The sequence below is a fragment of the Luteibacter sp. genome, from assembly GCF_051958795.1.
Lineage (GTDB): Bacteria > Pseudomonadota > Gammaproteobacteria > Xanthomonadales > Rhodanobacteraceae > Luteibacter.
Genome location: NZ_JBQCFT010000314.1, coordinates 1 through 48,206, shown reverse-complemented (window position 1 = coordinate 48,206; position 48,206 = coordinate 1). Strand labels below are relative to the sequence as shown.

Sequence of the window (48,206 nt, the reverse complement as noted above, 5' to 3'; positions counted from 1 at the left end):
ACTTGAAGCGGGCGCACCCCAACCCCTGGGACGCATCCCGGGGGTCGCCCGTGTCGGCGCCATTTAAGCGGGGCAACCCCCCCCGGGGGGCCCCCCCGCTCCCACAAGGGAAAAAAGGCCCGCGTTAAGCGGGCCTTTCTGATCAGACGTTGAAGCGGAAGTGCAGCACATCGCCTTCCTTCACGATGTATTCCTTGCCTTCCAGGCGCAGGCGCCCGGCTTCCTTGGCCCCCTGCTCGCCCTTGTACTTGATGTAGTCATCGTAGGCGACGGTCTCGGCGCGGATGAAACCACGCTCGAAGTCGGTGTGGAGGACACCGGCGGCCTGCGGCGCGGTGGAGCCGGCGCGGACCTGCCAGGCGCGGACTTCCTTCTCACCGGCGGTAAAGTAGGTCTGCAGGCCCAGCAGCTTGTAGCCGGCGCGGATGACGCGGTTCAGGCCCGGCTCGTCGAGGCCCATGCTCTGCAGGAACTCGTCGCGCTCGGCATCGTCGAGCTGCGAGAGTTCTTCTTCGATCGCGGCGCACACCGGCACCACCTCGGCCCCCTCTTCCAGCGCGCGGGCGCGGACGGCGTCGAGGTGCGGGTTATTTTCGAAGCCATCTTCCGCCACGTTGGCGATGTACATCAGCGGCTTCATGGTGATCAGGAACATGTCGCGGACCAGCGCCTTTTCGTCGGCGTCGAGGCCGGCAGAACGTGCGCTGCGGCCCTGGTCGAGCACCTTGGCCAGCTTCTCGAGCACCGGCTTGCGGGCCAGCGCGTCCTTGTCGTTGGCCTTGGCCGAACGCGTCGCACGGTCCAGCGCCTTCAGCACGGATTCCAGGTCGGCCAGCGCCAGCTCGGTATCGATCGTTTCGATATCCGAGATCGGATCCACCTTGTTGGCGACGTGGATGATGTTGCCGTCTTCGAAGCAACGGACGACGTGGGCGATGGCGTCGGTCTCGCGGATGTGCGCGAGGAACTTGTTGCCGAGGCCTTCGCCCTTCGAGGCGCCAGCGACCAGGCCGGCGATGTCCACGAATTCCATGGTCGTCGGGATGATCTTCTGCGGCTTCACGATCGCCGAGAGTGCATCCAGGCGGGGATCCGGCACCGGCACGATGCCGGTGTTCGGCTCGATCGTGCAGAACGGGAAATTGGCCGAAGCGATACCCGCCTTGGTCAGCGCGTTGAACAGGGTGGACTTGCCGACGTTAGGCAGGCCGACGATGCCGCATTTGATGCCCATGGCGAACTCTGTATCCGGTAGTTTTTTAAAGAGGTCAGGCGACCGTGTGCAGGCGTTTCATCGCCTCTTCGAACTTGCCATCCTGCGCCAGCGGCAGCACGTCGAACGCGCGCCCGATGCCGTGCATGATGGCGTCCTCGTCAGCCGCGTTCGCGCGGCCGAGGACCCACGAGGTGACCTTGTCCTTGTGCCCCGGGTGGCCGATGCCGACCCGCAGGCGGTGGAACTTGCCGTGGCCCAGGTGGGCCATGATGTCGCGCAAGCCGTTCTGGCCGCCGTGGCCACCATCGAACTTCATGCGGACGGTGCCGGGCGAGAGGTCCAGTTCGTCGTGGGCGACGAGGCACTCTTCCGGCTCGATCTTGTAATAGCGCAGCGCGGAAACAACCGCGATGCCGCTCTTGTTCATGAACGTGGCCGGCTTCAAAAGCCAGACAGGCTCGCCGCCGATGCGCACCTTGCAGGTCTCGCCGTGCAGCTTGCCGTCGAACGACCAGCGCTCGCCCTGCTCCTGGGCAAGGGCATCCACGCACCAGAACCCGGCGTTATGCCGGGTCCTGACGTATTCGGCCCCGGGGTTACCGAGGCCGACGATCAGACGTAGTGACGCCATGCGAAGTAAACGCGTGGCCCGCGACGCAGTGCGCCGCGGGCCACGAGCCGATTACTTGGCTTCGTCCGAAGCGCCCTCGGCGCCTTCGGCCGTCGCGTCGACTTCTTCCTGGATCGCGGCGACGGTGACGACGGCGACGTCGTGCTCCTTGCCCAGGCCCAGTTCCGGCACTTCCACGCCCTTCGGCAGCTTCAGGTCCGACAGGTGGACGATGTCGCCAGCCTTCAGGTCGGCCAGGTCGAGTTCGATGAACTCCGGCAGGTCCTTCGGCAGGCACGAAACGGTGACTTCCGTGAGGTTGTGCGAGATGACCAGGCCAGCGGTCTTGCCAGCCGGGCTCTTTTCCTGGTTCAGGAAGTGAACCGGCACGGCGACGCGAACGGCTTCGTTCTCGTTAACGCGCTGGAAGTCCATGTGCAGCATGAGCTGCTTGAACGGGTGCTTCTGCCAGTCCTTGATCAGGACCTTCTGAGCCTTGCCGTCGACGGTCAGTTCGATGACCGACGAGTAGAACGACTCGAAGCGCGAACCGAGCAGGATGTCGTTGTGCAGGACCTGGATGGCCTGCGGCTCGGCGCCTGCGCCGTAGACGATAGCCGGCACGTAGCCCGCGGTACGAAGGCGGCGGCTCGCACCCTTCCCTTCGATCTTGCGGCTCGTGGCGGTGAGCTTGTGGTTGGTAGCCATGGTGGTGTTGCCTCAAGTAAACCGCCTCGCGGCGGTGGTAAAGGTCTTCCCCGCGACCAGGGAAGACCGAAAAAACGGTGGATCAGTCGATGTAGAGCGAGCTCACCGATTCGCCATAGGCGATGCGGCGGATCGTCTCCGCGAGCAGTTCCGCAACCGACAACTGGCGGATTTTCGCACAGTTACGGGCGTTATCGCGCAGCGGCAGCGTATTCGTGACCACCAGCTGGTCGAGCTGGGAGTTCTCGATGTTGCTGATCGCGGCGCCCGAGAGCACCGGGTGCACGCAGTACGCGACGACCTTGCGGGCGCCCTTTTCCTTCAGCGCCGCCGCGGCGGCGCAGAGCGTGCCGGCGGTGTCGACGATGTCGTCCACCAGCACGCAGGTCTTGCCTTCCACGTCGCCGATGATGTTCATGACCGTGGCCACGTTCGCCTTCGGACGGCGCTTGTCGATGATGGCCAGGTCGGCGTCATCCAGGCGCTTGGCGAGCGCACGCGCACGCACCACGCCGCCGACGTCCGGGCTGACCACGATCAGGTCATCCATGCTGTGGTGACGCCAGATGTCGGCCAGGAGCACCGGCGAGGCGTACACGTTGTCGACCGGGATATCGAAGAAGCCCTGGATCTGGTCCGCGTGCAGGTCGATCGTCAGCACGCGATCCGCACCCGCGGTCGCAATCATCTTGGCGGCCAGCTTCGCCGTGATCGGCACGCGCGCGGAGCGCGGGCGGCGATCCTGGCGGGCGTAGCCGAAATACGGCATCACCGCGGTCACGCTGCCGGCCGAGGCGCGCTTGAGCGCATCCACCAGCACCAGCAGGTCGAACAGGTTTTCCGCGCTGGGCGCGCCCGTCGGCTGGATGACGAACACTTCCTGCTTGCGGACGTTTTCCTCGATCTCGATCTGGGCCTCGCCGTCGCTGAAGCGACCGATGAGGGCCTTGCCCATCGGGATGCCAAGGCGTGCGGCAACATCGTCGGCGAGCGCACGGTGCGCGTTACCGGTGAAAAGCATCGGGGTGGACGTATCCACGAGGACTCCTAGAGGGAACAGTTAGGTTGAAATCGGCGCAGTGCCACCCCTGGAGGTGGCTGGGGCGGCAGGATTCGAACCTGCGCATGCGGGAATCAAAATCCCGTGCCTTAACCAGCTTGGCGACGCCCCAACAATTTCGTGATCACATGCCGCAGCCCGCGGCCCTTTCCGTCCTTAACTACACGAAGCCCCTTGCCCCGATCCGTGCCTGCGCAACCCGCAGCGGCGATGGATCGACACCCGCCGCCACGTGGGCCGTAAAGCCTGAGGGGCAGCGCGAAGCGACCGCGAGGGCCGCTTCAAAGGTTCTCGTTTCCAGGAAGACGCAGCCACCACTGCCGGAAAGCCTGGCGTGGCCGAAGCCCGCCAGCCAGTCCAGCGCCGCGGCCACCCGCGGGTGCCGCGCACGGACCACCGGTTCGAAGGCGTTCTCCGCCGAATCCCCGGAAACAAAGGCCGAAATTGTCGCCCGAGGGGCATTTCGAGTCAATTCGGGGGCGGCGAACAGGGCCGGGGTGGGCACGTGCTCGGCCGGATCGACCACCACGTACCAGCGCCGGGGGAGCTTGATCGCCTCGAGCCGCTCGCCCACGCCCTCGGCCCAGGCCGAGCGGCCGCGGACGAAGACCGGGACATCGGCGCCCAATTCGAGGCCCAGCGCCGCCAGGGCGTCCTCGTCCAGGCCGGTGTTCCACAGGGTGTTGAGACCGACGAGCACCGATGCGGCATCCGAACTGCCGCCGCCGAGCCCACCGCCCATCGGGATCCGCTTGGCGACGTCGATCTCGGCGCCGAGCCGGGTGCCGGTGGCCGCCGCCAGCAGGCGGGCCGCGCGCACGGTCAGGTCGGTCTCCTCAGGCACGCCCGTGATATCCCGCGGCCGGGTGATCACCCCGTCCTCGCGGACCCGCAGGCGGATCTCATCGCCCCAGTCGAGCAGGCGGAAAACCGTCTGCAGCTCGTGGTAGCCATCGGCGCGGCGGCCGACGATGCGCAGGAACAGGTTGAGCTTGGCCGGGGCCGGCCATGTGGTCCAGTCGCCCCGGGCAAGCGGCGCGAGCAGGCGGCTCATGAAGACGCGCAGGTGATCGGGGAAGCCGTTGTCGCGGTCGCGCGCCAGGGCCTCGGCGAACTCCGGGGCCCGCTTGTCGACCACCGCGAAGCCGTGCTTCGCATAGAACGGCGCGTTCCAGGGCACGTCGGCCAGGGTGCCCAGGTCGACACGGGCATAGCCGGCCTCGCGGGCCCAGGCGCAGGCGTGCTCGAGCAGGGCCGCCCCGATGCCGCGGCGACCGAACGCCGGCAGTACATCGATCTCGGCGATGCCGATGGCGCCCGGGTTGCCGTCCGTATCCAGGCAGACGAAACCGACAACCTCATCTTCGACCACCGCGACCCAGCACAGTCCACGGGTGATCAGCTGGCGAACCATGTCCACCGGCAGCGACATACCGGAATACGACGGCCACGCCTCATGCCCGCGAAACAGTTCCACCGCCGCACGTTCGATCTCGCAGAGGCGCCCGGCGTCATCGGGGAGGGCGCGAGCGATGGTGAAGGCCGTCACTGCCCCAGCTGCCACGACTCGATCGCGAGACGCACCTTGTACGGCGGCTTCTCCGCGAACACCTTGCTCGGCATCGCCGGCTGGCGCGACGCGTCCCAGGCCTTGTATTCAACGGTCCAGCCATCCTGGACCAGTTGCGAGGGCAGCTTGTCATCGCCAAAGCGGATATCGGCCGGGCCGGTATCGGCACGCAGGCCGAGGACCCAGCGCTTCAGCTCGGCCATCGGGATCTGCCAGCCCACTGTCTGCGCCATCAGCGTCTCGGCGTCGGGACCACGGCGGGTGCCGCCCTCGAGGCCGTCGAGCTCGGCACCATCCGGGCCACCGGTCAGCCGGAAGCTGCGGCCCGTGACCGGCGCCCGGACCGTGAAGTCGTAGCGGTCGCCATCCTGGTGCCAGGTGAGGCTACCGGACCCCGAATCCTTATCCGTCGCCACCGAGAGTTTCCCTTGCAGCGTCCAGTGCGATGTATCGGCCAGGTCGTGCTCGCGCTGCGCCTGTTGGCTCATCGTGACCACATCGCCTTCGCGGTGGACCGTGGGGCGCGTCGGGGCGCAGGCCGCCAGGAGAATCAGGGAGGCCACGAGGCAGGGTCGGATGTAACGGGACATGCAAACTCCGATGCAGGAGCGCGCTTGCGCGCGGTTAAAGCGATGGAACGGGATGCGAAGGTTTGCGCGGGTGGCTATCGCGCGCAAGCGCGCTCCCACAAAAGCGTCTTGTAGCGGGCCCTGTGGCGGTGCCGTTAAGGGCGTCGCTCACAGGGTGAGCTCCTACGGTTTGAGCTTCTGCTCGGTTTTCTGCAGGGAGGCGTTCTTCGGGTCGATCCGGCGTACTTCGTTCAGCACCTTGCGCGCTTCGTCGCGCTCGCCGCGCTGCCAGAGCACCTCGGCGAGGTGCACGCCGATGTCGCCATCCTTCTGCTTCGCCCATGCGCCGCGCAAGGTGGATTCGGCCTGGTCGAGCTGGCCCTGGCGGAATTTCAGCCAGCCCCACGAATCGGCGACCGACGGATCATCGGGGCGTGCGGAGCGCGCCGCCTGCAGCAACGACTGCGCCTCGGCGAGGTCGCGATCGTTATCAGCGAGCGTGTAACCCAGCGCGTTGCTGGCCTCGATGTCGCCAGGCTTCATCTCCAGGACCTTGCGGAAGTCCGCCACCGCCTGGTCGACGCGCCCCGCCTCGGCATAGGCCAGGCCACGCGCGTAGAGCATGTCGGTGTCGTCCGGCTTGACCTGCAACGCCTTGTCGTACGAAGCGACCGCGGCATCGAAATGGCGCGAGTCCATGTACAGCTCGGCATCGACCGCGAAGGCCTTCACCAGGGCTTCGGGGCGGTCGGCGTACGTCGTCTGCAGGTCCGCGACGATCTGGTGGGCGTCGTCATCCTTGCCCTGCAGGTGCAGGATCACCGCACTGCGCACCGAGGCATCGAAGATCCGCGGATCGTCGTCGCCCACCGCGGCGTACCAGTCGAGGGCGTCTTCCTTCTTGTCGAGCAGTTCGGCCAGCTGCCCCAGCGTGAAGGCGTTATCGGCCTGCACATCGTCGGGACGGTGGCGGATCTCGTCATACAGGCGGCGTAGCGCGGCCTTGTCGGCCGCACGCGCGGCTAGGGTCATCCGCATCGTGTAGGTATCGGCATCCTGCGGACCCGTGGCCACCACGGTCGCGGCGCCCTTCTCATCGCCGCCCTGCGCAAGCAGCGTGGCATAGGCCAGGCGCAGGCGCGGGTTCTTCGGATCCTTTGCGACGGCCTTCGCGAACAGCTTCTTCGCCCCTTCCTTATCGCCCGCGCGGAACTTCTGCTGGGCGGCCCAGGCGTAGGTGGCGCCATCGTGGAAGCGCTTCTGCGCCTCCTCGCCCATGCGCTGGGCGTAATCGTGGCGGCCGAGGTTCTCACCCAGCTCGGCCATGGCCAGCCAGGCGGTGGCCTCGTTTGGCAAGCGCTGGGGCGTGGCGATCCGTTCGAGCAGGACCCCGGCCTGGGCCGCGTCGCGCCCCTGGACCAGGGTGCGCCCGAAAGCGCGCCAGGCGTCCTTGTCGCCCGAGGACACGAGGATTTCCAGTTGGCGCTGTGCCTCGGCGGTGTCGCCGCGATCCAGCGCCATGCGGGCGCGGCCCTCGGCCAGCTCAGCCGGCCTGGCGCCCAGGGCGGCCCAACGGTCGAGCGCCCGGGTGGCGGCGTCCTGGTCATGGATGGCCAGGGCCAGCTCGGCGGCGCGGCTGGCCACGATGGGGTCGTTGCTGAGCGCCGCGGCCCGCCCGTAAGCGTCCGAGGCGGTCTTGAGATCGTTGGCGGCGATGGCGAAATCGCCGGCCATCACCTGGGCCTCCAGGTCACGCTCTGGCGGCACGATCGCCACGTGCAGGCGGTCGAGGGGCTGGACGCCGGTCCGCACCTGCTTAGGCTGCTGGGTGGCGGGTGGTGTGGTGGTGGCGCAACCCGAGATGGCCGCGGCGGCACCCATGAGGACCACAAAATGCCGCACTTGCTTGAACTTGGACCAACCGGTCAGCACACTACTCTCCGTTGTTTTTCCGCTACGGACAGGCCCGTGCAAGCGCCCGAAGCCTTGTCAGCGCACAATGCGCCCTTAGCTTAGCCGACGCCACCCCTGCCGAGCGCAGCCGCCGACATGCCATTGATCGCCCTTGGGCTCAACCACCTCACCGCGCCGGTCAGCCTGCGCGAGCAGGTTGCGTTCGACGCCAGGGTGGCTCCCGAGGCGCTGGGCGACCTGACCCGGCAGCCGGGCGTGGAAGAGGCGATGATCCTTTCGACCTGCAACCGCACCGAGCTCTACGTGAGCGTGGCCGATGGTTTCCAGGCCGTACCGGGCCAGTGGCTCTCCCGGCAACACCGGTTGACCCCGCAGCGGCTGGATGAGTTCCTCTACCGCCACGACGAGCAGGAAGCCGTGCGCCATATGTTCCGCGTGGCAACGGGCCTGGACTCCATGGTGCTGGGCGAGCCGCAGATCCTCGGCCAGGTGAAGGACGCCTACCAGCAGGCGCGTGGCGCCAACGCGCTGAAGGCGCCCATGGAGCGCCTGCTCCAGCACACCTTCGCCGTGGCCAAGCGCGTACGCACGGATACCCGGATCGGCGCCCATACCGTCTCGGTGGCCTACACGGCCGTTCGCCTGGCGGAACAGGTCTTCACCGACCTGCGCCAGGCCTGCGTACTGCTGATCGGCGCCGGCGAGACGATCGAGCTGGCCGCGCGCCACCTGGCCGACAAGCAGGTCCGCCGGCTGATCGTGGCCAACCGCACCCTCGAGAACGCCCAGGAGCTCGCCGGCCGTTACAGCGGCTATGCGATCGCCCTGGCCGACCTGCCCCGCCACCTGGCCGAGGCCGATATCGTCATCAGCTCCACGGCCTCGCGCCAGCCGGTGGTCACCCGGGCCATGGTGGCCGATGCGATCGCCCAGCGCCGGCGCCGGCCCATGTTCATGGTGGATATCGCGGTGCCTCGCGATATCGAGGCCAGCGTGGCCCAGCTCGACGACGTCTACCTTTACGGCATCGACGACCTCAAGCAGGTCATCGACGAGAACCGCCGCTCGCGCGAGCTGGCCGCCCGCGAGGCCGATGCGATCATCGACCTGCAGGTCGAACGGTACATGTCGTGGCGCCGCGCGCTGACCCTGCGCAACCCGGCCGTCGACATGCGTGTGGCCGCCGAGGCCCAGCGCGACGAGGTCCTCGCCAAGGCGCAGGCCATGCTGGCGAGGGGCCGCAGCGCCGAGGAAGCCCTGGCCTTCCTCGCCAATACGCTCACCAACAAACTGCTCCACGCCCCCAGCGCCCGCCTCCGCGATGCCGCCCTTTCCGGCGACCTGGACCTGCTCCACGCCGCTGGCCGGCTGTATGGACTGGACCCGGACGACGACGTTTCCGCATGATGTACGGCTCCGAGCCGTCCTTCGTGCCCTAGATGACCCCGTCGATCCGCCGCAAACTCGAAGCCCTCGCCGAACGCCATGAAGAGGTGGGCCTGCTGCTGGCCCAGCCCGAGGTGCTCGCCGACGGCAACCGCTTCCGCGATCTTTCGCGTGAATACGCGCAGCTGGAGCCGGTGGCGGCCTCGCTGAAGGAGCACGACAACGCCGAACGCGAACTGGCCGATACGAAGGCCATGCTCGACGACCCGGACATGCGCGAGATGGCCGCCGATGACATCGGCCGGATCGAGCAGCGCCTCGCCGAACTCGATGGCGAGCTGCAGATCCTGCTGCTGCCGAAGGACCCGCGCGACGAAGGCAACCTGTTCCTCGAAGTGCGCGCCGGCACCGGTGGCGATGAGGCCGCGATCTTCGCCGGCGACCTGTTCCGCATGTATGCCCGCTACGCCGAACGCCAGCGCTGGCACGTCGAGATCCTCAACGCGAATGAAGGCGAGCACGGCGGCTACAAGGAAATCGTGGCGCGCATCGAGGGCCGCGGGGCCTATTCGCGCCTGAAGTTCGAATCCGGCACCCACCGCGTGCAGCGCGTTCCGGAAACCGAATCGCAGGGGCGTATCCACACCTCGGCGGCCACCGTCGCGATCCTGCCCGAGCAGGACGAGGTCGCGGACATCGAGATCCGCGATGGCGACCTGAAGGTGGATACGTTCCGCGCCTCCGGCGCCGGCGGCCAGCACGTCAACAAGACCGATTCGGCGATCCGCATCACCCACCTGCCCACGGGCACGGTGGTGGAATGCCAGGATGAGCGCAGCCAGCACAAGAACCGCGCGCGGGCGATGAGCCTGCTGAAGGCGCGCCTGCTCGATGCCGAGCGCAGCAAGCAGAGCGCCGCCCAGGCCGAGGCGCGCCGCCTCCAGGTGGGCTCGGGCGACCGCAGCCAGCGCATCCGCACCTACAACTTCCCCCAGGGCCGGATCACCGACCACCGCATCAACCTCACCCTGTATCGCCTCCTCGAGGTCATGCAGGGCGACCTCGACGAACTGGTCGACACCCTCACCCGCGAAAACCAGGCGGATGAGCTGCAGAGCCTGACCGCAAATTCCTGAGGCCACGACGCGTAGGAGCCCACCCTGTGGGCGACGCCGTTCGCGGTAGAGCAGCAGGCCCCGTGGTGTCCTCGCGAAAGATGTCGCCCACAGGGTGGGCTCCTACCAACGACGCCATGACATGTTGTGCGGCATGATGGGCTTCCCACCCAAGGAAGCCACGGCATGGGCAAGAAGAAAAAGCAGTACGAGCACGACCTCGAGGCGCTGCAGGTCGAACTGGTCGGCCTGACCCGCTGGCTGCGCCGCACCGGCAAGCGCATGGTCGTGATCTTCGAAGGGCGCGATGCCGCCGGCAAGGGCGGCACCATCAAAGCCATCACCGACAAGCTCGATACGCGCGCCGCGCGCGTCGTCGCACTGGGCAAGCCCACGTCGGAAGAAGACAGCCAGTGGTACTTCCAGCGCTACGTGCCGCACCTGCCGCACGCCGGCGAGCTCGTGCTTTTCGATCGCAGCTGGTACAACCGCGCCGTGGTCGAACCGGCCATGGGCTTTTGCACGCCAGCCCAGTACGACGCCTTCATGAAGGCGGTGCCCGCCTTCGAAAAGCTGCTCACCGACGATGGCATCATCCTGCTGAAGTACTGGCTGGCCGTGGACCAGGCCGAGCAGGAGGAACGTTTCGCCGAACGCGCCGCCGACCCGCTCAAGCGCTGGAAGCTTTCGCCCGTCGACATCAAGGGTCGGCAGAAATACGAGGAAATGGGCGACCTGCGCGACGCCATGATCCAGCACACGGATACCTCCGATGCCCCATGGTTCGTCGCCAACTTCAACGACCAGAAGGCCGGCCGGCTCGACCTGATCCGGCACCTGCTCGACCAGATCCCCGACAAACTCGTCCCCGAGGACGAGATCGACCTGCCGAAGCTCAAGGGCAAGCCGCAGAAGGAGCGGGTCACCGCGAAGGCGGTGAAGGTACCGAAGGTCTACTGACCCGGCGCACCGGTGGCGGCCGCTTGGGCAGCCGCCCCGTGCGTGACAGCCTCAGCCACTGGCGCATCGCCAGCAGGCCGCCGATCGATTCGATGATCGCCGCCGGCACCCACATGATCACGCCGCCGATCAGCTGGCCGGTGAGCACGTTCATCGTGAAGGCGCGGCCGCAAATCTCGAAGATCGGATACAGGTCGGCCTTCGAGAAGGTGACGACGGCGCCGGCGATGATCTGCGGCGTCATGGTGAATGCCGGCGACAGCACGCGGATCCCGGGCGTCATACGCCCCGGCGGCTTCGGCCGGTGATCGAGGACGAGCCACCAGTACGCCAGGCCCGAAAGCATCATCGACCAGTTCATGAAGCGGTAGATGCGCCAGTCGAGCATCGCCAGCGTCTGCACATCCGGGATCAGCCAGACGAGGATCAGGCCCACGAACGAAAGGGTCACGAATGCGGGATTCAACAGGACCGCGGCGAGCACGCGGCATACCGTTCCGCGCGACACGTGGCGCAGCCGCACCCGCCACGCCAGCGGCAGCCCGGCACGCAGCACGCTGCCCGGGTACGCCGCGACGAGCAGCAACGGGGCCAGGTGGTGCAGCAGCACCTGCTGGATCCGGTGCATGAAGAACTCATGCTCGAAGAAATAATCCAGGTAGGTGTGCAGCGACACGTACACGATGGCCATGCCGGCCCAGAACGCCGCCTGCCGCCCTGCGGGAACACGCAGGCGCCGCGCGCCGCGGGCGTACAGCCAGGCCGCGCCCACGAACAACGCCAGGAAGGTCCACGAGAACTCCCACGGCACGATCCACTTCATCAGCCCCCCGGCCATCACGCTCACATCTCCCGGCGTCCGCGGCGCGTACGCCGCCAGCCAAAGAGCAGGCCAAGGATCGCGACCAGCGCGGGCACCAGCACGATGTTGATGAACTTCAGGCGCAGGCCGAGCGCATCGATCTCCGCGTTGAGCTGGTGCTGCACGTCGCGCAGCTCCTTGCCGATCGCCAGCTTGCGCTGGAGGTACTGCTCCACTTCCTTGCGCTGCTGCGCGGTCAGGGTATTCGGCGATGCCGTGCCCTTGGTTGGCTGCAGCTCCGACAGGCGTCGCTGCGTGTCGTAGAGCTCGTTCTCCAGCTCACGCTTCTTCACCAGGAACTTGCGGTCGGCCGCGGCCTGCAGCGCGCGTACACGGGTGAATGGCCGCTGCAGGTTCGCGCGCCCGCGGATCGAAAGCAGTGCGGTCGAACCACCGAGGTTGTCCACGATGTTCGCGATGAAGTCACCGTTGTTGGCGAACGGCGTCATCTGCTGCTGGCCGAGCAGGGGCTGCACATCGAGCCAGAGGCGATCGGAGAGCAGGTCCGTGTCGGCCACCAGGATCACTTCGCCCGGCGCCGCCGCGACATCGAGGTGGCCAGGCCCCTTCCGCTCGGGGAACGCCGTATGGAAGGTATCGCGCAGGCGCGCGGCCAGCACGTAGCGATCGTGGTTCGGCTCATAGTTGTCGAGCAGGGCCGACGGGTCGGTCACCGTATCGCGCACGCGTTGGGCCGGTACCAGCATGGCCTCATCCGAGGTCTGCACCAGCGGCAGCATGCGTGCCTTCGTGTCCGGCGCGAGGTCGAAGAAACCCGCCGTGGAGAAGTTGATCCGCTGCAGGCTCGCCGTCACCACGTCATCGTGGTTCAGGTCCTGCATGGAGAGGCCCAGCATGGCCGGATGCGGCACGCTGTTGCCGTTCAGCTCGATCGTCAGTGCCTGCGAACGATCGAGCACCACCCTGGTCGGATCATACACCACGCCCCACGTTTCGAAGAGGCGGCGGAGGTCGGAATCGTGGTCATCCACCGTACCGTTCGAGTCGATCAGCGGTGCCGAATCCATTTCCGCGTCCGGGTCGACGAAGACCACCAGATGGCCCCCGTGCAACACGTATTGGTCGATCGCGTACTGCGCGTCATCCGGGAGCTTCTTCGGGTGGATGAGCAACAACACATTGAAGGAGGCGTCGACTTGCTTGAGGCTGCCGGCGTCGAGGCTGGTCACGTTCGCGAGCTGGTCTAGCTGGCGCAGTACGGTCCACGGCTGCTCGCCGATGACCATGTTGCCTTCCACCGGCAGCGAGCTGATCACTCCGATCTTCGGCTTGCGCGGCGCGCCCAGCTCGTAAAGCAGCTTGGCGATGTCGTACTCGACGAACGCTTCGCGGGCGGGGTCGAAGAACGGGATGGACTGCGACGTCGCGGCGTCGCCGGTACCGGTGGTTCCCACCAGGCCGAAGAACACCCGCTCACCATTACTGCCGCCACTGGCGGGCGTCAGGCCGTAGCTCTCGGCGGCATCCTCGTCGTCGGAGTACGGCACCGGGTCGATGATCCGGAAGCGGATGCGCCCGTGGGCACGCACCGCGATCTCCCGCAGCATTTCCTGCACGCGCTGCTCGTAGCTGCGCAGCTGCGGCAGCTCACGCGTGGCGTGGTCGGAAAAATACAGCGTCAGCGTCAGCGGCTTGCCGAGGCTGTCGACGATGTCCTGCGTGCCGGCGGTGAGCGTGTAGATGCGATCCTCGGTGAGATCGACACGCGCGGTGCGCAGCGACATGGAGCTCAGGCCGATGACCGCCAGAAACAGGACGGCGATGGCGCCCAGCCCGAGGCGCAGCACGTTGGCGCGGGAAAGCGAGAGCGAGGGCCGCTTCATCAGCGCGTCCTCTTCAGGTCGAGCACCAGCACGGCCGCACCCAGCCAGGCCACGATCATGGCACCGACGTACATCAGGTCGCGCAGGTCCAGCACGCCACGCGCGATGGCGTTGGCGTGGCGCACGATCGAGAGCTGGCCCATGGCACCAATCAGCTTCGGTGGCAGCGCATCCTGGAAGAAATCCAGCACCTGCGGCTGGCCGATCAGGAGCAGCACGAAACACACCGAGGCGGTAAGGATGAACGCGATGATCTGGCTGCGCGTCGCGGTCGACATGCACGCGCCAACGGCGATGAACGCACCGGCCATCAGCCAGCTGCCGATATATCCCGCCATCACCACGCCGTTATCCGGGTTGCCCAGGTAGTTCACAGTGATCCAGATCGGGAACGTGAGCACCAGGCAGATGCCGATGAACCCCCATGCCGCCAGGAACTTGCCAAGCACCGCCTGCGAAATGCTCACCGGCAACGAAAACAGCAGCTCAAGCGTTCCCGATGCGCGCTCCTCGGCCCACATCGACATCGTCACCGCGGGCACCAGTACCAGGTAGAGCCACGGATGCATATCGAAGAAGGGCTGCAGGTCGGCCAGCCCGCGATCGTAGAAATCGCCCGTGTAGAAGGTGAGGATGCCGGCCAGCACCAGGAAGATCACCATGAACACGTACGCGACGGGCGTAACGAAGTAGGCGCGCAGCTCGCGGCGCGCGATGGCGGACACCGCGCTCATGCGTTGCCCCCACGCGGCTGCGTCGTGATCTGCCGGAACACCTCGTCGAGCCGCCCCTGCTCGAGCTGGATCTCCGTGATCCGCAGGTTCTGCTCGCGCAGGAGTGCCTGCACATCATCGAGGATGGCGTGGCCCGGCTTCGGGAACACGGTGACACGCCCGTCCAGCGGGTCGACTTCGGTCATGGAGACCCCGGGGATACGCGCGAGCATCTCGCGCGACACCGCACTGCCCTGCGCACTGAAGGAGACGGCGCCGTGGTAGCGCGAGCGGGCCTCCAGCTCGGCCGGCGTCGCGTCCGCCAGCAGCTTGCCGTTCGCGATGATCGCCACGCGGTTGCACAGCGCGTGCACTTCTTCGAGCAGGTGGGTGGAGATCAGGATGGTGCGCTCACGCGCCATGGCATCGATGAGCATGCGCACGGAATGTTTCTGGTTGGGATCGAGGCCGTCGGTGGGCTCGTCGAGCATGAGCACCGGGGGATCGTGGAGGATGGCCTGGGCGAGGCCCACGCGGCGGCGGAGGCCCTTCGAGAGGGTTCCGATCGGGGCTTCGAGCACGTCCTCGAGCTCGAGCCGCATGACGACTTCATCGAACCGGCGCCGGGCGATCTCGCGATCGAGCCCGCGGACGCGGATCATGAAGGTGAGGAATTCGCGCACGGTCATCTCGGCGTAGCTGGGCGCGCCTTCGGGGAGGTAACCGAGGGCGCGCTTGGCGGCGAGGGGCTCGCGGCGGATGTCGTGGCCGCAGACGCTGGCGGTGCCACTGGTGGGCGTGAGGAAGCCGGCGATCATGCGCATGGCGGTGGATTTGCCGGCGCCGTTGGGCCCGAGCAGGCCGACGACCTGGCCGGGTTCGGCTCGCAGGGTCAGGGAATCGACCGCGATAAGCGGGCCGTAGCAGCGGGTAAGTCGGTCGGTCTCGATCATGTCCCTTCATTAACGCACGCGGCTGTCCCAGCTTCCACCCTGCGGCTGGCAAGCCTTGCGCGGCAACGCCCTTGTGGGACAGCGCGCTTGCGCGCGACATCTTTCGCGAAAGCGCTACAGGGTCATGCCGATCGGAGCGAAAGCTGTCGCCCACAGGGTGGGCTCCTACGACGGCAAGGCTCGCCCAACACCCACCTCAGTGCGTCCGAGAGTCCTTGGTGCCCACCCTCGAGGCGAGTTCCGCAGGCGAGGCAGGCGGGCGGGAACAGCCGCCGAAGGCGGGAGCGGCCATGGAGGGCCGCTCGTTTGAAATCGAGCCAGGATGGCGAGTTTCAAACCCCCGCCCGGCTGCCGGTTCGCGCCCGCAGGGCAATAAGTACATTTGCCCCGGAGGGGCACACCTTTTCGAACGACGAGGACATGTCTGAGCAGCGAGGGTGGGCACCAAGGGCTCTTTCCGGAGGTGTCAGAGCGCTAGCGCGATGGCGAAGCCGAGCACCCCGCGAAGCCGAAGGCGAGCCTGATCGTCAGTGACAGACAGCCGACTGGCCGTTCGCCACGGAGCGGCTGGCGGCGGCGATCTGGTCGGCGAGTTGAGCGAGTGCCTGCTGGTGCGCATCGACCAGTGAGTCATAGCTGCCGCCGGCCGGTTCCACCACCCGCGATGCACAGTTCGCCGACTGGTCGTCGGTACGCACCGACCACGCCGCCTCCAGCGTCGCGCTCCCGCCCAGTTCCGAATCGAAGCGGCGCACATCCACCTGCACCCGCACCACCTTCGCATCCTTCGCCCGGGGCAGCCCGTGGATATCGTGGGTGCCGAGGCGGCTGGAAAGATCCGCCGCCAGCGCGCTGCGGATCTCATCGCCCAGCGGCGACGCCCAGCGCTCACCATCCAGCACGCTCACCGACGAGCTGCCCGAGCGCAGCACCATCGAAGGCTGGTCCACCTGCGGCGGCACGCCCACCGCCTGCACATCGATCGCGAACGGCGCCACTGTCGCCGACGCGACCGCGGCCGGTGGGATCAGGGTATGGAAATGCACCGGCGCCGACGAGCACGCGGCGAGGGTCACGACGAGCAGGGCCGAAGCGGCGTTGCGGGTGTACTTCATCATGGCTGACCTTCCTTGCCCTGCTTCGGGGACGACGGCGTGGTGGCCGGCGGCGGTGCGTCGGCACCGCGGCCGCGCAGCAGCGCCTCCGGGTGGCGACCCAGGTAATCGGTGAACGCACGCACGGAACGCACCGTGCGCTGCAGTTCTTCCAGCGTATTGCCGATGTTCTGCTGCAACGGCGAGTTCTCGCTCAGCGCATCGTTGGCGGTACCCACCGTGCGGTTCACGCCCTGCAGCGTCTTCTTCGCTTCCGGCAGCAGGTCGGTGTTCACCGTATGCAGCGTGCCGTGCAGTTCCTTCAGGCTGCCGTCGATGTTCTTGCCGATCGAATCGAACGGGATCTTCGAGATCTTGTCCACGATGGACGACAGCTGCTCCTGCAGATGATCGAAATCACCCGGCACGGTCGGCACCTCGAGCGGCTTGCCGTCCGGGTTGAAGTCGACCTTCTTCGCCTTCGGATCCACGTCCATCGCGATGTACAACTGGCCGGTCAGCAGGTTGCCAGTGCGCGCCTGCGCACGCAGGCCATGGTCGACCAGGCCCTTCATGATCCGCGGGAACAGGGTCTCCGGATCGCCGCCGAGCACCTGCGCCAACTTCTCGTGCGCCTTGCCCAGGCGCTGCGGATAGACGAGCACGCCCACGACCACCGGGAAGCTGTGCTTCTCCGGGTCGTAATCCAGGTTCACCGACACGACCTTGCCGACCTTCACGCCGAGCAACTCCACCGGCGCATCGACGTTGAGGCCGCGCAGCGAGTGCTCGAAACGCATGCGGATATAGCGCGGCTTGCCATCCGGCGGCGCAAGCGCGGTGGCCTGGTCGCCGAACAACGTGTATTCGCTCATCTCGGGCGCGGGGGTCTCATCGTGCGGACCCAGCGGATCGGAGAACGCGACGCCGCCAGCGACGACCGTGGCGAGCGACTGCGTGTTGAGCTTCAGGCCGTCGGCACCGAGCGAGACATCGACGCCGCTGGCATTCCAGAAGCGCGAGTCCTTGGTGACGAATCGGTCGTTCGGGCCGTCCACGAACAGCTGGAGCGACACGCCCTTCCCGTCCTTGTCGAGCTCGTACGAGACGATGCGGCCGACCTTGATGCGGCGGAAGTACACCGGCGAACCGATGTCGAGCGTGCCGAGGTCTGCGGTATGCAGCTGGAAGCGGCGGCCGGGCGCGCCATGCGTCACGGCCGGCGGGGTTTCCAGGCCGGTGAAATCGCTCTGGTCCTCATCGGACGTGCCGGTATCGGCGCCGATGAATGCGCCCGACAGCAGCGTATCGAAGCCGGAGACACCGCCGGCACCGATGCGCGGGCGCACCACCCAGTAACGGGTGCCCTTGGTCGCGAACTCGGAGGCGTTCTTCTCCAGGTCGATCACCACCCGCACATGGGTGCGATCCTTGGAGAGGCGCATGGTGGTCACCTTGCCGATCACCACGGTCTTGTACTTGACCTGGGTCTTGCCGGTCTCGATGCCCTCGCCCGTGAGGAAGGTCACCGTGACCTGCGGGCCAGCCGAGATGTAGTGGTTGACCAGCAGCGAGATGCCCACCAGGGCCGCGATGATCGGCACCAGCCAGATCAGCGACACGCCCATTTTCGAACGGCGCACCTCCGGTTGGGGCAGGTCATCGCCTTCCGGCCGGTTTTCTTCCTGGATGTCGCTCATCGTGCCTTCCTTTTGTCCCAGATCAGGCGGGGATCAAAACTCATCGCCGCCAGCATCGTCAGCACCACGACGATGCCGAAATAAATCACCCCCGGCAGCGGCTCCACGCGCGAGAGCACCTTGAAGTGCACCAGCGCGGAAAGGATCGCCACCACGAACACATCCAGCATGGACCAGTAACCCACCAGCTCCACGAAGCGATACAGCTTGGCGCGTTGCCGCGGCCCGTAGTCGCTGGCCCGCTGCACCGAGAGCAGCAGGTAGCCCATGATGCAGAACTTCAGCACGGGCACCACGATGGATGCCGTGAAGACGATGATGGCAAGGTCGGGCGACCCGTTGCGCCATAGCTCGAACACGCCGCTGAGGATCGTGTTGTCGTCCTTCGAAAACAGGCTCTGTGTCCGCATGATCGGGAACAGGTTGGCCGGGATGTAGAAGATGGCGGCCGCGATCAGGAACGCCCAGGCGCGCGCGATGCTGCCCACTTTCCGCGCATGCAGCGGGTTATGGCAGCGCGGGCAGCGGGCGTGCGGGTTACTGGTGTAGGCGGTGACCAGGCGGCACACGTGGCAGCCCATCATCCCCAGCTCCTGGGCGCGTGGCAGTTCGCTCACCGGCGCACCTCGCGGGTCATGTCCCACAGGTTGCGCGGGTCGTGGCTGGCGAACACGGTGATGAGCACGGTAAGGAAGCCGAATGCCCAGACGCCGATGCCGGGGATCACGTCGAAATAGGTATGTGCCTTCACCACCGCCACCAGCACGCCGAGCATGAATACCTCGATCATGCTCCACGGCTTGATCTTCACCAGGGTGGACATGGCCAGGCCGAAACCGGGCGCCCGCTCGCCGTGCCGGGCGTACATCAGCACCCAGCCGAACAGCGTGATCTGCACCAGGGGGAATATGAACAGGGTGAGCGCGGTGAGCGCGGCGACGATCTGCGCCCCGTCGTTCCACATGGCGATGGCCGCGCCCCACAGGGTCGTGTCGGCCATCATGCCGGAGAAGCCGAGGGTCACGATGGGCGAGACGTTCGCGATGACGAAGACGATGAACGCCGTGAGCACCAGGGCGAACTGTGCATCGATGCCCAGCCACTGGTGGCGCTCGAGGACAGCCCCGCAATTGGCGCACTGGGCCACCTCGCCCCGGGCAAGGTGGCGCCGCCTGTAAACGGTGTCACAGTGCTCGCAGATGATGAGGTCAGGGGCTTTTCGCATGCACGCCGGCGGTGGAAGGCCGGTATGGCCCATGGCGCTATGATCGCAAATCCGGGTAAACGGCGCATGACGACGGTCGGGAAGGCTGCAAAACGGCCATCCCGGCTTGATATGCTGCCGAACTTCCCCGATCTAGGGGGGATCTTCCCTTGTCCCAGGAGCCTTTCGTGAGCAGCGCCCAGACCCGTAGTGCCCATGTCTTCGACGCGACCACGGCAGGATTCGAGCAGGATGTCATCCAGGCCTCACTGCAGACGCCGATCCTGGTCGACCTGTGGGCCGAGTGGTGCGGCCCCTGCAAGACGCTCGGACCGATGCTGGAAAAGCTGGCCGCCGAGTACAACGGGGCATTCCGCCTGGCCAAGATCGACGTCGATGCCGAGCAGCAGCTCGCGGCCATGTTCGGCGTGCGCAGCATCCCCACCGTCATCCTGATCAAGGATGGCCAGATGGCCGACGGCTTCGCCGGCGCCCTGCCCGAAGGCCAGCTGCGCGAGTTCCTGACCCGTAACGGCATCCAGCCGGGCGATGGCTCGGCGAATGACGCCGAGGCGATCGAGGCGGAACCCGAAAGCCCGGAGGAGGCCATCAACCGTCTCCAGCAGGCAATCGCCGCCGCGCCGGAACAGGCCGAGCTGAAGCTGGACCTCGCGCTGGCCCTGCTGCGCGCCGGCCAGGTCGAACCGGCCCAGGCCGAACTGGATGCCCTGCCCGCCAACCTCGCCACCGACGCCCGTGCGGTGCGCCTGCGCAGCCAGCTCGACCTGGCCCGCGCCCTGGCCGGTGCACCTTCGCTGGCCGACCTGCGCCAGCGCGTCGCCACCAACGGCGATGACTGGGAGGCCCGCGACCTGCTGGGTGTGCGCCTGCTGATCGAAGGCGACGCCCCGGCCGGCCTCGACCAGTTCCTCGACATCCTCAAGCGCCAGCGCGACTGGAACGACGGCCAGGCGAAGAAGCGCCTGCTCGCCGCGTTTGCGACGCTGGATGACGCGGAAGTCGTGGGCACCTACCGGCGCAAGATGGCCTCGCTGCTGTTCTGATCGCCCCTGTCTTCTTGTGCGAGCGCGCTTGCGCGCGATGGGGTTTGCGGCAAGCACCCATCGCGCGCAAGCGCGCTCCCACATTTTCAGGCTAGGGGTGGGAAGGCCGTGATGCGCAGCTTGGCGCCTGCGTAGGGGACGAGCTTCAGGGTCGTTTCGGGCTCGGTGGTTGCTGCGACCTTTTCCGGCACGGGGTCGGCTGCGCCCTCTTCTGCTTTCCATGCGACCGGCCGGCCACGAATGGTCAGCGTCACCGCGGGCGATGCGCCGGCGAACGGGCGCGCGCCGATCGGATGTTCTTCCGCTTTCGCTTCCAGCCCCACGCCATAATTCCACGGCGTGGTCGGATACACCTGCCAGTCATTGGTGAGGCCACGCGGGCGCCATTTCACCCACGCCTCGCCAATGGGCAGCGAGAACACGAGCGGGCCGCGCAGGAAGGTCACGGCGTTGTTGTAGCCGCGCTCGGTGACGACCTCGGCGGGGAATGACAATGCGATGCGATCGCCGGGGTTCCAGGTGCGTTCGATCGTGTGGAAGCCGGCTTCGGCTTTCACGGCGACCGCCGTGCCATTTACCGTCAGCACCGGCTTCGTGCACCAGGCCGGGATACGCACGCGCAACGGGAAGGCCACCGCGTGCGCCGGCTTCACCGTGATGGCGATATCGCCGCGGAACGGGTAGTCGGTGACCTGCTCGATCGCGACCGGCACGTCGCGCACCACGGTCGAGACGTTGCACGGCGCGTACACCGTGGCGGCCAGGCCGCGATCGCTCGTCGCCATCCACAGCGAAGCGGTGAGCTTGGGCCAGCCCTGGTGGAAGTTGGCCGTGCAGCAGCCGAAATGGGGATCGAGGCCGAAGATGTTGGCCTCCGGACCATTGGTCGTCCACGGCCGACGATGCAGGCTCACCTCCACCTGGTTCGGCTGCTGGTCGTACTGGTGCGCCCACATGTCGTCCGTGAACGTGCCCGGCAATGCGTTGTAAGCGATACGTTCGATGCGATCGCCGAGCGCCGCATCGCCCGTGATGGCGAGCGACATTTCCAGCGAATACATCGCCTCGACCACGGTGCAGAGTTCCACGCCCTGCGACGGGCTACGCCCGGCAAGGTGCTCGTCGCAGGAGAACATGCCGTTCGGCAGGCCGTGGTAGGTGTCGAGCATGTCGAGCTGGTGATGGATCGCCGCGCGATCATCGGCGCTGCGCGATACCAGCGACCACACGGGCGACGCCTTGAGTGCCTGGCCGTTGTTCACGCCGTGCACCTGCAGGCCGTCGTCGACCATGAACACATCACCGCCGTTGCGCATCTTCGCTTCCAGCGCCTTCACGTCCACCTTCTCCTTGAACGAGAAGTTGGCGAACATGCCCTGCCAGTCGTAACCCTGCTTCTTCAACAGGTGCGCCAGCTCGATCAGCTTCGGATCCTGGGTGCGCGTGTACAGCCACAGCACCACGGCCACCTCGTCCTGCCAGCGCATGCGACCCCAGTCGCGCAGCGGGCGCTCGGGCATGGCCTGGAGCTGGTAATGAAAATAGTTGGTCATGAACGGGACGACCCGCGCATCGCCGGTGAGCTCCTGGTACTGCGCGAGCACCTTCAGCATCACCATGCGCGGCCACCAGTCATCATTGCTGCGCGGCCCGAACATGCCGTTGGGCTGCGCGCTACCGAGTGTCCAGTCGATGAAACGCTGCGCCTTGGCTTTCAGCGGCGCCGAATCCAGCTGCCAGGCAAGCGGAAGGAGGCCGTCGAGGAAATACGGGCCACGCTCCCACGATTCCCCCTTGCCACCGAGCCAGCCGCTCTCGGGGCCGAGGTCCGGCCAGGTCTCGTCGACATGGCCGCCGAGGCCATCGGCCTGGATCTGCAGCTGGCGGAGCAGCCAGCCGGAAGGGGTGATGGAGCCCGCGGGCAAGAGCTGCAGCGGCTGGGGTGCCAGCGGCGCGGGCGGGAACAGGGGTGCGGCGGGGGCCGCCTTGCCTGCGCCCGAAGCGGCTGACCCGGCGGCGGCTGACCCGGCGGCGGCGCCAGTAGCGGCAGCGGCACCAGCGGCCGCCAGCGGCACGAAGCCCGCGAGCGTGCCCATGGCGGAAGCGCGCAGGAATGCGCGGCGGCTCGTAACGGTGTCACCCATCGATCGACGTTCCCGTGGTGGTCCGGTCATCGATACTGGCAGGCTACGCGGCCTGCGTCACCCCTTGGGCTTCTTCTTCCTCACATACAGCTGCTTGCGTACGGTGGCGATGAGCTCGCCAGAGGCCGTGCGGATATCGGTATCGAACCAGCGCAGGTGCTTCTGGCCATCCGCGCATTCCGTGCGGATCTCGTCGAGCATGGCCTCCTCCACGCGGAATTCCGCATAGACGTCTTCACGGCCAGGCGCGACGAAGCGGATCTCGCCGGCCTGGTCCCAGACGATGTAGTCGTTGCCGAGGCTCTTCAGCACCATGATCATCCAGAACGGGTCGGTCATGGAAAACAGGTTGCCGCCGAACTGGGTGCGCACGTAATTGCAGTTGTACCAGGCGAGCTTGAGCTTCACCTTCGCATAGCGGTAATCGTCGAACCGCACGACGCGGATGCCGGCGAACAGGAAGGGCGGCCAGGCGTTGAGGATGCGCCGGAGGGTGGGTGCTTTCATGCCGCCATCGTAACGGTGGGCCGCAAGGTGACCTAGACCCCCGTTTCAAACACCCGTGACCTCTGGCCTATACGAGACCGGGCCGCGAGGTTCCACCATCGGGCCTTCATCCGCCGCCGGGAACCGTCCCATGCGCCACACCCTCCGCCGTGCCTCGCTTGCCACCGCCATCGCGCTGGCCACCACCGCTCCCGCCGCCTTCGCGCAGGACCTCCCCGCCCCCGTCGACCAGCCCTACAAGGGCAACCTCGCAGTGACGGTGGACCTGACCGACCAGGCCCGGCACCTGCTGCACGTGCGCGAGAGCATCCCGGTCTCGCCGGGGCACACGATCCTCTACTACCCGAAGTGGATCCCGGGCGAGCACAGCCCGAGCGGCCCGCTTTCCAATGTGGCTGGCCTGATCATCACGGCGAATGGCAAGAAGATCCCGTGGCGTCGCGACCTGAAGGAGATGTTCGCGTTCCACGTGGATGTTCCCGAGGGCGTGGACAAGCTCGACCTGAGCTTCGATTACCTCGATTCGGCGACGCCGCACTACATCCCGCTCGAGTTCAACGAAGTGTCGTTCTACCCGGCGGGCTACTACACCAGCCGCATCATGATCGAACCGACGGTGAAGCTGCCGGCGGGCTGGAAGTTCGCCACCGCGCTGGAGACGGCATCGCAAGCCGGCGATACGGTGACCTTCAAGCCGGTGAGCTACGAGAACTTCGTCGATTCACCGCTGATCGCCGGGCAGTACTTCACCCGCGTCGACCTTGCCCCGAACCAGTCGGTGCCGGTGCACCTCGATATCGTCGGCGAGACCGCCGAGAGCGTGAAGATCAGCGACAAGCAGATCGCCCCGCAGCGCAACCTCGTGGTCCAGGCGAACAAGCTGTTCGGTGCCCACCATTACAGCCATTACGACTTCCTGCTGGTGGTCTCGGACCATACCGGCCACTTCGGCCTCGAGCACCACCAGTCGAGCGATGATCGCCTGTTCGCCAACTTCCTCACCGACCCGAAGGTGCACGCTGCCGCCGGCACGCTGCTGCCGCACGAATACATCCACTCGTGGAACGGCAAGTTCCGCCGCCCCGCCGACCTGTGGACGCCGACTTTCACCGAGCCGATGCAGGATGACCTGCTCTGGGTCTATGAAGGCCTGACCGACTACTTCGCGGGCGTGCTCACCGCGCGGTCGGGCATCTGGACCACCGACCAGTGGCGCGACAACCTGGCCTCGATCGCCGCCGACATGGGTGCGCGCACGGGCCGCCAGTGGCGCTCCCTACAGGACACGGCCGATGGCATCCCGCTTTCCTCGCGTGGTTCCAGCGGCTGGGTGAACCTCCGCCGCAGCTCAGATTACTACCCGGAAGGCCAGATGCTCTGGCTCGACGTGGACACGAAGATCCGCGACCTCTCCGGCGGCAAGCACACGCTGGATGAGTTCGCGAAGGCGTTCTACGGCATGGATAGCGGCAGCTACGTGCCGAAGACCTATACCTTCGAAGACGTGGTGAAGACGCTCAACGACGTGCAGCCGTACGACTGGGCGAAGTTCCTGCGCGAACGCCTGGATTACACCGGCGACACCATGCCCGAGAAGGGTATCGAGGGTGGCGGCTGGAAACTCGCGTTCGACGACAAGCCGACCGATTTCCAGAAGACAGGGGAAACGCTGCGGAAGACCATCAACCTGGCTTATTCGCTGGGCGTGACGGTATCCGACAAGGGCGAGATCCGCGACTCGCAGTGGGAAGGCGCCGCGGCGAAGGCCGGGCTGATCCCAGGTGTGACGATCGTCGCCGTGAACGGCAAGGACTTCTCGGCGCAGGTGCTGAAGGATGCGGTGGCCGATGCGAAGAACACCACGACGCCGATCGAGTTCCTGGTGAAGAACATCGACGACTACCAGACGGTGAAGGTCGACTACCACGGCGGGCTGAAGTACCCGCACCTGGTGCGTGGCGAGGGCAAGGACCTGATCGGGGCGATTGCTACGCCTAAGAAGTAACCGTAGGAGCCCACCCTGTGGGCGACGCCTTTCGCGATGACGCAGCAGGTCTTTTTGCGTTGATGCGAGAGATGTCGCCCACAGGGTGGGCTCCTACGTTTGGAACGGCTCTTAGTGCTCCCGCGCAGTCTCGAACAGGAACCACGCGCGGCGCTCGGCCTGGTCGATCCAGTTCTCGATCAGGCTGGCCGTGGCGACATCGCCGTATTCATCGCACACGCCATGCGTTTCGCGGAGGAACGCGATGTAGCGCATGTTGTCCTCGCGCAGTTCCGCCAGCATGTCCTGCGGGGTCACGAAATCCGCATCGTTATCGGCGAGACGCTGCAGGCGGCTGATATGGCCGATGGAATGCAGCGTGGTGCCGCCGATCTTGCGGACGCGCTCGGCGATGTCGTCGGTGATCGCGAAAACCTCGCTGGCCTGCTCATCGAGCAACAGGTGCAGGTCGCGGAAGCGCGGGCCGGACATGTGCCAATGGAAGTTCTTGGTCTTCAGGTACAGCGCGAAGGTGTCCGCCAGCAGCGCGTTGAGCTCGGCCGAGATGTCACGGGTCGCATCGGCACCGAGACCGGTGGGGGTATTCAGGTCGGCCTTGCGGCGGGTCTTGGCGGCTTCGGTGTTTTTCATCACAAGCGCTCCTCGGGATAGGCTCCCGAGGATGCGCCAGCGCGCATGACAAAAGCTTGCATGTTCGCGCCGATGGCGGCGCGCTAGAGTGGCAGCGTCACCACGACGCGGAGGCCGTGGCCGCCATCGCGATCCAGCAGTTCCACGGAGGCACCGTGGAGTTCCGCAGCACGTTGCACGATGGAGAGGCCAAGGCCATAGCCATCGCCGTGGGAATCGACCCCACGCTGGAAGCGCCCGAACATGCCGGCGCGGCGCTCGGCCGGAATGCCCGGGCCGTCATCCACCACTTCGATCACCGCATGCGCATCGCGCCGCTCGATGGATAGCGCAACGTGGCCACCCGAGGGGACGTGGCGGAACGCGTTATCCAGCAGGTTGCGCAGCAGCACGCCCAGCGCGACGGGATAGCCCTCGATGATCACATCCCCATCGGGGCGGTCGATCTCGAGCTCCACGTTGCCACGTGCGATGACCGGCGCCAGCTCCTCCACAACGTCGAGCGCCAACGAGGCCAGGTCCACCCGTGCGCGGGGCCCGGAGGCCGCACCGGCCTCCAGCCGCGCGAGCGCCAGCAACTGCTCGGTGCGCCGGGCGAGTGAGACCAGGCAGTCACGCGCCGCGTTGAGGGCGGCCTGCGCCTCATCGGGCCGCGCCGAAGCGAGGGCGTTCTCCAGGTTGATCATGGTCGAGGCCAGCGGCGTACGCAGTTCGTGGGCCACGTCGGCGCTGAAGCGGCGCTCGCGTTCCAGTGCGCTCTCAAGGCGGAGGATCTGGTCGTTCAGCGCCGCCATCACCGGCTTCAGTTCTTCCGGCGCATCGCCGCTCAGGTGCACCGGCGCCCGGCTACCGGGCTCGCGATGCGCAAGGGCGCCTGCCAGATCCTCGAGGGGACCGAGGCCGCGCCGGACCGCCCACCCCACCAGCACGGCCAGCAGTGGCAGGCCGAGCAGCGTGGGCAGGCCATGTTCGATCCAGAGCGCATGGGTAATCTCGTGCCGGCTGTCATAGCGCTCACCCGCGCGGATGGTGATGCCCTGCTCTTCCATGATCAGCGTGAACACGCGCCAGGTATAGCGGCCCTGGGTCACGTCTTCGTAGCGGCCGTCGGGCACGTGCAGGCGCGGCACCGAAGCCAGGTTCTCCGTGGCCATGAGCAGGGTGCCGTCGCGGTCGAACACCTGGAAGCCCACCTCGGATTCATAAGTGCGCCCCTGCACGGTGAGTTCGGCCGGGTGGTTCGTGGAGCTCGGCACGAGCAAACGCGCCGTGCGTTGCTCGCGCAGCTGTTCCACGCCGATGCGGTTTACCAGCACTTCCAGCGTGCGCGCGGCCTGGGCGAGACGGCCGTCGGAAAGCTCGTCCACTTCTTCCAGCGTGCGTTGCGCGCTCAGGATGCCGAGCGGCAGCAGCACGGCGGCCAGCACGCCAATGATGAGGAGCAACAGGCGCGAGCGGAGGCTGAGTGGCCTCACACCGGCTCCCGCGGCACCATGTAACCGAACCCGCGCACGGTCTGGATGGCTTCAGGGCTGAGCTTGCGGCGCAAGCCGTGCACGAGCACCTCGAGCGCGCTGGTGCTCACCGCGTTCTCCGGGCCATACAGCGTGCTTTCCAGCGTTTCACGCCGGACGATGCGGCCGGCGCGTTCCATCAAAGTCTGCAGCAGCGCGAATTCACGGCGGGTGAGGTCCACCTTGTTCCCACGCCACGCCACGTCGAAGGTGCCCAGGTCCATGCTGAGCGCCCCGGCCTCCAGGCGGTTGACCGCTTCGCCCCGCGCGCGGCGCGAGAGCGAACGGATACGCGCCGCCAGTTCATCCAGGTGGAAGGGCTTGACCAGGTAGTCGTCCGCGCCGGCGTCCAGCACCTGGATGCGGCCATCGAGTTGGTCACGGGCCGACATCACGATGACTGGCGTGGTGACGCGCTGGCGGCGGGCTTCCTGCAACACCTCGAGGCCATCCCGCCCCGGCAGGCCGAGGTCGAGCAGCACCAAGTCGGCCTCGTGCTCACGCAGCGCGGCCAGCGCCTCGTTGCCATCGCGCAGCCACGTGATGGTATGGGCGAGCCGCTCCAATGCCCTGCGGATGGCATCGCCGAGCTGGGCGTCGTCTTCGATAAGGAGGATGTGCAAGCGTGCCGGGCCGATGGGGAGTCAGGGTGGATTATCGGGAGGCCCAGCTTAGCCCGTCCTTACGCCGGGCCGGCCGCATGATTCGCCGCGCGCGGAAAAAAATCACACAATGGCTGGATTCGCCACACCGGAAGTCCCCATGCGCGCCACCCGCCCGTCTGTCGCCCTGCTCGCCGTTGCCCTGCTCGCCGCCGCCCCGTTCGCTGCCCCGGCGAACGATGCCTGGACCACCCCGGCCGAGGCGGCCGGCTTCCGCACCACGCCCTCCTACGCGGACACGCTGGCCTACCTCAATAAGGTAGCGGCTGCCTCGCACGGCCAGGTCAGCGTGCAGACGTTCGGCACCACGCCGGAAGGCCGGCCCATGACGGTGGTGGTCGCAGCGAAGGATGGCGACATGACCCCGGATAAGGCCCGCGCCGCCGGCAAGCCGGTCGTGCTGCTCCAAGCGGGCATCCACCCGGGCGAGATCGAGGGCAAGGACGCAGGCCTGATGCTGCTGCGTGATTTTGCCGTCACCGGCAAGCTGGCCCACCTGCTCGACCATGCCGTGCTCGTCTTCATCCCGGTGTACAGCGTGGATGGCCACGAGAACTCCGGCCCGTACTTCCGCATCAACCAGAACGGCCCGGAGAAGATGGGTTTCCGCGGGCAATCGCAGTACCTCAACCTCAACCGCGACTACGTGAAGGCCGATGCGCCGGAAACGCGCGCGTGGCTGGGCCTGTGGAATCAGTGGTCGCCCGACCTGCTCATCGATATCCACACCACCGACGGCGCGGACTACCAGTACGACCTGACGTACTACACCGAGGACGCGCACAAGCTGCCACCTTCGATCGCCGCCTGGCAGAAGACGACGATCGAAGGCGAAGCGATCCCCGCTTACGAGAAGATGGGCCACCTCGCCTCGCCCTACCTTGAATTCAAGGACGGCCGCGACCCCACCAAGGGTATCGAGAACTTCGGCTCCGGCCCGCGTTTCTCCACCGGTTACGCGGCCATCCGCAACCGTGCAGGCCTGTTGATCGAAACGCACATGCTGAAGCCCTATGCCGTGCGCGTACATGGAACCTATGACGTCGTACGCGCGGTACTGGGCGGCATCAACAAGGACCCCGCCGCCCTGTTGGACGCCTCGAAGCAGGCCGATGCATGGGCTGCGGCGCTATCTGCGTCGTCGAACGCGTCGGTGGCCGTCACCTTCAAGGCCGACCCCACGCCAAAGCCCTTCACGCTGAAGGGCTACGCGTTCACCCAGACGAACAGCGATATCTCCGGCGATACGTGGATCCAGTACGACCCGACGAAGAAAAAGACCTACGCGATCCAGAGCTGGCTGGACCTGCAGCCCGATGCGAGCGCCCCGCTGCCTGCCGCCTGGGCGATCCCGCCGCAGTGGACCGTGGTGATCGACCGGCTGAAGGCACACCACATCCCGTATACGACGCTCGCGCAGGCGGCGACGGTGCAGGCAACGCAGGACATGCTGACGGAACCGAAGTGGGCCGAGAAGCCGTTCGAAGGCCACCACCTGCTGCGGAGCGTCACGATCTCGCCCGCCCCGGTGGACGTCGCGTTGCCCGCGGGCACGGTGATTGTCCGCGGCGATGATGCCGACGCCGTGCTCGCGGCGAACCTGCTGGACGCGCACGCACCCGATGCGCTGCTGACCTGGGGTTACCTCGATGCGATCTTCGAGCCGAAGGAATACGGCGAACCGCGGGTCATGGAGGCGCTGGCCCGGAAGATGATCGCGGAGAACCCGGCGCTCAAGGCCGAGTTCGACGCGAAGGTGGCGGCGGACAAGGCCTTTGCCGCCAACCCGCGGGCACGCCTGTCGTTCTTCTTCGAGAAGAGCCCGTGGTACACGGCGCAGAAGGTGGGTGCGTACCCGGTGGTTCGACTGGACAACGCCGCGCTCCAGCAACTGCACTAACGATGCTGTAGGAGCCCACCCTGTGGGCGACATCTTTCGCGAAATGCCACAGGGCCTGCGGCTCTTTCGCGAACGGCGTCGCCCACAGGGTGGGCTCCTACTATGGATGGTCGCTTACGCCACCACCTCGAACGGCCGCATCATCTCGTTGGCCTCGTGCTCGGCTAGGTGGCAGTGCCATGCGTAGCGGCCTTCGAAGCCGTCGAACGTGGCCACGATGCGCGTGACTATGCCCGGGTACACCTGCACCACGTCCTTCCAGCCCTGTTCGTGCGCCGGTGGTTTTTGCGCGGGGCCGACGTAGCGGATGGTTTTCTTTTCGAGGTACTCGTCGACGTCGTATGGGCGGCGGTCGAGGATCTGGAAGCGCACCAGGTGCAGGTGGATCGGGTGGGTATCCTCGGTGAGGTTCACCAGGTTCCACATCTCGGTGCTGCCGAGCTTCACCGTCTCGGTCACCGGCTCGTGCCAGCGCTTGCCATTGAGCAGCATGAGCATCGGCGTGGCGACGCAGTCGCTGTACTCGTCCATCGTCATGTCGCGCGTCTTCGAGGCGCTCCTCTCCGTGAAACGGGTGATCTCACGCAACGCATCGGGCACGCGGCTGTCGTCCTTCGCTTCGCCCTGGCCCACGGCGAAGCGCATCAGCGGCACGGCATCGTTCATCAGGTCGGCGGTGCCGCCGCGCAACGATGCGAAGTCCACGACGATATCGGCGCGTTCGCCCGGGGCAAGGAAGATCGCCTTCATCGTCGCCGGTGCGGCCAGCAGGCCCTGGTCGGAGCCGATGACCTGGAACGGTCGGCCATCCTTGAAACGCAGGTGGTAGAAGCGGCCGTTCGCGGCGTTCAGCACGCGCAGGCGGTAGCGCCGCGCCTGCACGTCGGCACGCGGCAGGATGGCGCCATTCACCAGCGTCAGGTTGCCGAACACTTCAGGCACCCATGGCGCTTTCGCGTCGCCGGAATCAGGGTAGTAAAGGCGCCCGTCCTCACGCAGCCAGCGGTCGGCGATGACCAGCGGCAGTTCGAACTCGCCCGACGGCAGCCCGAGCGAGAGCTCATGCTCGTCGCGCAGCAGGTACAGGCCCATGAGCCCGGCGTACATGTTCAACCGGTTAATGCCCATGGCATGGTCGTGGTACCACAGCGTGGCCGCGTCCTGGACGTTGGGGTAATGGTGGCGGCGCGACTTGCCCGGGACGTACCAGTCCTCCGGGTAGCCATCGTCCTTGCGCGGCACCCTGGCACCGTGGAGGTGCGTGATGGCGCGCACGATGGGCTTGTCTTCTTCGGCGCCGCAGATGTTGTGGTCCACGGGCAGGAAATGCCTCGTCGGCAGCCCGTTCGCCCAGGTGATGTCGATCGCCTGGCCCGTGCGCGCCTCGATGGTCGGCCCCGGGTAGCTGCCGTTGTACGTCCACAGTTCGGTGGGCGGCAGGTCGCGGTGTAGCTTGTGGCTGCTGGCGGCCATGCGCACGGTCACCGGCTTGCCCGTCTCGGGGCGAAGCACCGGCGGGATCGGTAGCGCATCGACGAACGGCGTGAGCTTGTTCGGATCGACGAGGCCCGGCATGCGGGTGGTGTCGCCCATGGCATGCATGCACAGGTTGTTGCCGACCTGCCCGGCGGGGGCGGCCTGCATGTGCTTCATGTCATGCGCGAAAAGCCGCGACGGGATCCATCCCGCCGCGGCCATGCAACCCACCGTCTTCAGGAAACGACGGCGATCACCCATGCGGATTACCGAACGGCCAGTGCGGCGCGTTCTTCGGCTGCCCGGTGTTCTCGTCCAGGATGAGCTGGCGATCGAACAGGCGCGGGAAGAAGAAATCGAACATGGAGTCGATGCGGCCGGCCGTCGCGTCGGTGGAACCGCCGCCAATCCGCTTGCCTTCGAGCCAGTTGTCTTCGATGAACCGGGTGATCGAGCTCTGGTCGGTCACGCCGTGGTCCACGAAGTTATCGCGGGCCCAGGGCGAAACGACGAGCAGCGGCAGGCGCGGGCCAAATCCGCAACGGCCCATCGCCGGCGTCTTGCCGTCGATACCCGGAAGCACGGTGCGGCCCTTGCACGTACCGTCACCGTCAAGCGCGTCGGTGGTACCGGTCGAGGCATGCACGTGCGGCGGATCCTGGTGGTCGTACCAGCCGTCGGAGTCGTCGTACGCGATGACCACCGCGGTGTCGTTCCACTCGCCGCTCTGCTGCAGCGCGTTGATCACCTTCACGACGAAGGCCTGCTCGTCGATCGGATCGGAGTAGCCCGCGTGGCCGTCCTGGTAGGCCGAGGCCTTCAGGAAGCTCACCGCCGGCAGGTTACCGGCATCCAGCGCATCGTAGAAATCCTCGATGTCGTACTGGTGGTTGGCCTGGTCGGTCTTGCCGATCATGCCCACCGAGGTCGGGCGCGCATGCGTCGGGTTGGCCGTGCTCGGGTCGTACTGGAACGGCTCGTGGTGCGGGCTGTAGTCGTTGGACGTGGCGTTGGTCACCTTCGACAGCGTGCGGCGCGCGCAGCCGGTGCTGCCATCCGGGTTGGTGCGGCTCACGTCGAAGCCACCCTGGAACCAGCCCCAGGTCACGTTGCGGTCGTTCAGCAGGTCGCCGATGTTCTTGCCACCCATCGTCACCTGGTTCGCCGTCGGCGAAGCGCACACGTCGCCGATCGGGTCCGGGTCACCGATCATCGTAAGGCCGCCGTGGCCGTCATCGGTTTCGGCGCCCGTGCCGTTCAGCGTATCGATCACGCCGGCGGTCTGGCCCGAGATGAGGTTGATGGCGCCCGGCGTCGAGGGGCCGAACACCGTGCCGTAGCTGTTGTCGCTCATCGCGAAATGCTGGGCGTAGTTCCAGAAGGCCGTGACAGTGTTGCCGTCGTAGTAGCCCATGACCTGGCCCTGGCCATCTTCCTGCGCATCACCGCCCGGCAAGGCTTCGCCATGGCCGGTGTACTTGGGGAACAGATCCATCTTGCCGCCGTGGAAGGCACGCTGCTCGGACGTGTAGCCGTGGTCCTGGTCGGCCGTGGCCGCCTGGGCGCGGGTGAGGCGGAACGGGTTGATCGCCGCGTCGCCGTTATCCGCGTTCTGCGCGTTCGGGTTCTTGGTGAGCAGGCGGCGGTCGTAGCCGTTCACGTTCGGCGTGAACGGGCGTGCATAGAACGACGGCTCGCCGCGGTCGTTGGCTGCGACCGGGTAGGTGCCGAAGTAGTGATCGAAGGAGACGTTCTCCTGGAAGATCACCACGACGTGCTTGATGGGGGTGGCGGTGCGGGGGCCGTTGCCGTGCCCGCCGTGGCCCCAGCCGAAGCCGAGGGCACTGGTGGCCGTTTCCGCCGGGGCGGTCTGCTGGGCAACCACCAGGGTCGCGGCCGAAAGGGAAAGCACGCAGGCGATGCCCGCGGCCAGGATCTTGCGCATGACAGTGGCTCCTCGGTGATCTTTGGTGATGCGCCGGTGGCTATGGGCCGCATCCCCTGTCATGCGGTGAGAGGGAGCGTAGGAACCTGTTATGACACCGAAGGGACAAACGGCGCAGGAAATTGCGAAATTTCGTAGATCGTGCGGTGCATCACGCCCGGCACCGAACCATGACTTCCGTCACGGTCCCCCCTGAGCAGGGCCCGCAGCGGCTATCCTCGGGCGGGGGCGGCGCCGGGGAGTGCCGACTTGATGACCATTCCACAGAGGGATATCCATGACCAAGCAGTACCTGAAGCCGCTCGCACTGGCATTGAGCGTTGCGCTCGTCGGCACCGCGTGCAGCAAGCACGAGGACGCCGCCGCGCCGGCCGCCAACTCGCCTGCCCCTGCCAGCACCGCGCCGGCCGCGGCCGCCGCCCCCGCGAAGCCCAGCTTCGACGTGGCTGAGCTCGATTCCGGCATCAACGCCTGCGACGACTTCAACGGCTTCGTCAACAGCAAGTGGGTCGCCGCCAACCCGATCCCCGAAGACCGCACCCGCTGGGGCGCCTTCGATCAGCTGGCTGAGAACAGCCTCAACACCCAGCACGACATCGTCGATGCCGCCGACAAGGGCGCCGACAATGCCAAGGCGGGCTCGATCGAGCAGAAGATCGGCCTGATCTACCGCTCGGGCATGAACGAAGACGCCATCGAGAAGGCCGGCATCGACCCGCTCAAGCCGGAACTGGCGAAGATTGATGCGCTGAAGACCCCGCAGGACATCGCCGACTTCCTCGACACCAGCTTCAACGACGGCAACGGCTACGTGTTCGGCTTCGGCTCGGGCGCGGATTTCCAGAACGCCAAGGTCCAGATCGGCTACGCGCAGCAGGATGGCCTGGGCCTGCCGACCAAGGATTACTACACCGATCCGAAGCAGGCCGATAACCGCAAGGCCTACGTCGACTACATCACCAAGACCCTGACCCTCGCGGGCGTGCCGGAAGGCGACGCGAAGACCCAGGCCGACGACATCATGAAGTTCGAAACCCAGCTGGCCGCGGCCTCGCTGGCGCCGGTCGAACTGCGCGCGCCGGAAAACCAGTACCACTTCGTCTCGGTGAAGGAAGCGGACAAGATCACCCCGCACTTCAACTGGGAGAAGTTCTTCGCCGCCCAGGGCGTGACGATCGACAAGGGCTTCTCGCTCTCGCAGCCGAAGTTCTTCGCCCAGTTCGACAAGATGCTGGCCAGCACCCCGGTCACCACCTGGCAGGCCTACCTGCGCTTCCACGCGATCGACAGCGCCTCGCCGTACCTGTCGAAGAACTTCCAGGACAACAAGTTCGACTTCTACGGCAAGACCCTCGCCGGCCAGCCGCAGCAGAAGCCGCGCTGGAAGCGCGTGCTCGGCACGGTGAACTCGTCGATGGGTGAAGCCCTGGGCCAGCTGTACGTCGCCAAGGTGTTCAAGCCGGAAGCGAAGCAGCGCGCCAACGAGCTGGTCGACAACGTGCGCAACGCCCTCAAGGCGCGCATCGAGAAGCTCGACTGGATGAGCGATGCGACCAAGGAAAAGGCGATCGCCAAGTGGAACACCTTCCTGCCGAAGATCGGTTACCCGGACAAGTGGCGTGACTGGTCGGGCCTGGATGTCTCGGGCACCAACTACTTCGGCAATGTCGAAGCCGCCAGCAAGTTCAACTACCACTACGACATCGCGAAGATCGGCAAGCCGACCGACCGCCTCGACTGGGGCATGACCCCGCAGACGGTGAACGCGTACTACAACCCGACCGACAACACGATCAACTTCCCGGCCGCGATCCTGCAGCCGCCGTTCTTCGATGCCAACGGTGACGACGCGATCAACTACGGCGGTATCGGCGCGGTGATCGGCCACGAAGCCAGCCACGGCTTCGATGACGAGGGCAGCCAGTTCGACGGCGACGGCAACAACAAGAACTGGTGGTCGAAGGAAGACCGCACCAAGTTCGACGAGCGCACCGGCAAGCTGGTGGCGCAGTTCAACGAGTACGCGCCGATCAAGGCGGAGCCGGACCTGCACGTCAACGGCAAGCTGACCCTGGGCGAGAACATCGCCGACCTGGGCGGCCTGAACGTGGCGTACGACGCCCTGCAGGAAGCGCTGAAGAAGAACCCGAAGGAAGCCGGCGAGAAGATCGACGGTTATACCCAGGACCAGCGCTTCTTCCTGAACTGGGCGCGCGTGTGGCGTGGCAGCGTCCGCGACAAGCAGGCGAAGCTGTACCTCAACGTCGACCCGCACGCTCCCGCATCGCTGCGCGCGATCGGCGCTCCGTCGAACATGGAATCGTTCGCCACGGCGTTCCAGTGCAAGCCGGGCGCGAAGATGATCCGCGAGGGCGATAAGCAGGTGAAGATCTGGTAACTCGCGTTACCTGATCATTCCTGTGACGAAAAGCGCCGCACATTGTGCGGCGCTTTTTTTGTGTCGGCCGCGGCTCGCCTGTAGGGTTTTTCCGTAGTCGCTGCAAGACCATCCCTACACGGGATGACGGCATTCGCTGCTCGGCTTCTACGCCGCGGAGCCGATAACCTGCCTTCGTCGGCGCTCATCCACGCCGGCATTTCCCACCAACGGAAGGAGTCGTGCCATGGGTTCTTATATGTGCTACTGCCACCACCTGCCGGAAGACGAAACCCTCGAGGGTCTCGACGCATCCACTACCGTGCAGCTCAGCAACGTCGAACTCGCCGAGCTCGACGACGAGTGACCCCCGACGGGGCCCCAGGGGGGGCCCCGTTTTTCATTGGACGAAAGCGATGATTCCCTTCGAACGCGAGTTCCCCCTCGCGCAGGCGCGGCTGCGCGTCGAAAGCGAACTAGCCCACCTGGGCCTCACGTGGCGCGCCGAGCAACACGGCGCCTCGCTGAACACCACGATCGTCGAACTCCAGGACCCAGCGCGCGATACGCGTTACACCGGTACCGGCAAGGGACGGGGCGATTTCTCGCTCACGGGCGCCCTGTATGAGGCCTGCGAACACTACCTGAGCCTTTACCACGCCTGCTCGCTCGACCACGCGTTGATCCCCGCGGCGCAGGTACCCGCGGGCATGGGTGCGCCCGTCGACGCCTTCCTGGCCGCCCAGCCCGGCGAGCACCTCGCCTGCCGGGTCTACACGGGTTACCTGGATGGCGCGTGCAAGGCCTATCCGTTGGCCCTTTCGCGCCCCACCTACCTCGATGCGCCCGATGGCGACGACACCTTCGACTACACCGGGCTGGCCCGCTATGCGAGCAACAGCGGCACCGCGATCGGCGCGACGTTCGCCGAAGCCGCACTGCACGCGCTGAACGAGTGCGTCGAACGCGACGACGTATCGCGCTTCCTGCGTCGCCATTTTCACGACGACACCGACGAGCCGTTGCGCGTGCTCGATGCACGCGGCAGCGGATCGGTGCTGCGCCGCGACTGGACCGAAGCGGAGGCCGAGATCGGCGCCAGCATCACCCTGCTCGATATCTCCACGCATGCCGCCGCGCATACCTACCTGGCCTTCGGTGCGCGGCCGGGGCGGCCACAGCATCTCTACGGCGCCGGCGCCTCCGGCGATGCCGTGCATGCCGCGTCGCGTGCGCTGGCGGAGCTCGTGCAGGTGCATGCCGTGGCCGACCATGTGCCGGCCGTCGGGAACGACCTTGCCTGCGAGGAACGGCGCCTGCGGCCGTGGAAACGGTTGCACCGCAGCTGCATCGCCGATCTTCCGGCGCTATGTGGAAGGCGCCGGCTCGAAAGGGTCACCCTGCCCAGGCAAGCGCGCTCGCTTGCGGTAGCCGGGGAACTGGAACGCGGCATGGCCGCGCTCGCCGCCGAGGGTTACCGGCCTCTGGTCCACGTGCTGTACAGCCGGCCGGAAACACTCACGCTGTGCCAGGTGCTCGTGCCTGGGTTCGATCGTTATTACCTGGTCTCGCGCGGGGGCATCGTCGTCCCGGGCTTCGAACGGGGAGCACCGCATGGGCATGCCTGATGCGCGCGACTGGCTTGCGTCGGAACGGGCAGTCCTTGACCAGATCGCCCTCGCGCGCACCCAGCCGGGGCACCCCTGGCTGCTGCGCGAGACGTGCCCATCGGCGCGCCAGCAATACTTCATCCTGCAGTGCGGCGGCCTGCGCTGGGTAGGCCGCCGCTGTCGCGGCCGCGCCAGCGGCACGCCGTCCCATGCGATCCGTTCTGATGACCTCCTGGGCGACCCGTTCCGCTTTGGGTTTGGCGGTAACGAGACACACCTCGACGTGACCTTGCGCGATGGCCGGCAGGCCGCCGCGTTCCTTGCGATGGCTGCAGCCGACGCGTCGGCGGAGCTGATCTTCCCATTCCCGGCGCTGGACGCCCACGGCCGCGAATGGGTATGCCCACCGCAGTACTGGCAGGTGGCTTCGCGCCATGCAGCGAGGTTTGCGGAAGACGAACACCACCTTCGCGAGCTGTGCGCGCGCACGCTGACGAACGCCCTGCCCCCGGGTGCGCTTGTCCACGACCCCGCCTGTTCCACCGGCGATTTCGTCGCGGCCATGGCGCGCGCTTGCCCCGGCCTGCGTTTCACAGGGAGCGACCTGTGCCCCGCCATGGTCGACACCGCGCGGCGCCACCACGGACACGTCGTCCCCGATTTCGCCTGCGCCGACGCGACCGCGCTCCCCGCGAGCAGCGTCGACGGGCTGCTGCTCCGCTTCCTTAATGTCGAAGTGGTCACGCGCAAGCAGGCGCTCACACTTTTCAGGCGGCTCGCAACCACCATCCGCCCGGGCGGCGTCGCCGTGCTGTTTGGTCATAGCGGCGTACTCGTACCCGTACACGCCGAAGCGGCCCGGCTCGGCTGGCAGGTACTCACCTGTACGGCACCCACCGCTGACGGGCGTGGCCTGTTCCAGTGGTACGTGCTGCGAGCAGGCGCTCGCCGGACGCAACCGGATCTCGCTTAGATGACACTTACAAGGTAATTGCAACTCGTTCTCATTATCTTTACGATGTGCAATCTGTAGGTGTCGCACCCTGCGTTTTCTAGGGACACAACCCAACTTCCCCACCGCTGGCCCCCGGCCGGCGCGGGTCGGCTTGTGCCTGCGGCAGCCCAGCTCTCTCAAAAAAAGCCCCGCAAAGGAAAGTCCATGGCCCACATCAAGAGCCGCAAGCATGCCGTTCCGGCCGCGCGCACCGTCGGTGCCGCCGCCCTCCTCGTCTTCGCCCATGGCGCCATCGCCGCCGACGCGCCGCCGCAGCAGGCCAAGGTAAACGACGCCCAGGCCCTCCCCGGCATGCAGGTCGATGCGGACCGTTCCTCCGACTACCGCACGGATAAGGTCTCCTCGCCCAAGTTCACCCAGTCGCTGCTCGATACGACGCAGACGATCCAGGTCATCGGCAAGGAACTGATCCAGCAGCAGGGCGCCACCACGCTGACCGAGGCGCTGCGCAACAGCCCTGGCGTCGGCACCTTCTACGTCGGCGAAAACGGCGCCACCAACACCGGTGACGCCATCTACATGCGCGGCTTCGATACCTCGGGCAGCATCTTCGTCGATGGCGTGCGCGATCTCGGCACCGTGTCGCGCGACGTGTTCAACATCGAACAGGTCGAAGTGACCAAGGGTCCGGATGGCACCGAGTACGGCCGCACCGCGCCGACCGGCGCCGTGAACCTCGTCAGCAAGCAGCCAGTGCTCGGCAACGGCGTCAGCGGCAGCGTGCAGGGCGGCAGCGGTTCGCGCGAGCGCGCCACCGCCGACCTCAACCGGCAGATGGGCGATACCGGCGCGTTCCGCCTCAACGTGATGAAGCAGAACAGCGGCGTCGCCGGCCGTGACCAGGTCGAGCAGAACCGCTGGGGCGTCGCGCCCTCACTCGCTTTTGGCCTTGGCACGCCGACCCGCGTCTACCTCGACTACCTGCACGTGAAGCAGCGCAACACGCCGGATGGTGGTATCCCCACCATCGGCCTGCCGGGTTACGCCTCGCCGGATAACCGCGCGTTCCTCGGCACCGCGCCGAAGGTCGATACGGATAACTTCTACGGCACGAACCAGGACCACGACCGCAACACGCAGGACCTGTTCACGATCCTCGTCGAGCACGACTTCAACGACCAGGTCGCCCTGCACAACACCACGCGCTGGGGCCGTACGCAGCAGGATTACCTGCTCACCTCGTTCCTGGCCAGCGGCGCGAACATCATCACGCCGAACCCGAACGATCCGTCGACCTGGACGCTCGCGCGCAGCACGCCGACGTTCAAGCACCAGTCCAATCGCATCGCGACCAACCAGACCAACGTCACGGTGTCGATCGATTCGGGCGCGGTGAAGCAGGACATCAGCGCCGGTGTCGAGCTGACGCAGGAAAAGGCCCGCGCCATCGGCATGGGCGCGCTGGGTGGCAGCACGTGGCCGGCGGCGAACCTGTACAAGCCGTACTCCGACGTGGGCGGCCTCCGCTACGGTGAAACCGGCGCACGCAGCGATGGCAAGACCAACACCGCGGCCGCCTACATCTTCGATACCGTGAAGTTCGGCGAGTCCTGGCAGGTGAACGCCGGCGTCCGCTTCGATCATTACAAGACCGACTTCAGCAGCCTCGTCGCCTGCGGCGGCCGCGGCGCACCGGTGTGCGGCCGCCTGCCCACCGGCAGCATCGTGCCGGGCGTGGATGCATCGAAGAGCGATAACCTGAAGAACTACAAGCTCGGCATCCTGTACAAGCCGGCCGCGAATGGCAGCATCTACGCCAACTTCGCCCAGTCGCAGGAGCCGCCGGGCGGCAATACGCTGACGCTCTCGTCGGCCACCAACAGCGCCGACAACCCGAACTTCGATCCGCAGAAGGCGAAGACCGCCGAACTCGGCACGAAGTGGGACCTGCTCGGCGAGAAGCTGCTGCTTACCGCCGCCCTGTATCGCACCACCGTCACCAACGAGCTGGTGCAGGATCCGACCGACCTGCTCTATTACCAGATCGGCAAGAAGCGCGTGAGCGGCGTCGAGATCTCGGCGGTGGGCAAGTTCACCGACAACTGGGCCGTGAGCGCGGGCTTCACCACCATGAATGCGAAGGTGGAGACGGGCACCAACGTATCGCAGGATGGCAGCTCGGACCTCGCGTACAACCCCAAGCGGGCCTTCACCGCATGGACGACGTACCACTTCCCGTTCAACCTCACGATCGGCGGCGGCGCGCGTTACAGCGGCGAAATGAAGCGCGGTACCGATGGCGCCATCGGCACGCCGGACCACACCGAGAGCTACTGGGTGTTCGATGCGATGGCCAGCTACCCGGTCAGCCGCAATTTCGACGTCCAGCTCAACGTCTACAACCTGTTCGACAAGAACTACGTCGCGGCGATCAACAAGAGCGGTTACCGCTATAGTCCGGGTACCCCGCGTTCGGCCATGCTGAGCGCCAACTTCCGCTTCTGATCGCCCCGAGGGTCATCCATCATGCTCCTGCACATTCCCGACGTGCTCACCTCGGATGAGGTCGCTGGGATGCGAAAGCAGATGGACGGTGCCGAGTGGACCGATGGCAGGGAAACCGTCGGTCCACAGGGCGCCAGGGTCAAGCGGAACCTCCAGCTTCCGCAGGCGTCGCCGGTGCGCACGGCACTCGGCGACCTGGTGGTGGCGGCACTGGGCCGCCACCCGCTCTACCACGCGGCGGTGTTGCCGCTGCGCACGCTCTCGCCGCGTTTCAACCGTTACGAAGGCGGCGGCGAATACGGCTTCCATATCGATGGTGCGGTGATGCAGGTCGATGGCGACGCGCATGTGCGCAGCGACGTGTCGTGCACGCTGTTCCTTTCCGATCCGGATGAATACGACGGTGGCGAGCTGATCGTCAGCGACTTGTACGGCGAGCACGAAGTGAAGCTGGCCGCCGGTGATGCCGTGGTCTATCCCTCATCCAGCCTGCACCGGGTCACGCCGGTGACCCGCGGGGCACGTATCGCCTCGTTTTTCTGGGTGCAAAGCCTGGTGCGCGACGACAGCGCGCGCCGGCTTTTGCTGGAAATGGATACGGCTATCCGCAAGCTCACCGCCGATGGCGCCGACCAGGGCTCGATCCTGCAATTGACCGGCGTCTATCACAATCTGCTGCGGCGCTGGGCGGAAACCTGATCCATCGGCCTGTTTTTTGCACAGGCTTAACGAAAAGGTAGGCATGCAGGCCCCGGGGCGGGATAATCATCCACCCCCAAGGCCGTACCCCCACAAAGCATGTTCGAACCTGGTCAACGCTGGATCTCCACCGCCGAACCTGAACTCGGCCTCGGCACCATCCTCCGCATCGAAGGGCGCGGCGTGCAGGTGCTGTTCGCCAAGGCGGGCGTCCTGCGCCCCTACGCCATCGACAGCGCCCCACTGGTGCGCGCCGAATTCCGCGCTGGGCAGCGCGTATCCGGCAAAGGCATCGCCTTCCTGGTCGAGCGCGTGGAAACCCGCGAAGGCCTGCTGGTATACCGCGGCGAAGGCCGTGAACTGGAAGAAGGCCAGCTCGATGATGAGCAGGCCATGTCGCAGGCCGACGACCGCCTGATCGGCGGACGTACCGATACCAACGACAAGTTCGACCTGCGCGCCGAAGGCCTGCGCCGCCGTGCGGAAGCGCGCCGCGCTGCCTCGTGGGGCCTGGAATCGGCCCGCATCGGCCTGGTGCCGCACCAGTTGCGCGTGGCCGGCATTGCCGCCGCACGTCGTCCGCCACGCGTGCTGCTCGCCGATGAAGTGGGCCTTGGCAAGACCATCGAAGCCGGCATGATCCTCGCCCGCCAGCTCGCCGCCGGCCGCGCCGAGCGCGTTTTGCTGTTGCTGCCGGAAACGCTGGTCTACCAGTGGTTCGTCGAACTGCTGCGCCGCTTCAACCTCTCGTTCTCCATCTTTGATGAGGAGCGCTGCGAGGCGATCGAACAGGGTAACGATGGCCGCAACCCGTTCGAGGACGAACAGCTCGTCATCGCCGATTTCGCGTTCCTGGAAAGCGCGCCGAAGCGTGCAGCCCAGTTGGCCGAAGCCGGTTGGGACCTGATCGTCGTCGACGAGGCGCACCACCTCGAGTGGACGCCCGAAGGCGCCAGCCCGCGTTACCGCCTGGTCGAGGAACTCGCCGTGGCCACGCCGGGCGTGATCCTGCTCACCGCGACGCCCGAGCAGCTTGGCCGCGCGGGCCACTTCGCCCGCCTGCGCCTGCTTGACCCGCAGCGTTACAGCGACCTCGATGCGTACCTGGCCGAATCCGCCAATCTCGCGCCGCTCTCGGAACTGGCCAACACCCTGGCCGATGGCAAGCCCCTGGACGATGCGCAGCGTGCGCTGGTCGCCGAGCGCTTCAAGGGCGATCGCGAGATGTCCGCCCTGCTCGACCGGCCGAATGGCAGCGCCTCCGTGCTCGCCGCGCTGATCGACCGCCACGGCACCGGCCGCGCGATGTTCCGCAACCGCCGCGCCGGCATCGGCGGCTTCCCGCACCGCGTGCCTGAGGTGATCGAGATCGATCCCGCCACGCTGTTGCCGGGCAAGCGGGAAACCCTCCTCGCCGAATTCCGTTCGGATATCCAGCAGCCGCCCGCGCCGCTGGAATTCGATTACGCCGATGATCCGCGCATCACCGAGCTGGTCGGCCTGCTCGATGCCCACCCGAACGACAAGTTCCTCCTGCTCTGCCGTAGCCAGGGCAAGGTCATGGCGATCGAAGACGCCCTGCGCACGCGCAGCGGCGTTGGCGTGGCGCGTTTCCACGAAGGCCTTGGCATCGTCCAGCGCGACCGCAACGCCGCGTTCTTCGCGCAGCCCGATGGCGCGCGCCTGCTGATCTGTTCCGAGATCGGCTCCGAAGGCCGCAACTTCCAGTTCGCCCACCGGTTGGTCATGTGGGATCTCCCGCTGGATCCGGACCTGCTCGAGCAGCGCATCGGCCGCCTCGATCGCATCGGCCAGAAGCACGACATCGTGATCCACGTGCCGGTGGTGTCGGACAGCGCCCAGCACATTCTGGCGCGCTGGTATGACGAAGGCCTGGACGCGTTCCGTACCAGCCCCGCCGATGGCCGCGAGCTGCTCCGCCGCTTCGGCAGCCTGCTCTCGACCCTGGCCGACGAACATGCGCGCGAAGACGATAACCGCGACCAGGAACTGGACGCGCTGATCGCTGAAACCCGCGGTGCACACGAAGAGCTGTCCGCACTGATCCATGCCGGCCGCGACCACCTGCTCGAACTGGCCGCCAGCCGCGATCCGCATGCCGACGATCTCGCCGGCAGCTTCGCGCGCGACGACCACGATCCGTCACGCGATGCCTTCATCCAGCGCCTGTTCGAGATGTATGGCGTGCACGCGGAAGAGCTGGCGAAGGACATCACCCTGCTCGATCCGCAGTACCTCTCGACCGATGGCCTGCCAGGCTTCGCCGAAGGCCCGCTCTCGGTGACGTTCTCGCGCGATACCTCGCTGGCCCGCGAAGACCTGCCGCTGCTCCGCCTCGATCACCCGATGGTGCTGGCGGCCGTGGACCTGCTGGTATCGGGCGAGACCGGCAACGCGGCGTTCCTGGTCGATGACAACCTGCCGGTACGCACCGCCCTGCTCCAGTCCGTCTATGTGCTGGAAGTAGTCGCCGACCGCCAGCTCGACGCCGGCCGCTTCCTGCCGACGACGCCGCTGATGATCACGGTGGACACCAAGCTCACCGAGCGGCCGAATTTCCGCCCCAGCGATGTCGCCCTGCGCCGCGCCGCCGACCGGAATATCGACGTGGCCCGCTACCGAAAGTTCCTGTCGAAGCTGGTGCCGCCGATGCTCGAGCATGCGAAGGACCTGGCCGAAGGCCGCGCCGAGGTGCTGAAGATCGAGGCCGTGGAGATGGCGAAGGCCGAACTCGACGCCGAGTTCAGCCGCCTGCTGGCCCTGCGCCAGGTCAACCCGTCGATTACCGAAGCCGAGATCCAGGCCGTGGCCGCCGAGCGCGGCGCCTTGCTCGATGCCCTGCCCGAAGCGCGCCTGCGCCTCGACGCGGTGCGCTTCGTGGTTAGCCCGGACTTCCTCGCACTGCGCTGAGTGAACTCAGTATTGCGGGCGTGGTGGCGGCCTTACGCCCCACGCCCAGAGCAGTGCCAGGCCAGCGACAAGGCCGCCCAGATGGGCGAAATGGGCCACGCCTGACAGCGTACCGGTGACGCCGAAGATCAGTTCGGCGGCGCCGTACAGCGTGACGAAAAGCCAGGCAGGGATCCCCACCGGGATCGGGATGAGCATGAGCTTTTCGCGCGGGAACAGCATCGCGAACGCGGCGAGCAGCCCGAAGATCGCGCCCGACGCACCCACGGTGGGGTACATCTTGTCGGGCTCGAAGAAGTACAGCACCGCCAGCTGCGCGACACCCGCCGCCAACAGGCAGGTGAAGTAGTAGATGAGGAAGCGGCGCGCTCCCATCACCCGCTCCAGCAGCCCGCCGAACATGTACAGCGCGTACATGTTCAGCACGATGTGCATGACCCCGCCGTGCAGGAACGCGTAGGTCACCAGCTGCCAGGGCCGGAAGCCGAGCCCCGCGATATCTCCGCCCCCGAGGTTCACCGCGATGTAGTGACCAAGCGGCCACAGCCCCAGCCAGCGGGTCACTGCGATCGTGTTGTCGTCATCGAGCAGCAGCTGCAGACCGAACAGCACCACGTTGGCGATGAGCAGGTTTCGGGTGACCGGGGGCAAGCGTGGTGTCATGGGGAATCCGGGTCCAGCGAGGATCAGGCCAGCGGCGTCGGCTGCAGGATTTCGATCCAGTATTCGTCCGGATCGCGGATAAACGCAATGTGGCTCATCCGGCCGTCGGTAAGGCGCTTCTGGAAGGGGACTTTCAGCGCCTCGAAGCGGGCGCACGCCACGTTGACGTCCGGTACGCTCACGCAGAGGTGACCGAAACCGCGCGGCTCGGTGTTGCCGTTGTGGTACGGCGTCTTCGCTTCCTTCTCCGTGCCGTGGTTGTGCGTGAGTTCCAGCACGCCCGGCTGGCTGAGAACCCAGCGCTTGCGCGCATCGTCGTCTTCGGGGATCACCGAGGTGTCGCCGACGAGTACCAGGTACACGATGGTGAACTTCGCTTCGTCGAACACATGCTGGTACACCGGCGTGAAGCCAAGCACGCGCGTGTAGAAGTCCAGCGACACTTCGAGATCACGCACGCGGATCATGGTGTGGTTGAACACGTAGCGTCGGGTGGCGATATCCGGTGACGCGGTGACGCCCGGCAGCTTGGTCAGGTCGGAAAGGGACATGGGGAGGAGGACTCTTGGGGAACAGGCTCCAAGGGTGGCTGCGGTGCCCGCGCAATTCAAGCTTGGCAGGGCACCGCTACATAAAATAGGCAAATACCTACACGGTTTTGCGGGCGCCGCCTTCACGGATGGATAGAAGCAACAGCACCACGGCGAGTGCGCCGTAGGCACCGACGAATTGCCACACCAGCGTGCGCGATGCCGCATCAAGCAGCCACGGCAGATAGACGGCACCGATGGGCTGTACCGAGTGGATCACACCGAAAGCCGTAAGCACGGCACCCAATGCGACGATGCCCGCCGCCTTGCGGACGTGCCCGTCGATCATCGCGACGACGAAACTGGCCCAGACCATCGACGTGATGATGAAGCCGTTGCCGAGGATGACGATGACAGCGAGCTCCGAGATGCCGTGGCTGGCGTCGGCATACAACGCTCCGAACCGCGCCGGATCGACGATCGAAGGATCGCCAAGCTTGATCGCGAGCATGCGTGCAATGGCCGGGAAGAAGCTGAAAACAACGGCCGCGGCATAGCGCAGGGGGACGGCTTCAAACGCCTGCACGGTGATGCCGATCGCGACGAAGACCAGGATCGGCGCCAGCACCGCAACAGGCAACAGTTCCACCAGGTTCGAGAGGTAGCCGAAGATGCCACCGAGGCCGATGACCAGGCCGGTGACCAGCGTATAGCCCGTCCGTGCGCCCATGGCCTTATAGGCGGGCTGCCCGATGTAGGGCGTGGTCTGAGCGACGCCACCACAGACACCGGCCACGAGCGTGGCAAGCGCCTCGACCAGCAGGATGTCCCGTGTCGAATAGTCATCGCCTGCGGCGCGGGCGCTCTCGGTCACGTTGATGCCACCGACCACCATGAGCAGGCCGAACGGCAGGATCAAAGCGAGGTACGGCATGGTGGCCGGCAGGCCGGCGATGAACCCCAGCGAAGGCCAGGGGAAGCCCAGGCGCCATTCCCAAGCGGCCGGTGCGTGGTAGCCCGTGCCGAGCAGGCCGAGTGGCCCCAGGCCGTAGTACAGCGCCACGGCGACCGCACCAGCGGCCAGGACACCCGGCGTGCCGAACGGCAGGCGCCGCTTCGCGACCAGCGCGTAGAGCACGATGCCGAGGCCGGCGAAACCGACCACCGGGACACGCATGATCTCGACCAGCGGGAGGAAGCCCATGAGCACCAGCGCGATACCGGCGATGGAACCGAGCAAGCCGGCGCGTGGCACCGAGCGCTGCACCCACGCCCCGAAGAACGACAGGACGAACTTCAGCACGCCCATGACCACGAGCGAGGCCATGCCCAGTCGCCAGGTGGCCTCGCCGGCCGCGACGGGATCCATGCCCGAGGCCTTGTAGCCTGCGAACGCGGGACCCAGGACCAGCAAGGCCATGGCGATGCTGGTCGGCGCATCCAGACCAAGCGGCATGGCCGTCACATCCGCCCTGCCCGTCTTCGCGGCAAGGCGGCGCGCCATCCACGTATAGGCCAGGTTGCCCAGCAGCACGCCCAGTGCCGTCCCCGGGAACATCCGCCGGTAGACGATATCCGCCGGCATCCCGAAGATGCCGATCAGCGCGGTGGCAAGGAAAGCCAGGATCGACAGGTTGTCGACGACGAGGCCAAGCACGCCGTTGAGGTCACCACCGCCGAAGGCGCGGCGACGGGCCGGGTTGCCAGGCGCGGCCATCAGAACGACACGTCCGCGGGCTGGGTCACGCGCAGCACCGACTGGTCACCGGTCTTGGCCTTCCACGCGGTGCGGATGGCCTCGACGTCCGCCCGGCGGGCGGGCGTATCCGGGTAGAGCAGGAGCAGCAGCTTCGAACGGAGCCGCTCTGGCTGCGCCTGGCCCTTGCCTTGCCACTGGCCATAGACGTCGACGACGGAGAGGCCATCGGGGAAGCGCTTGGTTACCTCGCGATCCAGGAAGGTGCGCCAGCCCGCTTCATCCACGCCGCTGCTGGTGCCCTCGAGGCCCAGCCCGAAATAGAGCTCCGTGCGGACCCAGCCCGCCGTGCTGGCCGGGTGGGCCGTATCGCCCGCCAGGGTCGCGGAAACCGTGGCGGTCGGCGGCGCATGCGACGGCGAGCTAACGCAGCCCGCGAGCAGTAGCGATGCAGAAAAGAGAAGGCCTGCGGTGATCTTCATGCGGATTCCGGCGGATGGTTCGTTATGGACGTCCATACGGCCAGACGTCTTTCCTATTGACACAGCGTACACTGCGGTGCAACAAATGTCGCACATTCCGCACTTTCCTGCGGCGCCAGGGCACCCATGACACGCCTCCTTCCCACGCAGCATGCCATGCCGGGCCGCGTCGCGGCTTGCGGGCGATGTTGCCCGGGCGCGCTGGACTGATACAGCCCCTTCGCGGCTCGAACGCCTTCCTTCCAAGCCCGCCGCACGGCGGAAGCTCCCGTGCGCGTCAATCCAGGATCCATCATGCGCCACTCCCGCCTCCCGCTCGCCATCGCCGTCGTCCTCGCCACGGCGGCGACCGCGCCCCGCGCCCAGCAAGCCGACGGGGGGGCCGGGGGGGGGGGGGGGGGGGTGGGCGTGGGGGGGGGGGGGGGGGGTGGGG

Annotated in this window: 38 protein-coding genes and 1 tRNA gene; 12 read left to right on the top strand and 27 right to left on the bottom strand. The window is 66.6% G+C overall.

Annotated elements, in window-relative coordinates; translation table 11 throughout:
• Positions 1-142 precede the first annotated feature (142 nt).
• From ychF to ACTHLF_RS16295, 8 genes are all read right to left on the bottom strand, one after another.
• Positions 143-1,234, bottom strand: a complete 1,092-nt coding sequence (ychF, locus tag ACTHLF_RS16330) for a redox-regulated ATPase YchF (RefSeq protein ID WP_440328592.1) — start codon at positions 1,232-1,234, stop codon at positions 143-145.
• 34 nt (positions 1,235-1,268) lie between these two features.
• Positions 1,269-1,847 (bottom strand): aminoacyl-tRNA hydrolase, encoded by a 579-nt coding sequence (pth, locus tag ACTHLF_RS16325; RefSeq protein WP_440328590.1) that lies wholly within the window; start codon positions 1,845-1,847, stop codon positions 1,269-1,271.
• A 51-nt stretch (positions 1,848-1,898) separates the two neighbouring features.
• Positions 1,899-2,534, bottom strand: a complete 636-nt coding sequence (locus ACTHLF_RS16320; RefSeq protein ID WP_440328588.1) for a 50S ribosomal protein L25/general stress protein Ctc — start codon at positions 2,532-2,534, stop codon at positions 1,899-1,901.
• Between the two features lie 82 nt (positions 2,535-2,616).
• Positions 2,617-3,573 (bottom strand): ribose-phosphate diphosphokinase, encoded by a 957-nt coding sequence (locus ACTHLF_RS16315; RefSeq protein WP_440328586.1) that lies wholly within the window; start codon positions 3,571-3,573, stop codon positions 2,617-2,619.
• 56 nt (positions 3,574-3,629) lie between these two features.
• Positions 3,630-3,706 (bottom strand) — tRNA-Gln (locus tag ACTHLF_RS16310).
• A gap of 48 nt (positions 3,707-3,754) precedes the next feature.
• Complete coding sequence (gene ispE / locus ACTHLF_RS16305) at positions 3,755-5,158, bottom strand: 4-(cytidine 5'-diphospho)-2-C-methyl-D-erythritol kinase (protein ID WP_440328585.1); 1,404 nt, start codon at positions 5,156-5,158, stop codon at positions 3,755-3,757.
• The gene (gene lolB, locus ACTHLF_RS16300) at positions 5,140-5,754 is read right to left on the bottom strand and encodes a lipoprotein insertase outer membrane protein LolB (RefSeq protein WP_440328584.1); all 615 of its coding nucleotides are present in this window, start codon (positions 5,752-5,754) and stop codon (positions 5,140-5,142) included. Before lolB ends, ispE begins: the two co-directional genes overlap by 19 nt.
• Before the next feature lie 162 nt (positions 5,755-5,916).
• Positions 5,917-7,665 (bottom strand): tetratricopeptide repeat protein, encoded by a 1,749-nt coding sequence (locus tag ACTHLF_RS16295; protein WP_440328582.1) that lies wholly within the window; start codon positions 7,663-7,665, stop codon positions 5,917-5,919.
• A 117-nt stretch (positions 7,666-7,782) separates the two neighbouring features.
• Here ACTHLF_RS16295 and hemA point away from each other — a divergent pair, with 117 nt between their 5' ends.
• From hemA to ppk2, 3 genes are all read left to right on the top strand, one after another.
• Positions 7,783-9,054 (top strand): glutamyl-tRNA reductase, encoded by a 1,272-nt coding sequence (gene hemA / locus ACTHLF_RS16290; protein WP_440328580.1) that lies wholly within the window; start codon positions 7,783-7,785, stop codon positions 9,052-9,054.
• A 32-nt stretch (positions 9,055-9,086) separates the two neighbouring features.
• Positions 9,087-10,169, top strand: a complete 1,083-nt coding sequence (gene prfA, locus ACTHLF_RS16285; protein ID WP_440328578.1) for a peptide chain release factor 1 — start codon at positions 9,087-9,089, stop codon at positions 10,167-10,169.
• 165 nt (positions 10,170-10,334) lie between these two features.
• A complete protein-coding gene (ppk2, locus tag ACTHLF_RS16280; RefSeq protein ID WP_440328576.1) occupies positions 10,335-11,108 on the top strand; it encodes a polyphosphate kinase 2 in 774 nt (257 codons plus the stop codon).
• Here ppk2 and ACTHLF_RS16275 read toward each other — a convergent pair.
• The 8 genes from ACTHLF_RS16275 to ACTHLF_RS16240 form a co-directional block, all read right to left on the bottom strand.
• Positions 11,071-11,946, bottom strand: coding sequence for a cytochrome c oxidase assembly protein (locus ACTHLF_RS16275; protein ID WP_440328574.1), 876 nt, complete (start codon positions 11,944-11,946; stop codon positions 11,071-11,073). The genes ppk2 and ACTHLF_RS16275 overlap by 38 nt on opposite strands.
• A 5-nt stretch (positions 11,947-11,951) precedes the next feature.
• Complete coding sequence (locus ACTHLF_RS16270; RefSeq protein ID WP_440328572.1) at positions 11,952-13,814, bottom strand: GldG family protein; 1,863 nt, start codon at positions 13,812-13,814, stop codon at positions 11,952-11,954.
• Complete coding sequence (locus tag ACTHLF_RS16265) at positions 13,814-14,548, bottom strand: ABC transporter permease subunit (RefSeq protein ID WP_440328570.1); 735 nt, start codon at positions 14,546-14,548, stop codon at positions 13,814-13,816. The genes ACTHLF_RS16270 and ACTHLF_RS16265 overlap by 1 nt, the downstream gene beginning before the upstream one ends.
• Positions 14,545-15,480, bottom strand: a complete 936-nt coding sequence (locus ACTHLF_RS16260) for an ABC transporter ATP-binding protein (RefSeq protein ID WP_440328568.1) — start codon at positions 15,478-15,480, stop codon at positions 14,545-14,547. The genes ACTHLF_RS16265 and ACTHLF_RS16260 overlap by 4 nt, the downstream gene beginning before the upstream one ends.
• 527 nt (positions 15,481-16,007) lie before the next feature.
• The gene (locus ACTHLF_RS16255) at positions 16,008-16,598 is read right to left on the bottom strand and encodes a PqiC family protein (protein ID WP_440328566.1); all 591 of its coding nucleotides are present in this window, start codon (positions 16,596-16,598) and stop codon (positions 16,008-16,010) included.
• Positions 16,595-18,274: a PqiB family protein gene (locus ACTHLF_RS16250; RefSeq protein ID WP_440328565.1), complete on the bottom strand. Its 1,680-nt coding sequence runs from the start codon at positions 18,272-18,274 to the stop codon at positions 16,595-16,597. Before ACTHLF_RS16250 ends, ACTHLF_RS16255 begins: the two co-directional genes overlap by 4 nt.
• Positions 18,271-18,891, bottom strand: a complete 621-nt coding sequence (locus tag ACTHLF_RS16245) for a paraquat-inducible protein A (RefSeq protein WP_440328563.1) — start codon at positions 18,889-18,891, stop codon at positions 18,271-18,273. The genes ACTHLF_RS16250 and ACTHLF_RS16245 overlap by 4 nt, the downstream gene beginning before the upstream one ends.
• Positions 18,888-19,499, bottom strand: coding sequence for a paraquat-inducible protein A (locus ACTHLF_RS16240; protein WP_440328561.1), 612 nt, complete (start codon positions 19,497-19,499; stop codon positions 18,888-18,890). Before ACTHLF_RS16240 ends, ACTHLF_RS16245 begins: the two co-directional genes overlap by 4 nt.
• Before the next feature lie 167 nt (positions 19,500-19,666).
• Between ACTHLF_RS16240 and trxA the strand changes: the two genes are divergently transcribed.
• Positions 19,667-20,542, top strand: coding sequence for a thioredoxin (trxA, locus tag ACTHLF_RS16235; RefSeq protein WP_440328559.1), 876 nt, complete (start codon positions 19,667-19,669; stop codon positions 20,540-20,542).
• Between the two features lie 86 nt (positions 20,543-20,628).
• Here the strand turns inward: trxA and ACTHLF_RS16230 are convergent, their stop codons facing one another.
• Positions 20,629-22,686: a beta-L-arabinofuranosidase domain-containing protein gene (locus ACTHLF_RS16230; protein WP_440328558.1), complete on the bottom strand. Its 2,058-nt coding sequence runs from the start codon at positions 22,684-22,686 to the stop codon at positions 20,629-20,631.
• A gap of 57 nt (positions 22,687-22,743) precedes the next feature.
• Positions 22,744-23,193, bottom strand: a complete 450-nt coding sequence (locus tag ACTHLF_RS16225) for a DUF4442 domain-containing protein (RefSeq protein ID WP_440328556.1) — start codon at positions 23,191-23,193, stop codon at positions 22,744-22,746.
• A 130-nt stretch (positions 23,194-23,323) separates the two neighbouring features.
• Here ACTHLF_RS16225 and ACTHLF_RS16220 point away from each other — a divergent pair, with 130 nt between their 5' ends.
• Positions 23,324-25,198, top strand: coding sequence for a M61 family metallopeptidase (locus ACTHLF_RS16220; protein WP_440328554.1), 1,875 nt, complete (start codon positions 23,324-23,326; stop codon positions 25,196-25,198).
• A gap of 111 nt (positions 25,199-25,309) precedes the next feature.
• Here the strand turns inward: ACTHLF_RS16220 and ACTHLF_RS16215 are convergent, their stop codons facing one another.
• From ACTHLF_RS16215 to ACTHLF_RS16205, 3 genes are all read right to left on the bottom strand, one after another.
• Complete coding sequence (locus ACTHLF_RS16215) at positions 25,310-25,828, bottom strand: Dps family protein (protein WP_440328553.1); 519 nt, start codon at positions 25,826-25,828, stop codon at positions 25,310-25,312.
• 83 nt (positions 25,829-25,911) lie between these two features.
• Positions 25,912-27,303 carry an ATP-binding protein gene (locus tag ACTHLF_RS16210; RefSeq protein WP_440328551.1) on the bottom strand — a complete coding sequence of 464 codons (1,392 nt, stop codon included), beginning with the start codon at positions 27,301-27,303 and terminating at the stop codon, positions 25,912-25,914.
• Entirely contained in the window at positions 27,300-27,965 is a 666-nt protein-coding gene (locus ACTHLF_RS16205; RefSeq protein ID WP_440328549.1) for a response regulator, read from the bottom strand. The genes ACTHLF_RS16210 and ACTHLF_RS16205 overlap by 4 nt, the downstream gene beginning before the upstream one ends.
• Positions 27,966-28,104: 139 nt before the next feature.
• Between ACTHLF_RS16205 and ACTHLF_RS16200 the strand changes: the two genes are divergently transcribed.
• The gene (locus ACTHLF_RS16200) at positions 28,105-29,904 is read left to right on the top strand and encodes a M14 family metallopeptidase (protein WP_440328547.1); all 1,800 of its coding nucleotides are present in this window, start codon (positions 28,105-28,107) and stop codon (positions 29,902-29,904) included.
• Between the two features lie 114 nt (positions 29,905-30,018).
• Here ACTHLF_RS16200 and ACTHLF_RS16195 read toward each other — a convergent pair whose 3' ends face one another.
• Positions 30,019-31,641 carry a multicopper oxidase family protein gene (locus tag ACTHLF_RS16195; RefSeq protein WP_440328545.1) on the bottom strand — a complete coding sequence of 541 codons (1,623 nt, stop codon included), beginning with the start codon at positions 31,639-31,641 and terminating at the stop codon, positions 30,019-30,021.
• Positions 31,634-33,325, bottom strand: a complete 1,692-nt coding sequence (locus ACTHLF_RS16190; protein WP_440328543.1) for a phospholipase C — start codon at positions 33,323-33,325, stop codon at positions 31,634-31,636. Before ACTHLF_RS16190 ends, ACTHLF_RS16195 begins: the two co-directional genes overlap by 8 nt.
• Before the next feature lie 277 nt (positions 33,326-33,602).
• Between ACTHLF_RS16190 and ACTHLF_RS16185 the strand changes: the two genes are divergently transcribed.
• The 6 genes from ACTHLF_RS16185 to rapA all read left to right on the top strand — a co-directional run bounded on the left by ACTHLF_RS16185 (position 33,603) and on the right by rapA (position 44,402).
• Complete coding sequence (locus tag ACTHLF_RS16185) at positions 33,603-35,723, top strand: M13 family metallopeptidase (protein WP_440328542.1); 2,121 nt, start codon at positions 33,603-33,605, stop codon at positions 35,721-35,723.
• Positions 35,724-36,118: 395 nt separating this feature from the next.
• Positions 36,119-37,330, top strand: a complete 1,212-nt coding sequence (locus ACTHLF_RS16180; protein WP_440328540.1) for a YcaO-like family protein — start codon at positions 36,119-36,121, stop codon at positions 37,328-37,330.
• The gene (locus ACTHLF_RS16175; RefSeq protein ID WP_440328538.1) at positions 37,317-38,285 is read left to right on the top strand and encodes a class I SAM-dependent methyltransferase; all 969 of its coding nucleotides are present in this window, start codon (positions 37,317-37,319) and stop codon (positions 38,283-38,285) included. Before ACTHLF_RS16180 ends, ACTHLF_RS16175 begins: the two co-directional genes overlap by 14 nt.
• Positions 38,286-38,471: 186 nt before the next feature.
• Positions 38,472-40,772: a catecholate siderophore receptor Fiu gene (locus ACTHLF_RS16170; RefSeq protein WP_440328536.1), complete on the top strand. Its 2,301-nt coding sequence runs from the start codon at positions 38,472-38,474 to the stop codon at positions 40,770-40,772.
• 21 nt (positions 40,773-40,793) lie between these two features.
• Complete coding sequence (locus ACTHLF_RS16165) at positions 40,794-41,471, top strand: Fe2+-dependent dioxygenase (RefSeq protein WP_440328535.1); 678 nt, start codon at positions 40,794-40,796, stop codon at positions 41,469-41,471.
• A 99-nt stretch (positions 41,472-41,570) separates the two neighbouring features.
• Complete coding sequence (gene rapA / locus ACTHLF_RS16160; protein ID WP_440328533.1) at positions 41,571-44,402, top strand: RNA polymerase-associated protein RapA; 2,832 nt, start codon at positions 41,571-41,573, stop codon at positions 44,400-44,402.
• Between the two features lie 6 nt (positions 44,403-44,408).
• Here rapA and ACTHLF_RS16155 read toward each other — a convergent pair whose 3' ends face one another.
• The 4 genes from ACTHLF_RS16155 to ACTHLF_RS16140 form a co-directional block, all read right to left on the bottom strand.
• Positions 44,409-45,065 carry a rhomboid family intramembrane serine protease gene (locus tag ACTHLF_RS16155; RefSeq protein ID WP_440328532.1) on the bottom strand — a complete coding sequence of 219 codons (657 nt, stop codon included), beginning with the start codon at positions 45,063-45,065 and terminating at the stop codon, positions 44,409-44,411.
• Positions 45,066-45,088: 23 nt separating this feature from the next.
• Complete coding sequence (gene gloA, locus ACTHLF_RS16150) at positions 45,089-45,616, bottom strand: lactoylglutathione lyase (RefSeq protein ID WP_440328531.1); 528 nt, start codon at positions 45,614-45,616, stop codon at positions 45,089-45,091.
• Positions 45,617-45,713: 97 nt separating this feature from the next.
• Positions 45,714-47,312 carry a hypothetical protein gene (locus ACTHLF_RS16145; protein WP_440328530.1) on the bottom strand — a complete coding sequence of 533 codons (1,599 nt, stop codon included), beginning with the start codon at positions 47,310-47,312 and terminating at the stop codon, positions 45,714-45,716.
• A complete protein-coding gene (locus ACTHLF_RS16140) occupies positions 47,312-47,773 on the bottom strand; it encodes a DUF3574 domain-containing protein (protein WP_440328529.1) in 462 nt (153 codons plus the stop codon). The genes ACTHLF_RS16145 and ACTHLF_RS16140 overlap by 1 nt, the downstream gene beginning before the upstream one ends.
• Positions 47,774-48,206: the final 433 nt, after the last annotated feature.

Coding starts and splice junctions, on each gene's coding strand:
- ychF (WP_440328592.1), bottom strand. CDS start 1,234: ATGGGCATCAAATGCGGCATCGTCGGCCTGCCTAACGTCGGCAAGTCC.
- pth (WP_440328590.1), bottom strand. CDS start 1,847: ATGGCGTCACTACGTCTGATCGTCGGCCTCGGTAACCCCGGGGCCGAA.
- ACTHLF_RS16320 (WP_440328588.1), bottom strand. CDS start 2,534: ATGGCTACCAACCACAAGCTCACCGCCACGAGCCGCAAGATCGAAGGG.
- lolB (WP_440328584.1), bottom strand. CDS start 5,754: ATGTCCCGTTACATCCGACCCTGCCTCGTGGCCTCCCTGATTCTCCTG.
- hemA (WP_440328580.1), top strand. CDS start 7,783: ATGCCATTGATCGCCCTTGGGCTCAACCACCTCACCGCGCCGGTCAGC.
- prfA (WP_440328578.1), top strand. CDS start 9,087: ATGACCCCGTCGATCCGCCGCAAACTCGAAGCCCTCGCCGAACGCCAT.
- ppk2 (WP_440328576.1), top strand. CDS start 10,335: ATGGGCAAGAAGAAAAAGCAGTACGAGCACGACCTCGAGGCGCTGCAG.
- ACTHLF_RS16275 (WP_440328574.1), bottom strand. CDS start 11,946: ATGGCCGGGGGGCTGATGAAGTGGATCGTGCCGTGGGAGTTCTCGTGG.
- ACTHLF_RS16270 (WP_440328572.1), bottom strand. CDS start 13,814: ATGAAGCGGCCCTCGCTCTCGCTTTCCCGCGCCAACGTGCTGCGCCTC.
- ACTHLF_RS16265 (WP_440328570.1), bottom strand. CDS start 14,548: ATGAGCGCGGTGTCCGCCATCGCGCGCCGCGAGCTGCGCGCCTACTTC.
- ACTHLF_RS16260 (WP_440328568.1), bottom strand. CDS start 15,480: ATGATCGAGACCGACCGACTTACCCGCTGCTACGGCCCGCTTATCGCG.
- ACTHLF_RS16255 (WP_440328566.1), bottom strand. CDS start 16,598: ATGATGAAGTACACCCGCAACGCCGCTTCGGCCCTGCTCGTCGTGACC.
- ACTHLF_RS16250 (WP_440328565.1), bottom strand. CDS start 18,274: ATGAGCGACATCCAGGAAGAAAACCGGCCGGAAGGCGATGACCTGCCC.
- ACTHLF_RS16240 (WP_440328561.1), bottom strand. CDS start 19,499: ATGCGAAAAGCCCCTGACCTCATCATCTGCGAGCACTGTGACACCGTT.
- ACTHLF_RS16230 (WP_440328558.1), bottom strand. CDS start 22,686: ATGGGTGACACCGTTACGAGCCGCCGCGCATTCCTGCGCGCTTCCGCC.
- ACTHLF_RS16225 (WP_440328556.1), bottom strand. CDS start 23,193: ATGAAAGCACCCACCCTCCGGCGCATCCTCAACGCCTGGCCGCCCTTC.
- ACTHLF_RS16220 (WP_440328554.1), top strand. CDS start 23,324: ATGCGCCACACCCTCCGCCGTGCCTCGCTTGCCACCGCCATCGCGCTG.
- ACTHLF_RS16215 (WP_440328553.1), bottom strand. CDS start 25,828: ATGAAAAACACCGAAGCCGCCAAGACCCGCCGCAAGGCCGACCTGAAT.
- ACTHLF_RS16200 (WP_440328547.1), top strand. CDS start 28,105: ATGCGCGCCACCCGCCCGTCTGTCGCCCTGCTCGCCGTTGCCCTGCTC.
- ACTHLF_RS16195 (WP_440328545.1), bottom strand. CDS start 31,641: ATGGGTGATCGCCGTCGTTTCCTGAAGACGGTGGGTTGCATGGCCGCG.
- ACTHLF_RS16190 (WP_440328543.1), bottom strand. CDS start 33,325: ATGCGCAAGATCCTGGCCGCGGGCATCGCCTGCGTGCTTTCCCTTTCG.
- ACTHLF_RS16185 (WP_440328542.1), top strand. CDS start 33,603: ATGACCAAGCAGTACCTGAAGCCGCTCGCACTGGCATTGAGCGTTGCG.
- ACTHLF_RS16180 (WP_440328540.1), top strand. CDS start 36,119: ATGATTCCCTTCGAACGCGAGTTCCCCCTCGCGCAGGCGCGGCTGCGC.
- ACTHLF_RS16175 (WP_440328538.1), top strand. CDS start 37,317: ATGGGCATGCCTGATGCGCGCGACTGGCTTGCGTCGGAACGGGCAGTC.
- ACTHLF_RS16170 (WP_440328536.1), top strand. CDS start 38,472: ATGGCCCACATCAAGAGCCGCAAGCATGCCGTTCCGGCCGCGCGCACC.
- ACTHLF_RS16165 (WP_440328535.1), top strand. CDS start 40,794: ATGCTCCTGCACATTCCCGACGTGCTCACCTCGGATGAGGTCGCTGGG.
- rapA (WP_440328533.1), top strand. CDS start 41,571: ATGTTCGAACCTGGTCAACGCTGGATCTCCACCGCCGAACCTGAACTC.
- ACTHLF_RS16155 (WP_440328532.1), bottom strand. CDS start 45,065: ATGACACCACGCTTGCCCCCGGTCACCCGAAACCTGCTCATCGCCAAC.
- gloA (WP_440328531.1), bottom strand. CDS start 45,616: ATGTCCCTTTCCGACCTGACCAAGCTGCCGGGCGTCACCGCGTCACCG.
- ACTHLF_RS16145 (WP_440328530.1), bottom strand. CDS start 47,312: ATGGCCGCGCCTGGCAACCCGGCCCGTCGCCGCGCCTTCGGCGGTGGT.
- ACTHLF_RS16140 (WP_440328529.1), bottom strand. CDS start 47,773: ATGAAGATCACCGCAGGCCTTCTCTTTTCTGCATCGCTACTGCTCGCG.